Annotated in this window: 49 protein-coding genes and 3 pseudogenes (1 of these 52 only partly in view); 22 read left to right on the forward strand and 30 right to left on the reverse strand. The window is 71.3% G+C overall.

Features of this window, described 5'->3' with window-relative positions; genetic code table 11:
- The first annotated feature begins 302 nt into the window (after nt 1-302).
- Nucleotides 303-1,262, forward strand: coding sequence for a WYL domain-containing protein (locus ABZZ17_RS30135; RefSeq protein WP_356880621.1), 960 nt, complete (start codon nt 303-305; stop codon nt 1,260-1,262).
- Between the two features lie 89 nt (nt 1,263-1,351).
- Nucleotides 1,352-1,705, forward strand: a complete 354-nt coding sequence (locus ABZZ17_RS30140) for a VOC family protein (protein ID WP_356880623.1) — start codon at nt 1,352-1,354, stop codon at nt 1,703-1,705.
- A 263-nt stretch (nt 1,706-1,968) separates the two neighbouring features.
- Here ABZZ17_RS30140 and ABZZ17_RS30145 read toward each other — a convergent pair whose 3' ends face one another.
- A complete protein-coding gene (locus tag ABZZ17_RS30145) occupies nt 1,969-2,808 on the reverse strand; it encodes an NAD(P)H-binding protein (RefSeq protein ID WP_356880625.1) in 840 nt (279 codons plus the stop codon).
- Between the two features lie 92 nt (nt 2,809-2,900).
- On the opposite strand from ABZZ17_RS30145, the gene ABZZ17_RS30150 reads away from it, so the two are divergent.
- The 4 genes from ABZZ17_RS30150 to ABZZ17_RS30165 all read left to right on the forward strand — a co-directional run bounded on the left by ABZZ17_RS30150 (nt 2,901) and on the right by ABZZ17_RS30165 (nt 4,994).
- On the forward strand, nt 2,901-3,281 hold the full coding sequence (locus ABZZ17_RS30150; RefSeq protein ID WP_356880627.1) for a helix-turn-helix domain-containing protein: 381 nt from the start codon (nt 2,901-2,903) through the stop codon (nt 3,279-3,281).
- Entirely contained in the window at nt 3,278-3,550 is a 273-nt protein-coding gene (locus tag ABZZ17_RS30155) for a DUF6228 family protein (protein WP_356880629.1), read from the forward strand. Before ABZZ17_RS30150 ends, ABZZ17_RS30155 begins: the two co-directional genes overlap by 4 nt.
- A 118-nt stretch (nt 3,551-3,668) precedes the next feature.
- Nucleotides 3,669-4,310, forward strand: a complete 642-nt coding sequence (locus ABZZ17_RS30160) for a hemerythrin domain-containing protein (protein ID WP_356880631.1) — start codon at nt 3,669-3,671, stop codon at nt 4,308-4,310.
- Between the two features lie 144 nt (nt 4,311-4,454).
- On the forward strand, nt 4,455-4,994 hold the full coding sequence (locus ABZZ17_RS30165; RefSeq protein WP_356880633.1) for a hypothetical protein: 540 nt from the start codon (nt 4,455-4,457) through the stop codon (nt 4,992-4,994).
- Between the two features lie 109 nt (nt 4,995-5,103).
- On the opposite strand, the gene ABZZ17_RS30170 is transcribed toward ABZZ17_RS30165, so the two are convergent.
- A complete protein-coding gene (locus ABZZ17_RS30170) occupies nt 5,104-5,934 on the reverse strand; it encodes a 2OG-Fe dioxygenase family protein (protein ID WP_356880635.1) in 831 nt (276 codons plus the stop codon).
- A gap of 193 nt (nt 5,935-6,127) precedes the next feature.
- Entirely contained in the window at nt 6,128-6,598 is a 471-nt protein-coding gene (locus tag ABZZ17_RS30175) for a flavodoxin family protein (protein WP_356880637.1), read from the reverse strand.
- Between the two features lie 254 nt (nt 6,599-6,852).
- Here ABZZ17_RS30175 and ABZZ17_RS30180 point away from each other — a divergent pair.
- The 4 genes and pseudogenes from ABZZ17_RS30180 to ABZZ17_RS30195 form a co-directional block, all read left to right on the forward strand.
- A pseudogene (locus tag ABZZ17_RS30180) lies at nt 6,853-7,407 on the forward strand (carbohydrate binding domain-containing protein); the annotation flags it as partial.
- Between the two features lie 174 nt (nt 7,408-7,581).
- Nucleotides 7,582-8,538 (forward strand): annotated as a pseudogene (locus ABZZ17_RS30185) (chitinase); the annotation flags it as partial.
- Nucleotides 8,539-8,670: 132 nt separating this feature from the next.
- Nucleotides 8,671-9,279, forward strand: a complete 609-nt coding sequence (locus ABZZ17_RS30190; RefSeq protein WP_356880639.1) for a DUF4352 domain-containing protein — start codon at nt 8,671-8,673, stop codon at nt 9,277-9,279.
- A gap of 452 nt (nt 9,280-9,731) precedes the next feature.
- Entirely contained in the window at nt 9,732-10,052 is a 321-nt protein-coding gene (locus ABZZ17_RS30195) for a hypothetical protein (protein WP_356880641.1), read from the forward strand.
- Nucleotides 10,053-10,281: 229 nt separating this feature from the next.
- On the opposite strand, the gene ABZZ17_RS30200 is transcribed toward ABZZ17_RS30195, so the two are convergent.
- Nucleotides 10,282-11,151, reverse strand: a complete 870-nt coding sequence (locus tag ABZZ17_RS30200; protein ID WP_356880643.1) for a ferredoxin — start codon at nt 11,149-11,151, stop codon at nt 10,282-10,284.
- A 330-nt stretch (nt 11,152-11,481) separates the two neighbouring features.
- Here ABZZ17_RS30200 and ABZZ17_RS30205 point away from each other — a divergent pair, with 330 nt between their 5' ends.
- A complete protein-coding gene (locus ABZZ17_RS30205) occupies nt 11,482-12,456 on the forward strand; it encodes a DUF4185 domain-containing protein (protein WP_356880645.1) in 975 nt (324 codons plus the stop codon).
- 36 nt (nt 12,457-12,492) lie between these two features.
- Here the strand turns inward: ABZZ17_RS30205 and ABZZ17_RS30210 are convergent, their stop codons facing one another.
- Complete coding sequence (locus ABZZ17_RS30210; protein WP_356880646.1) at nt 12,493-13,347, reverse strand: helix-turn-helix domain-containing protein; 855 nt, start codon at nt 13,345-13,347, stop codon at nt 12,493-12,495.
- Between the two features lie 272 nt (nt 13,348-13,619).
- Here ABZZ17_RS30210 and ABZZ17_RS30215 point away from each other — a divergent pair, with 272 nt between their 5' ends.
- On the forward strand, nt 13,620-14,129 hold the full coding sequence (locus ABZZ17_RS30215; protein WP_356880647.1) for an RICIN domain-containing protein: 510 nt from the start codon (nt 13,620-13,622) through the stop codon (nt 14,127-14,129).
- A gap of 56 nt (nt 14,130-14,185) precedes the next feature.
- Here the strand turns inward: ABZZ17_RS30215 and ABZZ17_RS30220 are convergent, their stop codons facing one another.
- From ABZZ17_RS30220 to ABZZ17_RS30230, 3 genes are all read right to left on the reverse strand, one after another.
- Complete coding sequence (locus ABZZ17_RS30220) at nt 14,186-14,395, reverse strand: cold shock domain-containing protein (RefSeq protein WP_356880649.1); 210 nt, start codon at nt 14,393-14,395, stop codon at nt 14,186-14,188.
- A gap of 164 nt (nt 14,396-14,559) precedes the next feature.
- A complete protein-coding gene (locus tag ABZZ17_RS30225) occupies nt 14,560-15,930 on the reverse strand; it encodes a mycothione reductase (protein ID WP_356880650.1) in 1,371 nt (456 codons plus the stop codon).
- Nucleotides 15,931-15,998: 68 nt separating this feature from the next.
- Nucleotides 15,999-16,532 (reverse strand): DUF5133 domain-containing protein, encoded by a 534-nt coding sequence (locus ABZZ17_RS30230; protein WP_356880652.1) that lies wholly within the window; start codon nt 16,530-16,532, stop codon nt 15,999-16,001.
- Between the two features lie 302 nt (nt 16,533-16,834).
- Here ABZZ17_RS30230 and ABZZ17_RS30235 point away from each other — a divergent pair, with 302 nt between their 5' ends.
- Nucleotides 16,835-18,262 (forward strand): DUF2252 domain-containing protein, encoded by a 1,428-nt coding sequence (locus ABZZ17_RS30235; RefSeq protein WP_356880653.1) that lies wholly within the window; start codon nt 16,835-16,837, stop codon nt 18,260-18,262.
- Between the two features lie 186 nt (nt 18,263-18,448).
- Nucleotides 18,449-19,666 (forward strand): SpoIIE family protein phosphatase, encoded by a 1,218-nt coding sequence (locus ABZZ17_RS30240; RefSeq protein WP_356880654.1) that lies wholly within the window; start codon nt 18,449-18,451, stop codon nt 19,664-19,666.
- Nucleotides 19,667-19,726: 60 nt separating this feature from the next.
- On the opposite strand, the gene ABZZ17_RS30245 is transcribed toward ABZZ17_RS30240, so the two are convergent.
- Complete coding sequence (locus ABZZ17_RS30245) at nt 19,727-21,010, reverse strand: DUF2254 domain-containing protein (RefSeq protein ID WP_356880655.1); 1,284 nt, start codon at nt 21,008-21,010, stop codon at nt 19,727-19,729.
- A 164-nt stretch (nt 21,011-21,174) separates the two neighbouring features.
- Between ABZZ17_RS30245 and ABZZ17_RS30250 the strand changes: the two genes are divergently transcribed.
- On the forward strand, nt 21,175-23,016 hold the full coding sequence (locus ABZZ17_RS30250) for a glycoside hydrolase family 15 protein (RefSeq protein ID WP_356880656.1): 1,842 nt from the start codon (nt 21,175-21,177) through the stop codon (nt 23,014-23,016).
- Nucleotides 23,017-23,024: 8 nt separating this feature from the next.
- Here ABZZ17_RS30250 and ABZZ17_RS30255 read toward each other — a convergent pair whose 3' ends face one another.
- From ABZZ17_RS30255 to ABZZ17_RS30285, 7 genes are all read right to left on the reverse strand, one after another.
- Nucleotides 23,025-24,827, reverse strand: a complete 1,803-nt coding sequence (locus ABZZ17_RS30255) for a cation:proton antiporter (RefSeq protein WP_356880658.1) — start codon at nt 24,825-24,827, stop codon at nt 23,025-23,027.
- A gap of 67 nt (nt 24,828-24,894) precedes the next feature.
- The gene (locus tag ABZZ17_RS30260) at nt 24,895-25,947 is read right to left on the reverse strand and encodes a cytochrome d ubiquinol oxidase subunit II (protein ID WP_356880659.1); all 1,053 of its coding nucleotides are present in this window, start codon (nt 25,945-25,947) and stop codon (nt 24,895-24,897) included.
- Nucleotides 25,947-27,431 (reverse strand): cytochrome ubiquinol oxidase subunit I, encoded by a 1,485-nt coding sequence (locus ABZZ17_RS30265; RefSeq protein ID WP_356880660.1) that lies wholly within the window; start codon nt 27,429-27,431, stop codon nt 25,947-25,949. The genes ABZZ17_RS30260 and ABZZ17_RS30265 overlap by 1 nt, the downstream gene beginning before the upstream one ends.
- A 37-nt stretch (nt 27,432-27,468) precedes the next feature.
- Nucleotides 27,469-28,308, reverse strand: coding sequence for an SDR family oxidoreductase (locus ABZZ17_RS30270; protein ID WP_356880662.1), 840 nt, complete (start codon nt 28,306-28,308; stop codon nt 27,469-27,471).
- 159 nt (nt 28,309-28,467) lie between these two features.
- Nucleotides 28,468-30,048 carry a GMC family oxidoreductase gene (locus ABZZ17_RS30275; protein ID WP_356880663.1) on the reverse strand — a complete coding sequence of 527 codons (1,581 nt, stop codon included), beginning with the start codon at nt 30,046-30,048 and terminating at the stop codon, nt 28,468-28,470.
- A gap of 173 nt (nt 30,049-30,221) precedes the next feature.
- Nucleotides 30,222-31,136: a cyclase family protein gene (locus ABZZ17_RS30280; RefSeq protein ID WP_356880702.1), complete on the reverse strand. Its 915-nt coding sequence runs from the start codon at nt 31,134-31,136 to the stop codon at nt 30,222-30,224.
- A 32-nt stretch (nt 31,137-31,168) separates the two neighbouring features.
- Nucleotides 31,169-32,824 carry a gluconokinase, GntK/IdnK-type gene (locus ABZZ17_RS30285; RefSeq protein WP_356880664.1) on the reverse strand — a complete coding sequence of 552 codons (1,656 nt, stop codon included), beginning with the start codon at nt 32,822-32,824 and terminating at the stop codon, nt 31,169-31,171.
- Nucleotides 32,825-32,981: 157 nt separating this feature from the next.
- On the opposite strand from ABZZ17_RS30285, the gene ABZZ17_RS30290 reads away from it, so the two are divergent.
- Entirely contained in the window at nt 32,982-33,734 is a 753-nt protein-coding gene (locus ABZZ17_RS30290; RefSeq protein ID WP_356880704.1) for a metalloregulator ArsR/SmtB family transcription factor, read from the forward strand.
- A gap of 29 nt (nt 33,735-33,763) precedes the next feature.
- Here ABZZ17_RS30290 and ABZZ17_RS30295 read toward each other — a convergent pair whose 3' ends face one another.
- Both ABZZ17_RS30295 and ABZZ17_RS30300 read right to left on the reverse strand, forming a co-directional pair.
- Nucleotides 33,764-34,900 (reverse strand): serine hydrolase domain-containing protein, encoded by a 1,137-nt coding sequence (locus ABZZ17_RS30295; protein ID WP_356880665.1) that lies wholly within the window; start codon nt 34,898-34,900, stop codon nt 33,764-33,766.
- Nucleotides 34,901-34,947: 47 nt separating this feature from the next.
- The gene (locus tag ABZZ17_RS30300; protein ID WP_356880666.1) at nt 34,948-35,955 is read right to left on the reverse strand and encodes a hypothetical protein; all 1,008 of its coding nucleotides are present in this window, start codon (nt 35,953-35,955) and stop codon (nt 34,948-34,950) included.
- A 262-nt stretch (nt 35,956-36,217) separates the two neighbouring features.
- Between ABZZ17_RS30300 and ABZZ17_RS30305 the strand changes: the two genes are divergently transcribed.
- Both ABZZ17_RS30305 and ABZZ17_RS30310 read left to right on the forward strand, forming a co-directional pair.
- A complete protein-coding gene (locus tag ABZZ17_RS30305) occupies nt 36,218-36,955 on the forward strand; it encodes a DUF480 domain-containing protein (protein WP_356880668.1) in 738 nt (245 codons plus the stop codon).
- A gap of 186 nt (nt 36,956-37,141) precedes the next feature.
- Nucleotides 37,142-37,831, forward strand: a complete 690-nt coding sequence (locus tag ABZZ17_RS30310) for a hypothetical protein (RefSeq protein ID WP_356880669.1) — start codon at nt 37,142-37,144, stop codon at nt 37,829-37,831.
- A gap of 365 nt (nt 37,832-38,196) precedes the next feature.
- Here ABZZ17_RS30310 and ABZZ17_RS30315 read toward each other — a convergent pair.
- Nucleotides 38,197-39,129: pseudogene (locus ABZZ17_RS30315) on the reverse strand (TerC family protein); the annotation flags it as partial.
- 509 nt (nt 39,130-39,638) lie between these two features.
- Here ABZZ17_RS30315 and ABZZ17_RS30320 point away from each other — a divergent pair.
- The 4 genes from ABZZ17_RS30320 to ABZZ17_RS30335 are packed head-to-tail and all read left to right on the forward strand — an operon-like array spanning nt 39,639 to nt 42,254.
- Nucleotides 39,639-40,031: an STAS domain-containing protein gene (locus ABZZ17_RS30320; protein ID WP_356880670.1), complete on the forward strand. Its 393-nt coding sequence runs from the start codon at nt 39,639-39,641 to the stop codon at nt 40,029-40,031.
- Nucleotides 40,032-40,063: 32 nt separating this feature from the next.
- Nucleotides 40,064-40,723, forward strand: a complete 660-nt coding sequence (locus ABZZ17_RS30325; protein ID WP_356880672.1) for a response regulator transcription factor — start codon at nt 40,064-40,066, stop codon at nt 40,721-40,723.
- Nucleotides 40,720-41,856: a PAS domain S-box protein gene (locus ABZZ17_RS30330; protein ID WP_356880674.1), complete on the forward strand. Its 1,137-nt coding sequence runs from the start codon at nt 40,720-40,722 to the stop codon at nt 41,854-41,856. The genes ABZZ17_RS30325 and ABZZ17_RS30330 overlap by 4 nt, the downstream gene beginning before the upstream one ends.
- The gene (locus tag ABZZ17_RS30335; protein WP_356880676.1) at nt 41,853-42,254 is read left to right on the forward strand and encodes a response regulator transcription factor; all 402 of its coding nucleotides are present in this window, start codon (nt 41,853-41,855) and stop codon (nt 42,252-42,254) included. The genes ABZZ17_RS30330 and ABZZ17_RS30335 overlap by 4 nt, the downstream gene beginning before the upstream one ends.
- Before the next feature lie 47 nt (nt 42,255-42,301).
- On the opposite strand, the gene ABZZ17_RS30340 is transcribed toward ABZZ17_RS30335, so the two are convergent.
- From ABZZ17_RS30340 to ABZZ17_RS30390, 11 genes are all read right to left on the reverse strand, one after another.
- Nucleotides 42,302-43,243, reverse strand: a complete 942-nt coding sequence (locus tag ABZZ17_RS30340) for a sensor histidine kinase (protein WP_356880678.1) — start codon at nt 43,241-43,243, stop codon at nt 42,302-42,304.
- Nucleotides 43,244-43,367: 124 nt separating this feature from the next.
- Nucleotides 43,368-44,366 (reverse strand): TauD/TfdA family dioxygenase, encoded by a 999-nt coding sequence (locus ABZZ17_RS30345; protein WP_356880680.1) that lies wholly within the window; start codon nt 44,364-44,366, stop codon nt 43,368-43,370.
- A gap of 74 nt (nt 44,367-44,440) precedes the next feature.
- Nucleotides 44,441-45,391 (reverse strand): AEC family transporter, encoded by a 951-nt coding sequence (locus tag ABZZ17_RS30350; protein WP_356880682.1) that lies wholly within the window; start codon nt 45,389-45,391, stop codon nt 44,441-44,443.
- Nucleotides 45,379-46,293 carry an aminotransferase class IV gene (locus ABZZ17_RS30355; protein ID WP_356880684.1) on the reverse strand — a complete coding sequence of 305 codons (915 nt, stop codon included), beginning with the start codon at nt 46,291-46,293 and terminating at the stop codon, nt 45,379-45,381. Before ABZZ17_RS30355 ends, ABZZ17_RS30350 begins: the two co-directional genes overlap by 13 nt.
- 10 nt (nt 46,294-46,303) lie before the next feature.
- Complete coding sequence (locus ABZZ17_RS30360) at nt 46,304-47,125, reverse strand: hypothetical protein (protein ID WP_356880686.1); 822 nt, start codon at nt 47,123-47,125, stop codon at nt 46,304-46,306.
- Between the two features lie 9 nt (nt 47,126-47,134).
- Nucleotides 47,135-48,934: an asparagine synthase (glutamine-hydrolyzing) gene (asnB, locus tag ABZZ17_RS30365; protein ID WP_356880688.1), complete on the reverse strand. Its 1,800-nt coding sequence runs from the start codon at nt 48,932-48,934 to the stop codon at nt 47,135-47,137.
- A gap of 49 nt (nt 48,935-48,983) precedes the next feature.
- Nucleotides 48,984-49,949, reverse strand: a complete 966-nt coding sequence (locus ABZZ17_RS30370; RefSeq protein ID WP_356880690.1) for a peptidase — start codon at nt 49,947-49,949, stop codon at nt 48,984-48,986.
- Between the two features lie 2 nt (nt 49,950-49,951).
- Complete coding sequence (locus tag ABZZ17_RS30375) at nt 49,952-51,232, reverse strand: ATP-grasp domain-containing protein (RefSeq protein ID WP_356880692.1); 1,281 nt, start codon at nt 51,230-51,232, stop codon at nt 49,952-49,954.
- Nucleotides 51,229-55,146 carry an amino acid adenylation domain-containing protein gene (locus tag ABZZ17_RS30380; RefSeq protein ID WP_356880706.1) on the reverse strand — a complete coding sequence of 1,306 codons (3,918 nt, stop codon included), beginning with the start codon at nt 55,144-55,146 and terminating at the stop codon, nt 51,229-51,231. Before ABZZ17_RS30380 ends, ABZZ17_RS30375 begins: the two co-directional genes overlap by 4 nt.
- A gap of 261 nt (nt 55,147-55,407) precedes the next feature.
- A complete protein-coding gene (locus ABZZ17_RS30385; protein WP_356880694.1) occupies nt 55,408-56,622 on the reverse strand; it encodes an MFS transporter in 1,215 nt (404 codons plus the stop codon).
- Between the two features lie 393 nt (nt 56,623-57,015).
- A protein-coding gene (locus ABZZ17_RS30390; protein ID WP_356880696.1) for a hypothetical protein crosses the window boundary here: on the reverse strand, nt 57,016-57,108 show its end. The gene runs 369 nt beyond the window's last position; the window shows 93 of its 462 coding nt (coding positions 370-462); its start codon lies off the right edge, out of view — the gene reads right to left on this strand; its stop codon occupies nt 57,016-57,018.

Here is a 57,108-nt window from a genome sequence, read left to right on the forward strand (position 1 = left end):
ACTACATGAACTCCCGCTACGGCAGCCCCGTCGGCGCCTGGAACTTCTGGCAGACCCACCACTGGTACTGAGCCACCAGCGGACCCGAGAACACACCGCGAGACGCCCGGCCGGGACACCCCCGCCGGGCGTCTTCGCGTACCCCGGGACGGCGGAGGCCGGTCCGCGGATCGCGAAGGCTTCGAAACCGCGTTCCCCGTCACCAGTGCCGCGAACTGCGACCGACCTGCTGCGGTCGGATGGCACCACATTCTGACCCTTCAAGGACACAGACTGTCCTCTGACCCGGTCATAGTGGGGCCATGACCAGCGACATGACGGCTCGGACGCTGCGACTGCTGTCCCTGCTACAGACCCGCCGCGAGTGGTCCGGCGACGACCTCGCCGACCGCCTTCAGGTGACCGTCCGCACCGTGCGCCGCGACATCGACCGCCTGCGCGACCTGGGCTACCCCGTCGACAGCACCCGCGGCCACGCCGGCGGCTACCGGCTCGCCGCCGGCACCGACCTGCCGCCACTCCTCCTCGACGACGACGAAGCCGTGGCCATCGCCGTCGCCCTGCGCACCGCGGCCGGCGGCCTGAGGGGCATCGAGGAGACCGCCCTGCGCGCCCTCGCCAAACTCGAACAGGTCTTGCCCCGCCGCCTGCGCACGCGGGTCACCGCGCTCCAGCAGTCGATGAGCGGAATCGTCTGGGAGACCCGCGGCCCGCGCGCCGACCCCGCCCTCCTGTCCACCCTCGCCGTCACCTGCCGTGATCACGAGATCGTCACCTTCGACTACACCACCCGCGCCGGCACGACCGCTCCACGCCGGGTCGAACCGCAGCACCTCGTCGCCTCCGGCGACCTGTGGTACCTCCTGGCCCACGACACCGGCAGGGACGACTGGCGCGTCTTCCGACTGGACCGCATCACCGGCGTCACGGTCACCGGCCATCGCGTCCCCGCCCGCGCCCTGCCCGGTGACGACCCTGCCGCCTTCGTCGCCGAGAAGCTCTCCGGAGCCCCCACGCGTCACCGCGCCGTCGCCACCGTCCGGGCGTCCGCGGACCACGTCCGCACCCACACCCGTTACCTGACCGCCCGCATCCGCCCCGTCGACGAAGCCACCTGTGTCGTCGACGCCTCGGACGACTCCCTCACCCGCATCGCCCGGACACTGGCCTGCCTCACCGCCGACTACGCCCTCGACGCCGACCCCGACGTCCTCGACCACCTCCGCGCCACCGCCCGCCGCACCCTGCACGCCACCGGCTGACGACCCCCGGCAGGCTCGACGACGACACCGAGCGCGCACCACGTCGCGCGTCTCCCCCCGCCCGGCCGCGGTGCTGGCACGATGACGGCATGGAACGTGTGCTGGGAATCGGTGGGTACTTCATGCGGGCGGCGGACCCGGCGGCCCTGGGCGCGTGGTATCGCGAATGTCTGGGCCTGGACGCCGACGAGAACGGCCTGTGGCGTCAGGAAGCCGGGATGACGGTGTTCGCGACGTTCGAGTCCGACACCGACTACTTCGGGTCCCGCGCCCAGCGGACCATGCTCAACTTCCGTGTCCGTGACCTGGATGCGATGCTCGCGCAATTGCGCGCCAAGGGAGCGGACGTGGCAGGCGAGACCGAAGACATGGAGGGCGTCGGCCGGTTCGGCTGGGTCACCGACCCCGAGGGCAATCGCGTCGAACTGTGGCAGCCCGCCTGACGGCGGTTCTGAGGCGAACGGTATTCCTCGACTCCGAGCGATTGGGGTCCGCCCGACGCTGAGGCTCCGTTCGCTACGGCATGAGGTCGAGCGGATCCCTTTCCTCGTCGCCAGGGTGACCGAGGGCCTCCTCGTAGGCGTCGCGGTCGAAGACGTACGGGCCGAGCGGCAGCACGTCCCCCTCTGGCATTCTGGTGCTCCGGTCGCAGGGAGCCGGACCGCTGCGCCCACGTGTCGCTCCTCGTCGGGGGCGCTGACCGGTCTCAGCGGAACGCGGCGACGTTCCGGGCGGCCCAGTCGCCGAAGGGGCGCGGGGCTCGGCCGAGGACCCGCTGGACGTCCGGGCTGACGCGCTGCTCGGCCGGGGTCGGGGAACCGAGTATGTCCAGGGTGTCGTCGGCGAGCTCGGCCGGCATGCTCTGGGTCATGGCGGTCTTGGCCTCGTCCCGGGTGAGCTCGTGGAACCTCACCGGGGAGCCCAGCGCGGCGGCGATGGCCTCCGCCTGCCGGCGCGGAGTGATCACCTCCGGGCCGGTCAGCTCGTAAACGCCGCCGGTGTGCCGGTCATCCACCAGGCAGGCTGCCGCGACCGCGGCGATGTCCGCCGGGTCGATGACCGGCACCCCGACGTCGCCGAAGGGCGCGGCGACGACCCGTCGCGTACGGACGGAATCCGCCCACCACAGGGCGTTGGAGGCGAAGCCGCCCGGCCGCAGGACGGTCCACTCCAGGCCGGAGTCCCGCAGCACGTCCTCCAGCGCGCGCATCGCGATCCGTGTTCGGCCTGAGGGCCTGGTCACCACGCCCAGCGTGGAGAGCAGGACGACCCGGCGGACCCCGCTGGCCGCAGCTTCGCCGATGATGTCGGCAGGGTTGGCTCCAGTGGCGTGCAAGTCGCCGGACAGCAGAAGGAACAGCGCGTTCGCCCCGGCCAGTGCCGGCTTGAAGCCGGACGGCTCTGCCAGGTCGGCCACCACGTGGCGGGCGCCGTTCGGCACCGCCGCCGCGTGCCGTGACACGGCCGTCACCTCCTGGCCCGCCTCGGTCAGTGCCTGCGTCAACGGCCGGCCGATGTTCCCGGTGGCCCCGGTCACCACGATCATGAGCAGCTCCTTCTCGGATGTCCTGTGTGGCCTTCACGCTAGGAGCAGGGGCTTACTTTTAGTAAGGACATACCTTGAGGTAAGTTCATGACATGGAAGAAGGCGCGCAGACCAGACGGGCCGCGACGGAGAAGCGGTATGACGTGTTTCACACCGACTGCCCCGCGCGCGATGTGGTCGACCACGTGACCAGCAGGTGGGGCATCTGGGTGCTGATCTCCCTGCGGAGCAGCGACCTCCGGTTCTATGAGCTGCGCGAGAGCATCCACGGAATCAGCGAGAAGATGCTCGCCCAGACCTTGCGCGCACTGGTTCAGGACGGCCTGGTGTGGCGGGAGGTCGAACCGACGACGCCGCCGCAGGTCACTTACGGGCTGACCGAGTTCGGCCGGGACGTCGGCGAGCCGCTGACGGAACTGTTCGACCGGATCACACGGCGGCTTTCGCCGGAAGGCGGCGCGCCGCCCCCGTGAGGTTCTTCGGCCTCTTCGCCGAGGACGAATACTGCGTGCACGACGCCGTCGAGGCCGGCGCGGCCGGTCTCAGCGCCCGCCTGGACGGCGTGACGGCCTGGAACCGGGGCGCGGACCTGGCCCCGTTCCTGGAGGAGCTCTCCGAGGACTTCCGGGGCGATGACCTGCCTGGGGATGCCTTCCCCTGCACCGTGCCGCGGTCGTCGCCACCGGCCCGGCCCTTCATCGATAACCCGGTGGTTATCGTTCCGCGCACGATTCGGCCTTGATCATGCGCGCGACCCGCAAGATCGTTTGAGTTATGCAGTCACGCGCGCAAGACCCCCCGTCCGTACGCCCGGACGGGATGACGTATCCCCGCATCGTCGGCACCTCCTTGAACTCCCCATGAGCGTCGCCCTCGACCTGACGGTGATGTACGCGATGCATGATGCGCTGCGCCGGGAACTGGCCCATCTTGACCGCGTCACCACCGCCGCGGACCTCGACCCGGGGCAGGTGCTGGCCACCGCTGCCGGGTGGACGCTGTTCAAGAAGGCGCTCCGTGCCCACCACAGGGCCGAAGACGACGCCTTGTGGCCGTCGCTGCGCGAGAGTCTGACCGGCCGGCCGCAGGACCTGGCGCTGCTGGAGGTGATGGAGGCCGAGCACGCCGCCATCAACCCGGTGATCCGGGCCATCGACGACGCGGTGTCCGACCGCGACCCGGACCCGTTGCGGTTGGGCCAGCTTTCCGACGCGCTGACCCGCGGTCTGGCCGGACACCTCAAGCACGAGGAGGAGGCGGCGCTCCCGCTGATCCAGCGGGAGCTGACCGCCCGGCAGTGGGAGCATTTCAGCCGGGTCCACGCCCAGCGCGTCGACGAGGACGCGCCGCTGCTGCTGCCGTGGCTGCTGGACGGCGCCGACGAACTGACGGCGGACAGGCTCCTCGCCCGGCTGTCCGCTCCCGAGTACGCCGCCTGCACCACCCGGTGGATCCCGGCGTACGCGGCGCTCGACCGCTGGAATGCGCGCGTGACCACCTGACGCGCGCTCACCAACCGCCGTCTTGCGGTCCGCCGGCCGACGAAGGCACGCCTGCGCGTCGTCTCGAAGTACGGCCCGGGCGCGCGCACCCGCGAGTTCCAGGGGGCGGCGGTGCGACTTTCGGACAGGGGTCATAATCTCGCCATGAACATGCTTGCCGTGCGGGTGCTGTTGGCTGTCCTCCTCGTGGGGAGCGGCGTGAGCGGATGTTCGCTCCTTCCCCCGTTCCCCACCTGCGAGCGAACCGAGCAGTCCGTGGCCGAACTCGACGAGCTGCCCGCACTGGCGCTGCGTCCGCAGGGGGCCGTGTCCGTCGACGGTCCATGGGCCGGGGCCTCCTGCGTCGAAGACACGGCGGACGCCTGGCTCTCCGCGGGGCGGCTCTACGCGTACGGCGGGACCCGGCAGGAAGTACTGGCGTACTACGGCCGGGAAGCGCCCGCGTCGGGATGGCGGCCCGTGGATGGTCTGGACACGGGGCCTGACGGCCGGACCGCCGTCTTCTGCTTCGAATCCGCCGGCCGGCCGAGCATCGTCCTCGCCTTCGAAACCCCTGACGTGCTCAGCGAGATCTACGGAGAGGGGCCAGCTCCGGCGGCTCTGCTGGGCGTGGACGCCCGCACCTGGTTCAGCTGGTCCGCGGAATCGGCGCTCGACGGCTCACCGATCAGCTGCCGGATCTGACCTGCCGCGAGCCTGACGCGGGCCTGCCGTTGTGGGGCTTCACGAACGACGGCTGGTTCGCCGACGCGACGGTGCCGGGGTTCACGTGAGGGGTGCAGGTGTGTCCACGTCACAGTTGGGGGACGTACGGGGCGATGCCCACGATGAGGATGGACCGTTCGCCCGGCCCCCGCCCGGAGCCCGCGCGGACCGGGGCGACGTAGTGGCTGACCCTGTGGTCGTGGACGGCGTAGCCGTCCAGCGGGTCGGTCAGGGTGAACTCGGCGTGGATGTCCGCCCACGGGTCCTCGGGCTGGAGGCCCGCGCTGCCCGGTGTCGCGATGACGTTCTGCCCGCCGGTGACGTTGGTTCGGCTGATCAGGTGGGCGAAGGTGAACGTGCCGGCCGAACCCCCGTCCTGGTGCAAGCAGTTCGGGGAGGAGACGGCCTCCTGGCCCGGACCGTCGACGCCGAGCCTGATCAGGTGGACACCGGCCCACAGCGGCCGTCGCCCCAGGTCCTTCAGGGACAGGACCTGCTCGATGTCCCAGCGCAGGAGGCGCAGCAGCAGGGGGTTGCCGCGCAGTGCCTCGGGGATGTCGGGGAGCACGCGCCGCGTCCGCGGGCGATCGGGGCCGTCCTGGCCCTGGGAGAAGTCGGTGACCGTACCGTGCACGGGGTCGGGGGTTCCGGGAATCCAGGACAGTTCGTCCTTCCACGGCAGGTACACGGCATGGGAGTACCGACGGAACCGGTTGGTTCCCGGGGCGTACGGGTCGGGCGGCATGGCCGCGCAGACCTCCCGGATCCTGGCCAGGTCCCCTGCGGCGGAGCCGGCCGGGAGGATGCCCAGCCGCTCGGCTCCGTAGCGGGCGAACCCGCGCTCGCGCAGACCGTCCGCGCCGTCGCCCGGACCCTCCGCATCAGGGTGCGAACGCCTCCGGGGCTCAGCCTTTTCCACGTGTTCCTCCCACAGGTCACCACCGGGCCCGTGGCGCCGGCGGCCGTTGCCGACCTTACGGGCAGTCCTGCTGCCGCGCGTCCCGCGGGTCCGGGTCCACACCCGCGGCGGCGGGCTCGCCCGTGCTCACCCGTCACCTGATGTGAGGGGCCGGCCGGCCGCGCTGTCGCCGACCGGCCCCTGACACCAGGGATCAGGACACCGGCCCGGCCCCGTCCCGCAGCCGCTCGGCGAACGCCCGCGCGGCAGCCAGGTCCCCGGCGTCGGGCCGGTGCTTGTTGATGCCGCCCACGAGCTTGAAGGGCGTCCACGTGTCGAACGCCCGGCACGAGAACGTGCCCTCCACCACGAAGCCCTTCCCTTCGAGGAGCCCGACCAGCCGACGGGTGAAAGGCGTCGGCCGCAGCTCGGGCAGCCCGCTCGTGGCGAACACGAACGCCCGGCCCCGCCGGTCGGGAAGCGCCTTGGCGAAATCGGTCAGATGCGGGTGCAACCGGCCGTAGAAGACGCCCGACCCGAACCCCAGCAGGTCCGCGTCGGCCAGCTCCAGCGGGTCGGCCTCCTCCGGGGAGACGACACGCGCGCCCAGTACTTCGGCCACGACCTCGGCGATACGACGGGTATTGCCGTGCGACACGGAGGCGCACACGATGACGGTCTTCATCCTGACGGTCCTTTCTCCGGCTCCTGCATGTACGACAGGCGAGCGGCCCAGAACGTGACACCGCCCGGCCGGGTGGTGGCGGCGAGCCGCACTTCTCGCTATTGGTCCATACCTATTGACCGACCTCTCCGCCCCTCATACGATCCGGACCGGCACAGCCCCACCTGTCCCCACCTCACCCGGAGCCGGGCGTCGCACCCCACGCGTCAGTCAGTCAGCCATGCCTACGACGCCCAGCGGGAAGGGAGCACAGCATGTTCCGTCGACGGTCGCGCACCCCACGCCCCACGGGCGACGCCCGCCCTCCACAGGATTCCGGCCGCGGCAACGAGGGCCGGGTGTACGCGACCAGCCGCGCCCGGCGCGGAGCGTCCGCCCTCGCGCGTTCCCTGGCCGGGGTGAGCGCCGCCGCCCTCATCGGCGCCGGCATCGCCGTGTCCGGTACCGGATCGGCAGGCGCGGTCACCTCGGAGCCCGTGACCAACTCCGGTTTTGAGAACGGGCTCTCCGGCTGGACGTGCTCAGGCGCCAGCGGCTCCGCCGTCGGCAGCCCGGTCCACTCGGGCGCCGCCGCCCTCAAGGCCACGCCGACCGGCTCCGACCACGCCCAGTGCAGCCAGACCGTCAGCGTGCAGCCCAACTCCTCGTACACGCTGAGCGCCTACGTCCAGGGCAGCTACGTCTACCTGGGCGCCACCGGTGCCGGCATCTCCGGCGCCCAGTCCACCTGGACTCCGAACAGCCCGTCGTACGGTCGGCTCAGTGTCGGTTTCACCACCGGCCCGAACACCACCTCCGTGACCGTCTACCTGCACGGCTGGTACGGACAGCCCTCATACCACGCGGACGACGTGTCGCTCGTCGGCCCCGGCGGCAGCACCCCCACACCGACCGCCACACCGACCGCCACACCCCCGGCCACCACACCGCCCCCGACGACCCCGCCGCCCACCACCGCACCGCCCACGACCCCGCCGCCCGGCGAGACGTGCCCCACGAAGCCCAAGCCGTCCGGCAAGGTCCTGCAGGGGTACTGGGAGAACTGGGACGGCGCCGCGAACGGCGTCCACCCCGGCCTGGGCTGGATCCCCATCACGGACAGCCGGATCGCCGCACACGGCTACAACGTGATCAACGCCGCCTTCCCCGTGATCCTCTCCGACGGCACCGTCCTGTGGCAGGACGGCATGGACGCCGGCGTCAAGGTCGCGACCCCCGCCGAGATGTGCCAGGCCAAGGCGGCCGGAGCGACGGTCCTGATGTCGATCGGTGGCGCGGCCGCGGGCATCGACCTGAGTTCCAGCGCCGTCGCCGACCGGTTCGTGGCGACCGTCGTCCCGATCCTCAAGAAGTACAACTTCGACGGGATCGACATCGACATAGAGACCGGCCTCACCGGCAGCGGCAACATCAACACCCTGTCCGCCTCCCAGGCCAACCTGATGCGCATCATCGACGGCGTGCTGGCCCAGATGCCCGCGGGGTTCGGACTGACCATGGCCCCCGAAACCGCGTACGTCACCGGCGGAAGCGTCACCTACGGGTCGATCTGGGGCTCCTACCTGCCGATCATCAAGAAGTACGCCGACAACGGGCGACTGTGGTGGCTGAACATGCAGTACTACAACGGCAGCATGTACGGCTGCTCCGGCGACTCCTACCAGGCCGGTACGGTGCAGGGCTTCACCGCGCAGACCACCTGCCTGAACAACGGCCTGACCATCCAGGGCACCACCGTCAAGGTCCCCTACGACAAGCAGGTGCCCGGCCTGCCCGCCCAGCCGGGTGCGGGTGGCGGCCACATGACTCCGAGCCTGGTCAGCCAGTCGTGGAACGCCTTCAGCGGCTCGCTCAAGGGCCTCATGACCTGGTCGGTCAACTGGGACGGCTCAAAGGGCTGGACCTTCGGCGACAACGTCAAGCACCTACAGGGTCGTTGACGACCCAGCATGCTGAAACGATTCACAGAAGAGGGGAAAGCATGTCCGAATGTCACAGTTCGGGCATAGCCCCTCCCAGGCGGCGATGTCCCCATAGCGTGACTCGTTCACACCTGTCCCTATGGGGGTCCCATGTCCAACCAGTTCCCGCCAGCCCAACAGCCACCGCAGCCCGGGTACGGGTACCCGCCGCCGCCGAAGAAGTCTCCAACAGGGAAGATCATCGGGTTCTCCTGCCTCGGTGTCGTCGGCGTGATCGTGCTCATCGGAATCGCCGGAGCGCTGGCGGGCGGGACGGACGGCGGGAAGAACGGGAAGGAGGCGGCCGCGCCGCCGGCAGCCGTGTCATCGCCTGCCGCGAAGGCGCTGGAGAGCGAGTCCGACACCCCTGCGGGGAAGAACCAGCAGCCCATCGTCGTCACGGCGAAGAAGACAGACTTCAAGCCGAACGTCCTCTCGAAGGGCAGCGACGAGAAGTACACCAGCGTGTCGGTGACCGTCACCAACAACTCGGCCAAGACGATCAGCATCAACCCGCTGTACTTCTCGATCACCGACAACACTGGCGGGAAGCACACTGCTGAACTCGCTGTCGATGAGGGCCAGATCGACACCGTCGATCTCGCACCCGGCGAGAACATCACCGGGGTGATCACCGGCAAGGGCGCGTTCACCGCGAAGACGGTCACGTACAAGGACGGGCTGCTCGGCCGCGAGAACCATCGAGGCAGCGTCTCCTGAACCGAGGTACGGAAACCCGTCCCGGCCACCGGAGAGGCTCGGTCCCGGCCTCGCCCGAAGCACCACCTGGCCGGGGCGGCGGGGTTCGAGGGGTGCGGGGGCAGTTCGGTGGTAGGGGGTCAGAGCGGCGGTGCCGCTAGAAGGCTGTTGCGGGTCGGCGACGGGCAGTGTTGGCTCTTCTTGATCATGTTTGGCGACACTGCCGGACATACTGACCAGGGGGGACCCACATGCGTACTCGCCGAGTCCGACGACTCACACTTGCTGTTGCCGCATCCGGCTTGGTGACCGGCCTCGCCCTCGCGACGGGGATGGCCCAGGCCTCCTCCACCGTTCCGGCTCCGACGCCGAGCCCGACGTGCGCGCCGACTCCGACCCGCGCGCCCGTCCCGTCAACGAACCCCACGTCCACGCCGGCCCCCACCCCCAGCCGCACCCCGATCACGATCCCGATGGCGAACTCCTCCGAGGCCGAGCCGCCCTCCACGCCGACCCCCACGCCGGTCCCGACGACCGGCGCCACCACCACGCCGGTCCCGACGGCGAACCCCACGGAGGTCCAGCCGACCCCCACGGTGGTCCCGACGGCGAACCCCACGGAGGTCCAGCCGACCCCCACGGTGGTCCCGACGGTGGACCCCACCTGCACGCCCGTCCCGACCCCGAGCTACACAGCGGGTCCGACGAAGAACCCGTCGACCCCGCCGGCCCCGACCTACACGCCGGTCCCGACGAAGAACCCCTCGGGGATCCCGTCGACTCCCACGGACTGACGGTGAAACGGTGAAGTAGAGCAAGCGGTGGGGGCCCGGGCCGTGTGGGCCCGGGCCCCCACCGCAGCCTCACGGGAGCACCGCTGGGTGCGGGCCTCCGGGGAGGGTCTGCGCCGCTCTCGCCCGCGGCAGCTGACCCCGGAGTTCGAGCGGGGGCCGAGAGTGCTCCGCACGTCGTCGCGCCGTCGCGACGATCACGCGGATCCGCGGGCTCGGGCCGGCCGCCGTTTCACCAGCGGACGGCGGTGAAGTCGACCGGCCGGGGCCGCAACAGGCGGGTGCGCCCTGCCAGTGCGCTCAGCCTCCTCGACATGTCGTCGGCGGGCAGCCGGCGGCGGTCGCCGTGGCCCGGCAGGACCCATTCGAACTTCAGCCGTTCGGCCGCCCGGGCCAGGGAGGTGCCCAACTCCTCGATGGAGTACCAGGTCACGCTGTCCGCGACTTCCAGGTCACCGGTGGTACGGGACCAGTAGAAGCTGTCCCCGCTGAAGCAGTACCGGTCATCCGCGAGGTAGAGCACGCTGCCCTGCGTGTGGCCGGGCAGGGGGTGGGCGGTGACTCCCTCGCCGATCTCCAGGGGTTCGAGACCCCGGATCACCCGGTCTGCGTCCGGCGCGGCGTCGAGGTCACCCTCGTGGATCCACAGCCGGGCGCCGAAGTGGTCCGCGTAGTGGCGGCCGTGTGCCGCGTGGTCGCGGTGGGTGAGCAGGACATCGGTGACGGGACCCGATTCCGCGTAGCGGTCGGCGAGTCCACGGCTCCAGCGCGGCGTGTCGATCATCATGACCGTGCCGGAGGGCCGAAGGAGCAAGTAGGAATTGGCCCCGGCGGTGTGCTGTGAGTTGTGCCCGCACAGCAGTACGCCACTGTCCAGCTTCATCGGAAAGGGATCGAGCCCCTGGTCCGGCCGCCCGGAGACGGGGCGGATCGAGCGGGTGGGGCAGGCGAAGACGGCAGCGTGTAAGCGCCGCGTCTCCGCCTCGTCGCGCGGCGGGCGCAGGACCTCGGACCTTCCGTCGACCTCGCCGATCAGATCGGGCGCCAACTGTCGAGCGACGTCGCAGTTGAAGCAACGGTCGTCCACGTACCAGTCGTCCACGGCGGTTCTCCTTCCAGCGGGAACGCCCCCGATCGGGGCCGCTCTTCAGGGATACCGCACCCGCTTCCGGAATCGGTAGGCCCTGCCGATCTTGTGCTTCCGGACCCGAGGCGTTCTCCCCGGCCGGGCGGCGTTCGGGCGTGACGCGGGGCCCGCTTCCGCTGTTGTCCTCGCATGACGCTCGCACGGGGGCCGGGGCTTCGCCGGTCGACGTTCCTGAAGGCGGCCGCCGCTGCGGCACTGGGTGCGCTCCCGGCCGGTCCGGGCCGCGGCGGCAGCCCTCCAGGGGGCGCTCAGGGCGGCGCTCATGGGGCCGACGGTGCGCCGCGGGTGACGAAGGTGCGCGACCTGACGGGCCCCGGGCTCACCACCCGGTTCCGGATGGAGGCCACGGACCTGGGCATCCCGGTCGCCCTGCCCGACGGCAGAACCCTCTTCGTCTTCGGGGACACCTTCGAGGAGGCCCGGGTGGGCGGCGGCTGGTGGCGCTCCCCCGTCGGCCTGTATGCGACGACGGCCCGCCTCGACGAGGGTGTCGTCTGGACGGGAGCCGTCGGCGGGGAACACGCCCGCCAGCTGTGGGCGTACGAGCACGACAACCCGCTGTTCAGCACCGTGCTGCCGTCCGACGTGGTCCTCATCGGCGGAGCCCTCTTCCTCCACGTCACCGTGCACCGGGGGTGGGGCAGCGTGGTGTGGAGCGAGATCTGGCGCTCCGACGACTCGGGAGCGACCTGGCGGCACACCGGTGCCCGGTTCCCGGGGAACGCGCACGGCGGCCTGTTCCAGTCGCTGACGTGGGCTCTCGGGCCAGACGGCTACGTCTACGTCTGTTCGACGGGTTTCAGCCGGACCGGGCCCGTCCTGCTGCACCGGGTGCGGGCGGACGTGCTGGCCGAGCCGGACGCCTACGAAGGGTGGGGGTACCGCGCGGGCGCCTGGGGCTGGGGCAACGCGCCCACGCCGGTGCTGGAGGGCGGCTTCGGCGAGCTGTGCCTGCGGCTGCTGGACGGGTACTGGGTGCTGGTCTGCTTCAATGCCGCCGACGCCCGCATCGAAGCCCTCGTCATGCGCGAGCCGACCGCCGGACCGGCCGGCTCGTACCGGCACACCCTGATCCGCGGCGCGGCCTGGGGCCAGGAGGACGACACGCACGTGGGCCAGCCGTACGGCGGTTACGTCATCCCGGGATCCCGCCTGGACGACCTGCACCTGACGGTGAGCCAGTGGCGTACGGACAGGGGCTGGCCGTACCGGGTCATGCAGTTCCGGGTACGGGGGCTGAGCGGGCCGCCGGCTTCCTGACCGGTGGCCGGCCCGCCGGACGGCCCGCCGGACGGGTCAGGTCCAGCGCTGCGGGTCCGAGCCGTCGCACGGACCGGCGGCGGGTGCCCCCGGGCCACCGGTCAGGCAGGTTCCCGTGGCGAGGTGGCGGAGCTGTACCGAGCCGTCGGCGCGGCCCGTGAGCGTCCATCCCTGGGCGGCGGACCGGTCGCAGGAGCGGGCGCGCGGCGCTGTCCCGTCGTGGTCCAGGCAGGCGCCGGTCGCCCGGTTGCGGAGGTCGCCGGGGCCGTCGCCGTACGGGCGGAACTCCCATTCCTGGTAGCGCAATCCGTTGCAGGGCCATACCCGCAGGCCCTCCACGCTGTCGTCGAGGCAGGCGTCGGTGGCCTTGTTGCGGAAGACCCGGGCGGCTTCGGGAGCCTCCGACGAGGTCAGCGCGAGGACGGCCGCGACCCCCAGCGCGACACCGGTCAGCAGGCCTGCCACCGCCCACGGCCAGCGCCGGGCGACGACCGGTACCGGGCCGGGCCCGGCAGACCCGGGCTCCGGGGCCACCGAAGGCGCGGAAGGCCCGCCCGGCTCCGGGGAGGGGGCGGGAACGGACCCTGACGGGGCACGGTCCGGGCCGGTGCCCTGGCCGGACGGCGGACGGTTCTGGTCGGCGTCGGCGGCTTCCCACAGCACGCGGTACGCCGTGGGATCGGTGTCCAGGGCCCGGCAGATGTCCCGGACGACGGGCCAGGGCGGCACCGTGGCCCCACGGAAGTAACGCGACAGCGAGGAATCGCTGATCAGCACCTGCTGCTCCAGGGCCCGCAGTGTCGTCCCGGACCGCTGCTGCAGCGCGCGCAGTGCGTCGCCCAGCCGACGGGCGGCCGTGACCTGCCGGTCCGTGCCGTCGAGGTGGCTCATCCGTACCCTCTCCCCCGCGGCTCGCCGAAGCGTCCCGGTCGCCCGTCCTGTCCCGGGACACGTCTGTCCCCGCAGGTCAGCAGGGTAGGGATCCCGACATAGGCGAAGCAACAGGGACAAGGTTGCCAGCCTGCCCAGACCGCCACAAACTCGGAGCATCCAGTCGGCGGTTCACCCCACGTGGTGAAGCACGCGGCTCCCCCTCCCCCGCTTCGTGCGGCACGGGTGTGCCCGGCGCCGGCCCGACTCCTGACCGAAAGGCCCGTACCGCGATGCGTTTCAACTCCCTTACGGCGAAGAAGCTCTCGACCGGCTTCGCGCTCGTGCTCCTGCCCTTCACCACGACCGAGAGCGCCGTGGGCGCCGGCACCGGTTCCCCGGCGGCGGCCGCCGCCGGCGTGGTCTACCGGGTCCAGCTCAGCAACCGGTGCCTGGACGCGGACACGAACACCATCAACAACAACCCGGCGCGGGCCCAGGTGTGGGACTGCAACCACGCCGCCAACCAGCGCTGGACCCTGCACCCGTCAGGTGAACTGAAGATCGACTTCAACGGGAAGTGCCTGGACGCCGACACCAACACCATCAACAACAACGGGGGCAACGTGCAGCTGTGGTCCTGCAACGGCCAGCCTCAGCAGGCCTGGTACCGGGGCCCCAACGATTCGATCGTGCTGAAGTACAACGGCAAGTGCCTGGACCACGACACCAACCAGAACCGCAACGGCGGACGGGTCCAGCTCTGGAACTGCAACGGCTCTCCGCAGCAGTCGTGGCGCTGACGGCGGGCTCCGGCGCTCCGCCCCACGGTCCGCGCGGCGGGTCTCCGTGCGGCGGGTCAGGGCAGGACGTGCCGGGCGTGCAGGCGTCCCTCGTGGAATTCGATCGTGAAGGTGACCTGCTGCTCCTCCGAGAGTGACGGGGTCGGGCCCTCCAAGGCGTCCCGCGTCACGAAGACGGGCTCCTGCCGCCCCAGCGGAAGGATGAACCCGTAGCCTCTGGCTCGGTTGTAGGACTGGACGAAGCCTGTGAACCGTTCATCGGGCATGCGGCACGCTCCCCGACCGGGTCTACGCCGCCCCACCCCCGTCCCCGGGGGCGGGGCGGCCTTCACCCCCATGCTGTGACGGCACGCACCGACCACGCCCGCCGGACACCGCCGATCGGGTGTAACCCCTTGCCCTTGCCCCTCGCCCGTGCCCGGGTCCAGGTTCAGTCCAGGGCCAGGTCGAGCAGTGCGTTCGAGACCGCCTCGGTGGGCGCGGGGTGGATCCACAGGGGTGTCCGCGCGAGCTCACCGGCGCCGATGCCGAGGCTCATGGCCACCACGAGCGGCTGGATCAGGCTCGCGGCCTGCGGACCCAGGACGTGGGCGCCCAACAGCAGTCCGGTGCCGCGGTCGGCGAGTACCTTGCAGAAGCCGGTGCCGTCTTCCAGGGCCCAGCCGTAGGCGGTGTCCGAGAAGCGGCGCACGGAAACGGCGTAGTCGAGGCCCTCCTGCCGGCACTGCTGCTCGGTCCTGCCGACCTGCGCGATGTGGGGGCGGGTGAACACCCCGGCGGGGACGGCCTCGTGGGAGGTGCGGACCGGGTCGCCGGGGTGCAGCAGGTTGTGCGCCACGGTCCGCGCCTCCCGGTTCGCCACGTGCTTGAGCGGGAAGTCCGTGCACACGTCGCCGAGGGCGAACACCCCCTGGGCACTGGTGCGCTGGAAGGCGTCCACGACGATCCGGCCGTCGTCGTGGAGGTCGATCCCGGCCCGTGCGGCGTCGATCCGGTCGCTGTTCGGGGTGCGGCCCACGGCGACGAGCAGGGTGTCGGCTTCCACGGCGCCGCCGTCGTCCAGGACCAGGCGCAGTTGTCCCGGCCGCCCCTCGACGCGGGTCAGCGCGGTGCCCGTGCGTACGTCGTAGCGGTCGGCGGCGATCGCCGTGTACGCGGCGGCGACCGCCTCGTCCTGGGCGGAGAGCAGGGTGTCCTCTTGCTCGATGACCGTGATGCGGCTGCCCGCGGCGTGGAAGACGTGGGCGAGTTCGGCGGCGACGTAGCCACCGCCCAGCACCGCCAGGTGGCGCGGCGGACGCTGCACGCGCATCACCGTGTCGGAGGTCTCGTACGGCAGCCCGGACTCCCGTACCGGTGGGGGTACGGTCGGGCGGCTGCCGGTGGCGACGACGACCTGTCGGCCGCGGATCGTGACGGCGTCCGCGCCGCTTCCGACGGTCAGCGTACGGTCCCCGGTGAAGCGGGCGTGCCCCTTGAGGACCTCGATGTTCGGGGAGTCGCGACGGCCCTGCTCCCCCTCCGCGGCCTGCCGGTCCAGCCGCTCGAACACCCGCTCGCGGACGGCGGACCAGTCGACGCCGCTCAGCCGTGCCCCGACGCCGAACCGTCCGGCGTCGCGGATCCCGTCCACGAGGTCCGCGACGTGCACGAGCATCTTGCTGGGGATGCACCCCCGGTTCAGGCAGGTCCCGCCGAACGGCCCTTCGTCGACGATGGCCACGTCGAGGTGGGAGAACCGGTCGTCCACGACGGCGTTGCCCGAGCCCGCTCCGATGATCACGAGGTCATGAGTACGCATGCGGCGGAACGTACCCCCGCATGCCGGGCGTACGCGCGAACGGCACGCGGCGCCGTGCCGGGCCGCGGCTATGCGGCGGCGGGCGGGGCGAGGTGCTCCAGTGCCGCGAGGACGGCGTCGTGGGCGGTGGGCCGGCCCATCAGGACGCACAAGGTGTAGGCGGCGTCGTCCATCTCCCTCAGTGCCGCGGGATCCCCGGGCGTTGCCGCGAGACGGGCCTGGCAGGCGCGCAGCCGCGTGAGGGCCTCCTCGGTACGGGTCCGGGCCGGCGTGAGGGCACGAGGCCGTTGCCCGGGCGGGGCGGGGGCGCGGGCCGCCTGCACCGCCCGGCGCACCGCCCGCTCCACGCGCCGGGGGACGGGAGTTCCCCGGGCTCCGGCGGCCAGGGCCGACGCCAGGGCCTCGGGGGTGGTGCGGGCGAGGTCCGCCGCGGCGGCCAGGATCAGGTGCGCGTCCCGGGCCGAACACGGCGTCATGGCCATCAGCATCCCCACCGCCGACGCGGTCTGCGCCTCCACGAGGTCGCCGCCGGTCCCGTCACGCCCGTCGGGCCGTGCGGCGACGGCAGTCGGGCGGGGACGCCGGATTCCGGAAGGAGACATCAGTGATCCCTTCATTCCAAGGCAGGGGGGCGCGACAATCCGCGTATGAAAGGTATTCCGCGCCAAGTGCGTTGATACACATGGCAACTGGGGGCTAGCCGCACAAGAAAACAAGACCGCCGCGCCCCAGAGCGGGATCCGGCCCTGTCTTGCGGATCCCGGCCCTGTCATGCGAGGTACCAGGGACGGATCTACGGTTGGAGGAAGATCCCGGCGCTCGCGGACGCCCGGCACCCCCGCCGTCAGCCCGACGCGGTGCCGTGGGCGGCTCGACGGTCAGAGAGCCAGGCAGGAGGCCCCGGATGCCCCAGCACGCGACCACGGCGATGCGCGCGGCACTTCGCTCCACCCCCGCGGAGCGCGCCGCACTCGGCAAGGAAGCCCGCCGCCGCTCACCGCGGTCGGGACACGCCGCGTACGAGCCCTCTTCGAGCCGAAGGGACCCCCTCGGCATCCTCGAGGCGCAGTCGGCGACCCGGGTGCCGGAGCTGGTGCCGATCCGCTACGGGCGGATGTCCGAGTCCCCGTTCCGGTTCTACCGGGGCGCCGCTGCGATCATGGCCTCCGACCTGGCGGGCAGTCCCGACTCGGGGATCACCACCCAGCTGTGCGGAGACGCGCACCTGCTGAACTTCCGGCTGCTGGCGTCGCCCGAGCGGGAGCTGATGTTCGACATCAACGACTTCGACGAGACCTTGCCGGGCCCCTGGGAGTGGGACGTCAAGCGCCTGTCGGCGAGTTTCGTCATCGCCGGCCGGGCGAACGGCTTCGACGACGCGGAACGCGCCCGCATCGTGAGCGGCACCGTGCGTTCGTACCGCGAAGCGATGATCAGCTTCGCCGGCATGGGCAACCTCGACGTCTGGTACACGAAGATCAACGACACCGGTCTCAAGGACCTGACCACGGGCCGCCTCCACAAGAAGGGCCGCAAGAAGCTGGACCGCGCGCTGGCGAAGGCCCGCGCCCGGGACACCCTGCAGGTGTTCGGCAAGCTCACGCAGCTCGTCGACGGCAGGCCGATGATCGCGGCGGACCCGCCGTTGCTGGTACCGATGGCCGATCTGCTGCCGGACGCCGAGCGGACCACGCTGGAGCGCCAGTTCAGGGCGCTCATCGACCGGTACGGGCTCACGTTGCCGTCCGACCGGCGCCACTTGCTGGCGGACTACCAGCTGGTCGACGTCGCCCGCAAGGTCGTCGGGGTCGGCAGCGTGGGTACCCGGTGCTGGATCTTCCTGCTCCTCGGACGGGACGGCGAGGACCCGCTCTTCCTCCAGGCCAAGGAGGCCGACACCTCCGTCCTCGCCGACCACGTCGGGGCGAGCCAGTACCGCAACCAGGGTGAGCGCGTGGTCGCGGGACAGCGGCTGATGCAGGCGACGAGCGACATGTTCCTCGGCTGGGAACGGGTCGAGGGGATCGACGGCAAGCGCCGCGACTTCTACATCCGCCAGCTGCGCGACTGGAAGGGCATCGCGATGCCGGAGACGATGTCGCCGAGGCAGCTGGAGACGTTCGGCGAAGTCTGCGGCATCACGCTGGCCCGCGCGCACGCGCGGTCCGGCGACCGGATCGCGATCGCGTCCTACCTGGGCCGCGGGGACTCCTTCGACCGGGCCCTCGTCACGTTCGCGGAGGCGTACGCCGACCAGAACGAGAGCGACCACCGGGCGCTGCTGGACGCGGTGCGCACGGGACGCCTGCCGGCGGAGGAGCTCACCGGCTGACCGGCGGGGTGGCGGCGCCCGGGGTATCGGCGCCCGGGGTGACTGACCGGTCCCACGAGACGGTGTACCGGGCATCCGCGCCGGGCGGCCCGGGGCCGGAGGGTGACGGCGCGCCCCTCGCCCGCCGCAGCCCTATCGTGGGAGCGACGTCATGACCGGAAGCGGCGGCCCGCGGGCAGGTGGAGCGTGAACGGATCGGAGATCGACTACCCGGCGGTCTTCCACGCCCTGCCCAGCGCGGTGGCGCTGCTGACGACCGGCCTGGTGTACGTGGACGCCAACGAGGCCTACCTGTCCCTGTCGGGCCGCACCCGTGAGCAGCTCGTCGGCCGCTACCTCTTCGACGTCTTCCCCGACAATCCGGGTGATCCGGCCGCGACCGGCGTGCGCAACCTGCGCACGTCCCTGGAGCGGGTCGCGGCCACGCGCGAGCGCGACGCGATGGCCCTGCAACGCTACGACGTGGAGTCCCCCGACCGGCCGGGGGTGTGGCAGGAACGGTACTGGAGCCCCGTGAACGTCCCCGTCCTCGCCGCCGACGGCAGCGTGGCGCTCCTGCTGCACCGGGTGGAGGAGGTCACCGAACTGATCCGGGCAGGCAGCGGCGGGGACCGTGGCCAGGCCCTGGAGTCCGACCTCTACAGCCGTGCCCGGGACCTCCAGGACGTCAACGAGCGGCTGCGCCGGGCCCACGCGCGGGAACGCGAGGTGGCCCTCCACCTCCAGGAGGCGATGCTGCCGGCGCTGCGCCCGCTCGGCCACCACGAGGCCGCGGTGCGCTACCGGCCCGCGGCCGGAGCCCTGAACGTGTGCGGTGACTGGTACGACGTCGCCGACCTGCCGGGGCGGACCGCCGTCGCCGTGGGTGACGTCGTCGGGCACGGGCTGCGCGCGGCCGGCGTCATGGGACAGCTCCGCAGTGCGCTGTCGGCCGCGGCCCGTGTCGCGGAAGGCCCGGCGCAGGCCCTCGAAGTACTCGGTCTGTACGCCCGCTCCGTCACCGGAGCCGAGTCGACCACCGCCGTGCTCGTCTTCATCGACTGGAGCAGCCGCACCCTCACCTACAGCAGCGCCGGCCACCCGCCGCCCGCGCTCTGCCACAGCGACGGCACCGTCGTCTTCCTCGACGCGGCCACCGACCCGCCCCTCGGCGCCCGGCCCGAGCACACTCCCCGCCCGCAGGCCCAGACGGCCTTCCGGGACGGTTCCGTGCTGGTCCTGTACACGGACGGACTCGTCGAGCGCCGTCGCGAGGACATCGACACCGGTCTCGAACGGCTCGCCGCCACCCTCGTGCGGCACCGCTCCGCCGACGCGGAATCGCTGGCGGACGCCCTGCTGACCCGTTTGGCCCAGCCCGTCGGCATGACCGACGACACGGCCCTGGTCGTCCTTCGTCTGTGACGGCGTCCGGCGGTGATTCGTCTGTGACGGCGTCCGGCTGTGACGGGTGGCGGGCGTGGGTCAGGCCCGGGGAGGCCGCACACCACCGATGCCCTGCCGGTCGGGCGTCTGCGCGGTGGCGCGGCGCGCGGGGTCGGTGAAGGTCCGGCGGACCGCTTCGTCGAGGAGGCCCAGTTCCGCGCGTACGGCCGTCAGACGCTCGGCCGGCTGTGTTTCGAGCAGGTCCTCCAGCAGGGCGCGGAGCCGTCTGCACACCTGGAGGGAGGTGACGCCGTACTCGCGGATCTCCGTCACCCCGAGCCGCAGGTAGTCGTCCCAGCCACGGCCCGGCACCACCAGCCGCGGCCGGCCCCGGTCGTCGGCGAGCACGTACCGGCCGCCGAGCCGGGCCCGGCCCACCACGTGCAGGAACGTGTCGACGTGGTTGAGGACCTGCACGGCGGTCGTGGGGTCGTTGACGGCGGGCGAGAGGGCGCGGATGGCGATGTCGACGAGGATGCGCAGGGCGAAGGCGGGGTCCTGCTCGATGGTGCGCTCGGCGCCGAACGCGACGAGCCCCGCGACCCGGTGCGGGTCGGGGGGCGGCGAGGTGCCGTGCGCCTCGACGAAGGTGGTGCCGGGCGGTACGAAGTCCCCGACGGGATGGGTCAGGACGAGGACGCAGTCCTCGCGGGCCGCGACGGCGATCAGCCCCGCCGCGTCGAACGCCTGGAGGACTCCGCCCCGTTCGGAGCGGATGCGGGTGACCGGACCGGCCGCGGGCAGGGACCACCCCTCGGGTGCCGCCGAGGAACGGATGCGCTCCGACCCGCGGGCCACCACCTTCGCTCCGAGGCGCCCCACCAGATCGGCGATGGCGACGGGCCGCAGGTTGTGGGTGAACCGGTTGAGGTAGATGAGCAACAGCATGAGGCTGACGGCGACGGCCACACCGGACAGGGTCACCCCGAGGTTGGGGACGGAGTCGGATTCGATCTTGCGCAGCAGGGAGAAGGCGAAGGCGAAGGTTCCCGTGAACGTGGCCAGCACGGCCTTCTGCAGCCGGTCGCGGTACCACAGGCGCATGTAGCGCGGGGAGAGCGTGCCGGTCGCCTGCTGGATGACCAGTACACCGATGGTCACGACGAACCCCAGCAGCGCGACCATGGCTCCGACGACGGAACTGAGCACGCTGCTCGCGGTCGTCGCGGAGTAACGCCAGCCGCCCGGCAGCCAGTCCGCCCCGTCGACGCGGGCGGCCCACTCGGCGGACAGCGCCCCGAGCAGGAGTCCGAGCAGGGGGATGATCCACAGGCTTGCCTTGGCGTACTGCCGCAACCGGAAGCGCGCCGCCCAGGACATCATCGTCCGTTCCCCGGTTTCGGCGGTGCGCAGCGGCCTGACCGTCCAGTTCGCACGTTCCCATGGTAGGGCCGCTTCCCGGCGCCCGCAGGCGGCGACGGCCCGGCGGGCTCGCCGGGAGTTCCGCGCCTAAGCTGGCTGGGGGGCGTCGGAAGGGGTCGTCTCTCATGGCTGACTATCCGCTGATCGAAGACCACGGCCTGATCGGTGATCTCCAGACCGCGGCATTGGTGACCACGGACGGCACGATCGACTGGTTCTGTTGTCCTCGTTTCGATTCTCCGAGCGTGTTCGGGTCACTCCTCGACTGGGAGAAGGGCGGCCACTTCACGGTCAGGCCGGCCGAACCCACGTACACCACGAAGCAGTTGTACCTGCCGGACACCGCGGTTCTGGTCACTCGGTTCATGACCGAGTCGGGTACCGGCGAGGTCGTCGACTTCATGCCGGTGACCGGAGGCACGGCCACCGACCGCCACCGCCTGGTCCGCATGCTCCGGTGCGTGCGCGGCAGCATGACCTTCCAGGTCGAGATCGCCCCGAGGTTCGACTACGGCCGCGCACCCCACACGCTGCGGATCTCCGAGAACGGGGCGGTGTTCGCCTCGGCCGACCTGGAACTCACGCTCAGCGTGGTGCGGGAACCGGAGGACGAGCGGCTGGTGCACACCCTCACCGGAGAGCACGACCTGCGTGTCGAGCTGGCGCTCGACGCCGGACAGCAGCGGGGGCTGGTGCTGGCGTCCGCCGCGGAGGGGCCGCCGCGCGAGATCCGCGTCGCCGAGTTCCAGGAGCTCTTCGACGAGACCAGGCTCTTCTGGCGGACGTGGCTCCGCCAGTCCCGGTACACGGGCCGGTGGCGCGAGATGGTGGAGCGCTCCGCCATCACCCTGAAGCTGATGACGTACGCACCCACCGGCGCCCTGGTGGCGGCGCCCACGGCCGGTCTGCCCGAGCAGCTGGGAGGCGAGCGGAACTGGGACTACCGGTTCACCTGGATCCGTGACGCCTCCTTCTCCGTGTACGCCCTGCTGGGGCTGGGGTTCACGGAGGAGGCGCGGGCCTTCATCGGCTGGCTCGGCGACCGCGTGAAGGAGAAGGCGGGCCGCGACACGGACACGGGGCCCTTGAACATCATGTACCGGGTGGACGGTTCGTCCGACCTGTACGAAGAGGTCCTGGACCACTGGGAGGGCTACCAGGGGTCCGCCCCGGTGCGGATCGGCAACGGCGCGGCGGAACAGTTGCAGATGGACATCTACGGAGAGGCGCTGGACAGCATCTCCTTCGCCCACCAGCACGGCATCCACCTCGACATCCAGGGCTGGTCCTCGCTGCGCACCCTGCTCGACTGGCTCGTGGACCACTGGGACCAGGCCGGTGAGGGGTTGTGGGAGACCCGCGGCGGGCGCCAGGACTTCACCTACGGCCGTGTGATGTCCTGGGTGGCGTTCGACCGCGCGCTGCGGCTGGCGGCGGCGCACGGCAGGCCGGCGGAGAGCGGCCGCTGGGCGGCCGAGCGCGACAACATCTACCGGCAGATCCTGGACAGGGGCTGGGACCCCGAGCGCCGGGCCTTCGTCCAGCACTACGGCAGCGCTGTGCTCGACTCTTCCCTGCTGCGGATGCCGACGGTCGGGTTCATCACGCCCGACGACCCGATGTGGACGTCCACCCTGGACGCGATGGACCGGGAGCTGGTCACCGACAGTCTCGTCTACCGCTACAACCCCGAGGCCTCCCCCGACGGGCTGCGCGGCTCCGAGGGCACCTTCTCCCTGTGCACCTTCATGTACGTCGACGCCCTGGCCCGGGCCGGGCGGGCGGATCAGGCCCGGCTGGTCCTGGAGAAGATGATGGCGTACGCCAACCACCTCGGTCTGTACTCCGAGGAGATCGCGCTGACGGGAAGGCAACTCGGCAACTTCCCGCAGGCGTTCACCCATCTGGCACTGATCGATGCCGCCATCACGCTGGACGACACCTTGAACCGCATGCGGAAGGGATAGCGGAAGGATCAGCCGACGGCCGTGCCGCCGGTGGCCGGGCGGGTCCGCACGGGTGGCCCGGGGGCCAGCACCACGACCAGGTCGCCCTCCTGGGGGACGACGGCCCGTGTCTCGTCGACCGGCTCCAGACTGCCGTCGTCGCGGACCACGAACAGCGTTTCGTGTCCCGGCGGGAGCGGATCGGAGGCCGGGCGCACCAGGAAGCGGGCGCCCTGTTCGTAGCGTGCCGCCAGGACGTGCCGCAGCAGCGAACCGCCGAACAGGACGGCGCCGCCCGTGTAGGGGGCGACGACGCCGTGGCTCTCGTGGGGTGGTCCCACCCGGTAGACGGGCCCCTCCACGTTGTCCTCGACGAGTACGGAGGCGAGCGCGTTGAAGTCGTCGTCGTCGGTGAGCAGGAAGACGGCGTTGACCCCCTCCAGCCGCGCCCTGGGGTTGGTGGCCGTCGCCAGCAGGTCCCCCCTGGCCAGTTTGATCCCGGCCTCCTTGATGCGCTCGCGTTCCTCGCTCTGTCCCGCCCACATCTGCACGTCGAGTCCCGCCGACCGCAGGGCCTTGCCCAGCGCGATCACCCACGGAGCGCCGCCCACCAGGAGGGGCCGGGTGCGGTTCGGGCGGGCGACGCCGAGCATGCGGGCCACGGGGCCGGCGGTCAGGGCGTAGAGCACGACCGTCGAGACGATCACGAGGAAGGTGATGGGAAGGATCTTGGATGCGCCGGCGAGCCCCAGTTGGACGAGGGGCGCGGCGAAGGCCGCGGCGGTGGAGGCGGCGACGATGCCGCGCGGGGCCATCCAGCCCGTGAACGCCCGCTCCCCCGTGCTCATGTTCTTGCCCATGGTCGCGAGGTAGGCCACCAGCGGCCGCACCACGAGCACGAGGAGCGCGACGAGGACGAGGGTGGGCAGGAGCACGGGTGTCAGTGAGGCCGGGGCGACGCTGGAGGAGATGGAGATGAACAGCAGCCCGATGATCAGCTGGACGAGCGTCTCGAAGAAGGGCCGGCGGGCCGGCATGTCGAATTTGCGGATGTTGGCCGCGGCCATGCCGGTGACGATGGCGGCGATGAGTCCGGTGTCGTCGCGGACGATGTCGCACCCCGCCGAAACCGCGATCACCGTGGCCAGTTGCGCCAGCGTCCCGAGCGCCTCGCCGAGCCGGAGCACCCGCAGGGTCAGCCACAGCAGCGCGACGCCCACGGCTCCGCCGACGAGGCCGACCGCCATGCTGATGACGAACTGACCGATCTGGTAGCCGCGGCCGATGTCGATCTGGTGCGTCGTGGCGATGGCGTGGAAGACGAGTGCTCCGAGGATGGCGCCGATCGGGTCGGTCAGTGTTCCTTCCCAGATCAGCAGGCGCCGGACCTTGTCCGTCGGCCGTACGTACTGGAGGAGGGGGCCCACCACCGTGGGCCCGGACACGACGAGGATCATGCCCACCATCGCGGCCACCCGGAGCGACATGCCGAACAGGGCCGGGCCGACGGCACAGACGGCCAGGAAGGTGAAGGCCACTCCGAAGAGCAGCAGTCTGCCCACCATCGCGCGGGTCTGGCCCGTCAGGTTCCGCAGGTCGAGGCCGAGTCCGGCGTCGTAGAGGATGACCGCCACGGACAGCGAGACCAGGGCGGAGAACTCCTCCCCGATCAGCTGGTCCGGATGGATGATGTCGGTGACGGCGCCCGCCGCGAAGCCCACCGGCAGGAGCAGGATCAGCGCGGGTACGCGGAGTTTGCCCGCGAGGATCTGGCAGGCGGTGGCCAGGGCCACGATCAGGGCGATGCCGAGGAGGATGTCGTCCTCGCTCACGACGGTTTCCTTCCTCGCCTCACGGGCGCGGTGGGGGCTCTACGACGTTTCCTGCCGGTGGAGCGGGTCAGTCACCGTCGGCCGGGGCGCCCCGCGGGGGACCGGTCCGGCGCAGGTCGGAATCGGTGAGGGATTCGAGCTCCCCGTGGGTGTCCATCCAGTAGAGGAGGAAGACGGCCGGAGCGACGAGCAGGAGGGCGACGAAGCTGACCACGGTCAGCCAGGCCAGGGTCTGGGAGTCGCCGGCCGCGTCCGCCACGGACAGCGACGTCGGGATGAGGTAGGGGCGCTGGGCCATGCCCCAGGCGATGACCGCCGCCCCGACGATGCCGACACAGGTGAAGCGGGCCCAGCGGGCTTCGGCCTTCAGCACGAGCAGTCCCGTGGCGACGAAGGCGAGCGCGGACACGATCGCGAGGGCGAGCCCCCAGCCGTGGGTGAGGCCGTGCCAGACGTGCGGCGCGTCGCCCCGGGCGACGAGGAGTACGGCCACGGCGGCCGCCGCGACCGCCCCGAGGCTGACGAGCGCCCGGCGGCGGAAGTATCCGACGAGGTCGGGGGCGTCGAAGCGCGCGGCGTCGGCGGTCAGGAACACGGCCCCGAGGAGGGCGGTCGCGGCGACGGTGAGGAGCCCGAAGACGAGGGACGCGGAGCTGGCCCACGCGTGGTCGGAGGCCTCGGTACCCGGTGCGACCCGGCCGGACGCGATGGCTCCGGCCGCCGCACCGAGACAGAACGGGGTGAGCAGGGAGGCGATGGCGAAGACGGCGCCGTAGAGGCGCCGCCGGGCCAGCCGGCGGGTGGGTTTGCGCAGGGCGAATCCCGCGCCGCGCAGGACCATGCCGAGGGCGGCCAGGGCCAGCGGCAGCCACATCGCCGTGAACACCGTCTGGAAGAACACGGGGAATCCGGTCCACATGAGGATGAGGACGAAGATCAGCCAGACGTTGTTGACCTCCCACACGGGGGCCATGGCGTGGTCGATCAGCCATCGGGGACGCTTGCCGCGCTCTGCTCCGCCGGCCGTCAGGTCCCAGAATCCCGCCCCGTAGTCGGTCCCGCCCGCGCACGCGTACGCGGCCACGGCGAGGAGCAGCACGAAGGCGACGAGTTCGGCCATCACCGTTCACCGCCCGCCGACGGGGCGGAGCCGCCGTCCTGCGCGGACCGGAGGTCACCGGCCGGGACCGCGGGCCGGGGCCCGTAGGGGGTGACGGCCTCCGGGGCCTCCCCTTCCGGCCCGTCCGGCTGTTCGTCCGCCAGGCGCCAGCGGTCGCGCATCTTGAGCAGGACCATGAGGAACGCCCCGAAGATGAGCAGGTACACGATGACCACCAGGCCGAACATGATCCAAAGGGTGGTGGAGCGGGTCGAGGTCACCGCCTCGGCGACCCGCATGTTCTGGTAGACGATCCATGGCTGGCGGGCCACTTCGGCCGTGATCCAGCCGCATTCGACCGCTACGACGGAGCCGACTCCGGCGCATGCGGCACTGCGGTAGAACCACTTGGAGCGGGGCGGCCGCCGGTGGCGCAGCCAGACCAGGCCGTACCAGAGGACGAGGAGGACGAGCGCGGACCCGATCCCGACCATGATGTCGAAGGCCCAGTGGGCGATCGTGGCCTGTGTGGCGTTGGGCCGGTCGCTCGCCGGTACGGAGGACAGCCCCGTCACCACGGTGTCGGGGCTGAACCCGGCCAGGATGGAGTCGAGCTGGGGGATCGGGATGCCGCCGGAGACCGTTCCGTCGGGGTGGAGGCGTCCGAACAGGTATTCCGGGACGTGGCTCTTGGTGTCCCAGACGATCTCGATGGCCGCGAACTTCACGGGCTGCTTCTGGAACACGGCCCGGGCGATCGAGTCGCCCAGCACGAGCTGTACGGGGGTCGCGGCCGCGGCGATGGTGAAGGGGACGGCGAAGCCGAGCCGGTGGTAGCGGTCCCGGCGGCCCCGGAGCCATCCGACGGCGTAGACGCCCGCCACGACGAAGCCCGCGGTCATCAGCATCGCCATGACGAAGTGCCAGTACTGGGGCCCGAACATGGGCGTGAAGATGGCTTTCCACACGTTCACGTCGACCGGGTTGCCCTGCGCGTCGAGGGAGAAGCCCTGGGGCGTGTTCATCCACGAGTTGGCGGCCAGGATGCCGAAGGTCCCGAGCAGCGCGACGGCCGGCAGCGGCAGCCCGAGCAGGAAGTGGGTGCGCGGTTTCAGCCTGCGCCAGCCGTAGAGGTAGATGGCGATGAGCACCGCTTCGAGGAAGAACGCCCATGCCTCGACGCCGAATCCGATGCCGAAGACGTCGCCCCATCTGCCCATCAGGCCCGGCCAGAGCAGCCCGAACTCGAACGACAGCACGGTGCCGGTGACGACGCCGATCGCGAACTGCACGGCCATCACCGCCGACCAGCGCCGGGCCAGCAGGAGGGCCGTCGCGTCGCCGTGGCGCAGGCCGCGGTAGTGCATGACGAGGGTGATCAGCGGCAGCGCCACCCCCATCGGCACGAGGATGATGTGGGAGGCGAGGGTGAACGCCATGAGCTCCCTAGCCGGGAGCAGTTGGGCGGGGGCGTCGGCCGCCAGGAGGTGGAGCGTGATGCCCATGCGTTCCTTTGCCGCTCGAGGTGACGTCGGAGGAGGCTCAGCCGCCGGTGGCGAAGCCGGGGAAGAGGGTCATCCCGCCGTCCACGTAGAGCGTCGTGCCGACGACGTAGTCCATGAGGTCCGAGGCGAGCGCCACGGCCGCGTGGGCGATGTCCTCGGGTTCGCCGATGCGCTCGTACGGGATCAGCCGCTGGAGGTCCTTGCGCGCCTCCGGGGTCTCCCACGCGGAACGGTTGATCGGTGTCTTGATGGCGCCGGGAGCGATCGCGTTCACCCGGATCTTCTTGGGCGCGAGTTCCTGGGCCAGGGTCGCCATCAGCATCTGGACGCCGCCCTTGGAGGAGGCGTAGTTGGCGTGGCCGGCCCAGGGAATGAGCTGGTGGACGGAGCTCATGCAGATGATCTTTCCGGCCGCCCGGGAAACCTCCGGGACGACGCCGCGCCGCAGGAACTCCTTCGTCGCTTCCCGCGCGCAGAGGAACTGGCCCGTGAGGTTGACGTCCAGCACCTTCTGCCACTGGGCGAGCGTCATGTCCTCGAAGGGGGCGTCGCGTTGCAGCCCGGCGTTCGCGACCAGGATGTCGATCGTGCCGAATTCGCGGACCATCCGGTCCATCATGGCTACGACCTGGTCCTCCTGGGACACGTCGGCCTCGTACGCGGCGGCGCGCACGCCGAACGAGGTGATCTCCTCGACCACCTTCTGCGCCTCGTCGGCGCCGGCCACGTAGTTCACGACCACGTCGGCGCCGGCCCGGCCGAGGCCGATGGCCGTGGCCTTGCCGATGCCGCTGTTGGCACCGGTCACCAGTGCCTTCTGGCCCTTGAGCAGGCGAGCGGGGATCACTCCCTGCGGTGCGCCCTCGGTGGAACTCACGGTCGGCTGCCTCCTCGACTGCCCGGTCCGGTCCGCAGGGCGGCGGCCCGGCGGATCCGAACGCCACGGAAGCATCTCCAGGGGAGATCAGGGGCCGGGGCGGGGCGGCTTTGGGCCACACGGCCGAGCATCAATGCCCGGTCGGGGCAATCCGCGGGGTCAGCGGAGCCGCTCCAGGAGGTGGTCGCCCACCCGGAGGGCGTTGGCGATCGCGGTGAGCGACGGGTTGACCGCGCCGATGCTCGGGAAGAAGCTCGTGTCGACCACGTAGAGGTTGTCGAGGTCGTGTGCCTTGCAGTTCACGTCCAGGGCGGAGGTGGCCGGGTCGTCGCCGAACCTCACCGTGCCGGCCTGGTGCGCCGTGGCGCCGATCGGCATGCCCTTGTGGAGGTAGATGCTGCGCGACAGGAGCTGGTGTTCGTGCATGCCCAGATGGCCCAGCATCCTCTGGAGCTCGTGCCGCAGCCGTTTCAGGCCGGCGGTGTTGTTGTTCTCGTCGAGCGCGAGGGTGATCTGTCCGTCGCCGTCGACCGTGACCCGGTTCTCGGGGAGCGGCAGGTCCTCGCCGCACAGCCAGAAGTCGACGGCGTGGTGGGCCAGTACCGCGAAGGGCATGTCGGGGGTCACGGCGCCGGCCCAGCGGGGAGCCTCGCCGTGGATCTGCTCGGCATCGGACTTGCCGAGCATTTGAATGCCGCCCAGCGGGTAGTCCCAGTCGTCTGAGCCGAGGTACCAGTCGTGCAGGGCCAGGGTCTTCTGGAAGCGGGTGGGGTTGGGCTCCTTCGAAACGGCCATCAGCGCGAGGTTGTTGTGGCGCATGTAGTGCCGTCCGACGACGTCGGAGCTGTTCGCCAGCCCGCGGGGATGGCGGTCGTCGGCCGAGGCCAGGAGGAGGGCCGCCGAGTTGACCGCCCCGCAGGCGACCACCACGACGTCGGCGGAGTAGGAGGCTTCGGACCCGTCCCCGCTCCGCGTCAGGACCCGGCTGACGGTGTGCCCGGCCGGGTCGGTCTCCAGCCGGACCACCCGGGCGTCGGTGATCATTTCGACGTTGGGGTGACGCAGCGCGGGTTCCACGCAGATCACCTGGGCGTCCGACTTGCCGCGCACCAGGCAGGGGAACCCGTCCACGCGGTCACAGCGGATGCAGACGCTGGACGGAGTCGCGCGCCCGTTCTCGTCCTGGAGCAGGTCGACGCCGATCGGCAGGTGGAAGGGGTGCAGGCCGCGCTTCTCCAGGTCGTCGCTCAGCTGCTGGATCCGCGGCTCGTGCGCCACCGGCGGGTAGGCGTACTGGGCGCTGTACGGCCCTTCCGACGGGTCCTCCCCGTGGTGGCCGTGGACCTTGTAGAGGTGCTCGGCCTGGGTGTAGTACGGCTCCAGCTCCTCGTAGCGGATCGGCCAGGCCGGCGACAGCCCGTCGTGGTGGCGCAGCTCCCCGAAGTCCTCGGGCCGCAGCCGGAAGAGGGCGGCCCCGTAGAACTTGGTGTTCCCGCCGACGTAGTAGTTGACCTCGGGCGGGAATTCCTTGCCGTGCTTGTCCAGCCAGAACTCCGGGGCACGGTACTTGCCCCTCACGAACACCGCGGTGGAGTCCCAGTTGTCCCGCTCGCGGGGGAGGTAGTCCCCGCGTTCGAGGATGAGCACCCGTTTGCCGGACGGAGCGAGGCGGTGGGCGAGCGTGCCTCCGCCCGCGCCGGTACCGATGATGATGACGTCGTAGTGCGGGGAGTCGCCCACGGCGACCACCGTCCTTGCGCTCGTGGACCGCGCCCTTCCGGCGGGACCTCATCCTTGCGCGCCGCCGGTGCACGGCAGCCACCCCACCCCTTCGAACGTATCCCTCCTCCACACGGGGGGCGACCGGACGGGCCCCTCCCCCGCAGCCGATGGGCCCCTCCCCCGCTGCCGGGTCACAGGACGGCGATCGGGTTCACCGGGGAGCCGGTGGCCGCCGGGAGCCGGAGCGGCGCGACCGTGCACAGGAACGACCACCGGCCCGCGCGGGCGCACGCCCGGGTCAGTTCCTCGAACTGCAGGTAGTCCAGGAGGTGCACGCCCATGGCGTGCACGGCGAGCACGTGCACGGGGAAGTCGACGCCGGCCACCGCGCTGGGGGCGGTGTCGTTGTTGCCGTCCGATCCCAGCACGGACACCTCCCGCTCGGCCAGGAACCGTACGGCCCCGGGGTGGAGACCGGCCCGGGCCCGGGCCGCGTCCCACGCCCCCCGCTCCTGGCGCCGGGCGCGGTGCCCCACCCGCACGAACAGCATGTCCCCCGGCCCGACCCGGACCCCCTGTGCCGCCTCCGCGGCGATCAGGTCGTCGGCGCTCACGTGGTCCCCGGGCTCCAGCCACGGCACGCCCCGCGACCGTGGCACGTCCAGGAGGACACCGCGGCCCACGATGCCGTCCCGGACGGCGTCGACGGACAGGGCGCGGGCACCTTGGGGGGTCACGCTGCTCGCCGGCACTCCGCCGTAGAGCGAACCGTCGTACAGCACGTGACACAGCGCGTCGAGGTGGCTGTCGGCGTCCCCGTGCACGTTCATCGCGAAGCGGTCGCGCGCGAAGTGCAGTCCGTCGGCCACGGCCTCACCCTCGGCGGGACCGATCATGCGGTGGTGCGCGGGGTCGGGATTGTCCGCGCCGGGACGCGTTTCGACGGGGGCGGCCAGCGATACCGTGAGCCCGGAGCGGACCTCGGCGGCGGCGGCCACCACGCGCTCCGGCGTCAGGTGGCCGAGCGCACCGGGACGGCCGTCGGGGTCAGGCCTGCTCCGGAGGCGCATGTCCTCGTACAGGGCGCGGAAGGCGGCGCCGGTCATGGCTCCGCGCGCCGGCGGTCCGGCGTCCGGGCTCACCAGGAGCCCCACGGGGACAGGCCCCACCGGAACACGTGGCGGGCCCCCGGTTCCAGGACGGTGAGCGCCGTGCCGCTGCGGAAGGCGTCGGCCGGGCAGGACATGGGCTCGATGGCGACGCCGCGCCGGCGCCGCCCGGGCTCCGCCAGTGTGTCCCCCGTGTAGACCTGTACGTACCGGACGCCCTCGATGAGCCGTACGTCGACGCCGTGCCGCCCCGAGGGGTGCGCGAGCCGGACCGCGCAGTGACCGGCCGGGTCCCGGTCGAGGCCCGTGTACGCGGTGTCCAGCCGCTCCTCGCCGATGGGCCGGGCGGCGCGGAAGTCGTACGCCGTGCCGTCGACCGGTTCCTCGCCCGTCGGCAGGCCCTGTCCGTCGGTACGGAGGCGGAGGCGGGCCGGTACGGTCAGCAGCGCGGTGTCCACGGCATCGGTGCCCACGGTCAGGTAGGGGTGCTGGCCCACGCCGTAGGGCGCGGGCGCGTCCCCCGTGTTGGTGGCGATGACGGTGGTTTCGAGCCCCTCCGGGCCGAGCCGGTACTCGGCGGAGACCTCCAGCCGGTACGGGTATCCGGGCTGCGGGAAGAGGGTGGTGCCGAGCGTGACCCCTTCCTCGCTGCGGGCGAGCAGCCGCCACGGGACCCACCTCAGGAGCCCGTGGATCGCGTTGCCGTTCTCCGGTTCGGTCAGCGGGAGCCGCAGGCTCTGCCCGCCGAAGCGGTAGCGGCCGCCGCCCACCCGGTTCGGCCAGGGCGCGAGGAGCTGGCCCCGGCCGCCGGTGATCGGTTCGTGCGCGGCGAACCCGTCGAGCAGGGGCTTCCCGCCCACCTCGTAGAGGCGCAGCGCGCCGCCCAGTTCGACCACCACCGCTGTCTGGGCGCCGTGACGCAGCCGCCATTGTTCTCCGGACGCAGTGTGTTTTGCGGATGTGGCGTGTTCTCCGGATGTGGCGTGTACTGCGGATGCGGTGTGTTCTGCGGATGCTTCGCGGGACATGCGCGGCTCCTCGGTCGGTACGGCGGGCGGTGGCGCCGCCCCGGCGGCGAGGCGGGCGACGACGTCCGAGACCACGGCGTCCGGGGGCCGGTCGATGCCGACCACCCACGCCTGCTCGTCGGGCTCCGGCTCCTGGAGGTCCGCGAACTGGCTGTCCAGCAGCCGCTGGGGGAAGAAGTGGCCCTGCCTCGCCCGCAGCCGGGACCCGATGAGCTCGCGTGACCCGTGCAGATGGACCAGGCGTACGCCGGTCCGCCCCCGCACCAGCTGGTCCCGGTAGGAGCGCTTGAGGGCGGAGCAGGCGACGACCGCGGGTTCCCGTGCCGCGAGCTGCCCGTCGATCCATGCCGCGACCGCGGCGAGCCAGGGGCGTCTGTCCTCGTCGGTCAGCGGCTGCCCGCCCGCCATCCTGGCGCGGTTCGCCGGGGTGTGGAAGTCGTCGGCGTCCTGGTAGGCCCAGCCGAGCCGGTCGGCCAGGCGGAGTGCCACCGTGGACTTCCCGGATCCCGCCACGCCCGTCACGACCACCACGACGGCCGGCGCGTCCGCGCGGGGGGTTTCCGGCGCGCCCCGGCCGGGCGGGGCCGGCTGACCGGCGCCGCGCGCGGGACCGTCCGGCGGGCCCCGCATGGCTCGCCTCACGTGGTGACGGGCCATACCGCCTCCCTCGCGCGTACCGCCGGACCGCCCGGGGTTCCGCCCCGGCCCTTCCACTCTCGGCGTACGCGGTCCCCGGCGCACCTCGGGCTGCACGCACCCCTCCCCCGATTGACATGCAGGCAAATACTTGCATGATGGAGGTGTGAGCGACGAGATGGACCGGGTCTTCAAGGCCCTCTCCGATGCGACCCGCCGGCACCTGCTGGACCGGCTGCGCGAGAACAACGGCCAGACCCTCGGCGAGCTGTGCGAAGGCCTGGCGATGTCCCGCCAGGCCGCCACCCAGCACCTGGGACTCCTGGAAGCGGCGAACCTCGTCAGCACGGTCCGCAGGGGCCGGGAAAAACTCCACTACCTCAACCCCGTACCGCTCCATCAGATCCAGGAGCGGTGGATCGACAAGTTCGAGCGCCCCCATCTGCGGGCGCTCAGCACCCTCAAACGGAAAGCGGAACAGGCCATGAGCGGCAAGCCCGAGTTCGTCTACACCACTTACATCGAAGCCACCCCGGAGAAGGTCTGGGAGGCTCTCACCGACCCGGAGATGACGGCCGCCTACTGGGGCCACGGCAACGTCTCCGACTGGCAGGCGGGCTCGCGCTGGGAGCACCGGCGCACCGACGGCTCCGGCACCGCCGACGTGGAGGGCGTCATCGTCGAAGCCGTCCCTCCGAAGCGGCTCGTCCTCACCTGGGCCGGCCCCGGCGAGGACCGACCGAACGGCCCCTCCACGGTCACCTTCGACCTCAAGCCGCTCGGCGGCACCGTCCAGCTCACCGTGACCCACGAGAACCTGCGCGACGAGACCGAGTTCCGGCAGGCGGCCGGCGGCTGGTCGGCGGTGCTGTCGAACCTGAAGACGTACCTCGAAACGGGAAAGACGCTGTCCCTGCCCGCGTGGTCCTGACCGGGGGTTCCACGACTCCCGGCCGGCCGTCAGCTTCCGGCGGCCGCACCGAACTCGGCGGTGAGGATGCCGTCGAAGACCGGCAGGCCGCTCCAGTCGCCGTTGACCTGGCCGGTGAGCAGGTGCTCGCCGTCGCGGGAGCCCAGGGCACAGGTCCACGAGCCGTACGTGGCACCCGCGTTGCCCCAGACCGTGACGCCGGACGGCAGTGTCCAGGAGAACACGCCCAGGCCGTACCGGGTCTGCGGGATCCACGGGACGGGGCCCGCGGTGTCGACGGTGGTGAACATCTCCTGCTGCTGTCCGGCGGGCAGCAGGTGGCCCCGGAGCAGTTCGCCGAAGAAGCGCTGCAGGTCACCGGTGGTCGAGATGATGCCGCCGGCCGCCCACGCGAAGGACTGGTTCATCTCGGTCGCGTCGTGGACCCGGGGCGGTACGTCGGAGGCGAAGAGGGTGGAGTAGTGCCGGGGGTGCGGCCCCCGGATCGCCGGTTCCGTGCCCGGGAGGTAGGTGCCGGTCAGCGCCAGCGGCTGGACGATCCGCTGCATGAGGGCTTCCCCGAAGGTGCCGCCCGTGGCCTTCTCGATGATCAGGGCGGCCAGGAAGTAGTTGGTGTTGGAGTAGAGGAAGGCCTCACCCGGAGCGCAGGGCGGCGGGGTGGCCAGGCCCGTCCTGACCAACTGCTCGGGGGCGTAGGTGTCGTAGCGGTGCTGGAACCACGCCGCTCCGACGCCCTTCTTGAAGAACTCGGGGTCGTTGCCGTAGTTGGAGATGCCGCTGGTGTGGTTGAGCAACTGCCGGATGGTGATCGTGCGGCCGTCGTAGCCGTTGCCCGACACGAGCCCGGGCAGCCACCGCTCGATCGTGTCGTCGAGGCCCAGGCTGCCTTCGGCTGCCAGTTGCAGGACCACCGTGGCGGTGAACGCCTTCGTGGTGCTGCCGATCCGGAACCGCTCGGACGGCCGGCGCTTCCTCCCGGTTCCGGTGTCGGAGACGCCCGCCGAGCCGAACCACGCGCCACGGCCGTCGCGCACTTCGACGGCTATGCCGGGTGCGCCGCCCTGGGCGGCGGCGCGGTCCATGGCCTGCTGGAGCGCGGAGTGGCCGGGGGGCGTCGGGGCGGCCCCTGCGGTCGCGGTCGCCTCGCTGGAGGGGGGCACGGTCATGTCGGTCTTCCTTTCGGGAGTTCGGTTCATCGGGGCGGGAGGCGTCGTCAGCACGCCGGTCGGGAAAGCACGGGGGGCTCGATCGGTTCGGCGGTGGGGCGCTCGGCGGTGGCGCGCTTGGCGGTCACGGCCACCACTGCGGTGGTTGCCCCCGTGAGGAGCAGCACCGCGGCGAGGGCGAGGAGGGTGGCGGCGTCCGGATGGATCAGGGACTGTCCGCGCCACGCCTGCCAGGTCACCACCGCGACCAGCCCCGTGTAGCCGAGGGCGGCACTGCCGACCAGGCGGGCCCGTACCTTCTCGTCGCGCAGCCAGACCCGCTCGGCGGCCAGGGCGGCGAGCACCGCGGCGATCAGGAGGAGGACCTGGATGCCGTGCAGGGCGAAGAAGTGCGGTACCCGGAAGTCGCCGCCGGTCACGCTCCAGTTGGTGAGGGGCATGCCGTGGCCGTCGGGGTCTCCGATGCCGTGGCCCTGGTACATCTGCACGGAGTGGCCGTTGGCATCGGTGACGGTACGGGAGTGGATTTCGGTGACCATCCAGAAGACCGGCACGACCATGCCGAAGGTGGCGAGCGCGAGGCCGGAGCGGATGGCGCGGTTCAGCGCCGCTCCGCCGGTCCGCTGGATCAGCACGACGACCGCCAGGATCAGTTGGGCGATGACGATGACCATCACCCCGAAGGTCAGCAGGGGCACCAGGGCCAGGGTGACCGGGTCGGTCTGGTCCGCGTTGAAGTGGCTGACGGTGCCGCGTGCCGCCTGGACCGTGATGGCGCCCACCTCCACCGTGGCGGCGACCGCGAAGACGGTGCCCAGCCCCCGTCCCAGCCGTCTGCCCCGCGTCAGCTTGGTCAGCAGCCAGGCCAGCGTGAGCGCGTAGAGGCCGAAGGCGAAGCCGAACTTGAGCGGCTTCACCCACACCGACTCGCCCAGCAGCGTCCGTCCGTCGAGGACGGCTCCGACGCCGGCGGCGAGCACCAGGCCGAGCATGAGTACGGCGCAGGCCACCAGCGGCCGGTGCCAGGTGCGAAGGGGGGTGAGGAAGGACGTCATGGGGGCTCCGATTCAGGGCAACGAGCGGCCCTCGTCCGGGCCCGCTCGGATCGCATCGCCTGTTCGCGAATGACTAAAAGCTAAATTGCTTTCACTCTTCCGTCAACGAAATGCTGAGCGTGGAGCGCATCATTGCAGGCCAGATCGCAGAACTCTTGCAATGACCGTGGAACAGAATGCAAAACGACTTCACGGCATTTGCATTGAGCTGACTGTGAAAGCAATACTGCTCAGACGCGGACCCGACACGGAGGCAATGCCGATGCCCGGAGGCAGACTGACCCACCACGAGCGGCTGGAGATCGCCGAGGGGCTCAGGGAGGGACTCAGCTACACCGACATCGCCGCCCGCCTGGACAGGCCCATCTCCACCGTCAGCCGGGAAGTGGCCCGCAACGGCGGCCCCTCCGACTACCGGGCCGACGCGGCGCACCGCGCCACCAAGGGGCGCGCCCAGCGCCGCAAGCAGCCCCTGGCACCCGCCCCGGCCGCCACCTCGCCGAGCGCGGGCGAGACGCACGGACGCGACCCGGAGGCCGTCGCCGAACTGGAGGAACAGTTCACGGCGATGATGGTCGGTACGGGGCTGCCGCGGATGACCGCCCGCGTACTGACGTGCCTGTACGTCACCGACGGCGGCAGCCTGACCGCGGCCGAACTCGCCCAGCGCCTCCAGGTCAGCCCCGCCTCCGTCTCCAAGGCCGTCGGCGAACTCGAACAGCAGGAGCTCATCAGGCGTGAACGCGACACGGGCCGGCGGCGTGACCGGTACGTCATCGACGCCGATGCCTGGTTCCGCGGCTGGATGGCCAGCGCCCGGCAGAACGCCATGCTGGCCGACTTCACCCTTCGCGGCGCCCAGGTCCTCGGCGCCACGACGCCCGCCGGTACCCGGATGCGCGACATCGGCCACTTCTTCGAGCACGTCGGCCGGACCATGATCCAGGCGGCCGAGCAATGGCGGCAGGCCGACGCCGCACGGCGCGGCACGCCCGGCTGATGCGTCGGCGGGGGTGGGGCGCTCCCCGGCCCCGGCCCCGGACGACCTGACCGGCTACAGTGCGGGCGGATCATGCGGATCCGTTCGCTGTCAGGGGGATTCCAGTTGGTCAAGCACCGTGCCTCTGTCGTACTCGTCGCGGTCGGCTGCCTCGCGATCTCCTCGTGTGCCGGTGGTGCGGACTCCGTGAGTGCCGACCGCGCGCCGGCGGGAACGCGGACGCCCGGCACCTCCTCCGCCCCGCAGACGAAGCCGGCGCCTTCCCCGACCCCTTCCGTCGCCCTGCCCGAGCCTGGGGCGGCCGGCGAGATACCGGACACCGCGCGGCTGCGTCAACTGGCTCTACAGCCGGGCGAGACCGCCGGCGTCGCGGAAGGGGAGTCCGGAAGCCACCCGATGCACGCCGGCGAGCTGAGGCCCCTGTCACCGTCCGAGCTGTCGGCCCCGTGCTCCGCCATGTGGGGCCTGCTCAGCCAGCGGGGCGCCCGGGCCGCCGTCAGCCAGACCTTCGCCACCGACACACCCGGGAACCCGCAGGTGAACTTCCTCGCCTCCTATGCGGGGGCGGAGGCCGTCTACACCCGACTGCGCTCGGCCGTCGCGGCCTGCCCCTCGGACAGCGAGGACGGCCGCACGGTCACCGTGCGGTACGAGGACCTCGACGGAGCGGGATTTCCCGAGGACACGATCCGCATCCGGATGACCACCACCGATGAAGGCTCCACCGGACCCGCCGACGTCATCGACCGCGTCGTCACCCGGGTCGGAGCGTGCATCGCCGACCTCTCCGGGCTGGGGTCCGAACCGTACCCACGGCTGGCCGAAGGTCCCGTTCTCCGGCAGATCGAGCGGCTCCGGACCGCACAGGGCCTCTGAGACCTCGGAGTCCTCGGAGACCTCTGAGACCGAACGGCTCGGCCCGTGGTTCACGCGTCCGGACCGTGAACCGGCGGCTCCTGCTGTCCTAGAGGCTCTTCCTCCCGCCCTCGCGCCGAGGGGCGGGGGTGCCTGTGGCTGGGGTCCAGCCGGAAGTCGGGACAGTCACGGTTCTGGCAGGCGCCCGGACCCCAGACGGGAACGAACATGCCGAGGGTCTTCTGTCGGTGTACCGCGGCCGGCACGGACTGATTGCAGGCCTGACACACGTACGCTTCTCGCTCACGCTTCATCTTGACCATTTCTTTACGATAGGCCCGTACTGGCGGGTCGGGAAGTGGTTCGTTTCCCGCCGTGCCGTCGGCCGGAGCGGGCCTTCTGACGCTGAGCACCACGGAAGCCGTCAGGACGACGACGATGACCGCGAGGCTGATCGGTGAGGGGACCTCCGGGATGCTCGGGCTGATCATCTTGTGGCAGGCCTGGAGGATGAGCTTGACGCCGATGAAGGCGAGGATGATCGCCAGGCCCTTGCTCAGGTAGTGGAAGCGGTCCAGGAGGCCGGCGAGCAGGAAGTAGAGGGCCCGCAGGCCGAGGATGGCGAACGCGTTGCTGGTGTAGACGACGAAGGCGTCGTCGCTGACCGCGAGGACCGCCGGGACACTGTCCACGGCGAAGATCAGGTCCGCGGCCTCGATCGCGGCGACCACCGCGAGCAACGGCGTCGCCACCCGCTTGCCCGCCTCCTTGACGAAGAACTTCGCCCCGGCGTACTCGTCCCGCACCGGAATGACCTTGCGGAGCATCCGCACGGCGAAGCTCTTGCCCGGGTCGAAGCTCTCCTCCTCGTCCTTGAGGAGCTTGTAGGTGCTGTAGAAGAGGACCGCCGCGAAGGCGAACAGCACCGCGGTGAAGCGGCTGACCACGGCCACGCCGAGGGAGAGGAAGATCCCGCGGAAGACGAGCGCGCCGATGACACCGAAGAACAGCACGCGGTGCTGGTAGGCGCGGGGCACTTTGAAGTACGCGAAGATCACGGCGAAGACGAACAGGTTGTCGACCGACAGGCTCTTCTCCAGCAGCCAGGCCGTCGTGTATTCGGTGCCGGCGTCGGTGCCGAGGACGAGGAAGACGACGGCGCCGAAGGTCAGGGCGAGGCCCACCCACAGTCCGCTCCAGGCGGCGGCCTCCTTGAAACCGATGACGTGCGCGGTGCGGTGGGACAGCAGGTCCACGGTCAGCGACACGACGACGGTCGCGGCGAACGCCCCCCACAACCACAGCGGGACCTCAAGCACGCCGAACACCCTCACCTCGGCCCGCGCGGAACGAGCGGGCCCCTCTACGGGGCGGACCCCATATACAGGAGTGTCCGGCATCGGGGCCCCGGGAGCACGCGGAGCGGGCGCACCCGACCGTGTTCACCTGCCCGGGACGGCGACCGTCGGTCCATGAAAAAGATCTACGCGGTCGTGGGCGCGGCCCGCTCCGGAGTCTTCACGGATGGCCGGCCACGGGGATCCGGCAGGGGCGGTGCGGGCGGAGGCCCAGGCCCGCGCGGACGATCCGTCGGTCCGTCTGGTCCTTCCCTCGCCGTGGCCCGTCCGCGCCGGCCGCATGTCACCCTCCGTCGGCCGGTGTTGACTTCCTCACCTAGTGCAGATTCACTAGGCGGGACTGGTGTCCTCGCGCTAGGAAGCAGGAGGGGCGGCGGTCGACGGTCGGCAACAGGAGCTCCCCACAAGAGGCTCGTGGGATCGCATCGCGCGGGTACGCGCCGTGTGAGCACGGAGAGGTACGGGATGCTGTGACCGGTTCCGAGTTCATGTCGCACGCCGTGGTTCAGTCGGGTACCGCCCGGCTGACCCTCGTCGGCCAACTCGACTGGGACACCGCCCCCTTGGTCCGCAACGCCGTCGCGGCGTGTCTGGAGGAGCGGCCGACCGGCCTCCACCTCGACCTGACCGGTGTCACCTTCTGCGACTGCGCCGGCCTGAACGTCCTGCTCGGGGCGCGCACGTCCGCCCATGCGGCAGGCGTGGACGTCGTCGTGGCGGGAATCGGCGCGCAGTTGGCGCACCTGCTCGACGTGACCGGGGTCGGCCCGGTCCTCACCGCCCCTCCGGGCACGCTCGCGACTCCCCGTGGGGCAGGAACGGCGGCCACGGCGCAGTCACCGCTCCGGGACCTTCTGGCATGATCGTGCGGTCCGCCACCTGCAAGGATGCACCCATGCCTTCGTCTTCGCCGCCCGGTCGACCGGTCAGGATCCTGTTGGTCGAGGACCACGACATGGTGGCGGAGGCCATGTGCCTCGCCCTGGAGCGCTCACCCGACCTGCGGATCGTGGGGCGCGCGGCGTCGGTGGCGTCGGCGCTGGCCGACGCGCAGCGATGTGAGCCGGACGTCGTCCTGATGGACCGGCGCCTGCCGGACGGCGACGGGGTCACCGCCATCGCCGGCCTGCTGGCCCTCCTCCCGGACGTGCGCGTCCTGGTCCTGACGGGCGAAGGCGCCGGCGGATCGACCGCTGCGCGCGTCGCGGAGGCGGGGGGAGCCGGTCTGATCCTGAAGGCCCGCGGTCTGAGCGAACTGGAGGACGCAGTCCGTCGGGTGGCCGCCGGTGAAATGGTGTTCAGCCAGGACCTGCTCGGCGACGTGCTGGGACGCCTGACGGGCAGGACCCAGGGGCTCGGCGCGAACCTGACACCACGGGAGCGGGAAGCCCTCGGTCTGCTCCAGGAAGGGCTCACCACCGCCGAGATCAGTGATCAGCTGGGGGTGGCTCTCAACACGGGCCGCAACCACGTCCAGCGGGTGCTGGAGAAGCTGGGAGCGCGTTCCCAGCTGGAAGCCGTGGTGATCGCACGACGTGAGGGGCTCCTCACGTGACGAGGGAACCGCGACAGCCGACGTCGGCGCGCAAGCAGGCGGCTCCGTTGTCCGAGGCGGCCTTCACCCTGCTGGTTCAGGGCGTGCTGGACTACGGCATCTTCATGCTCGACCCCCAGGGCTACATCGTCAGTTGGAACGCGGGGGCGGAGCGGATCAAGGGGTACACCGCCGCGGACGTCCTCGGGCGGCACTTCTCGGTCTTCTACCCGCCCGAGGACCAGGCGTCCGGCAAACCGCGGTGGGAGCTGGAGACCGCCGTGGCCGACGGGCGGCTGGAGGACGAGGGCTGGCGCGTCCGCCAGGACGGTTCCCGGTTCTGGGCGAACGTGGTCATCACGGCCCTGTGGGACGACAAGGGCGTACTCCAGGGTTTCGGCAAGGTCACCCGCGACATGTCCGAACGGCGGGCGGCCCAGCACGCCCTCAGCGAGCGACGACGGTTGTTCGACCACTTGGTGCAGGCGCAGGAGACGGAGCGGCGCCGCATCGCGTGGGACGTCCACGACGACTCCATCCAGGCCATGGTCGCCGTCGGGATGCGGCTGGAGTTGCTGGCAGATCGGGTGCCGGAGCCGTACTCCGCGGAGCTGGAGCGTCTCGACGCCTCGGTGCGCGAAGCGATCGGACGCCTCCGCAGTCTGACCTTCCGGCTGCATCCGCCCGGGATCGACAGACACGGCCTGGTCGAAGGGCTGGCCACGCACCTGGCCGACGTGCTGGGCCCGTGGGAGTTGGCCTACTCCTTCGAACACCGGCTGGACCGGGAACCCACGCCCGAAACGGCCATCACCATCTTCCGCATCGTCCAGGAAGCGCTGCTGAACGTGTACAAGCACGCACGTGCCACCAGGGTCGACGTCCGCCTCACGTCGGGTGACGGGGGCGTTCTGACGCGGGTCGTGGACGACGGAACCGGAGCGCCGGTGTCCCGGGACGGCGCCCGCGACCATTTCGGGGTCATCGAGATGCGGGAGAGGGCCGAGACGGCGGGCGGATGGTGGTCCATGCACAGCCGGCCCGGAACGGGGACCACCGTCGAGTTCTGGGTGCCGAACCCGCTTCCGGTTCCGGCGTCGGCACCGGCACCGGCACCGGCACCGGCACCGGCACCGACGGAGGACGCGCCGTGACCACGGCGACACCGGACGGTCCGCCCCGCCGACCGCTCAGCGTGATCCTGTGCGATGACAACGTGCTGCTCCTGGAGACCCTGCGGGAGGTCCTGCGGGCACAACCCGACCTGGAGGTCGTGGGCACCGCGAGCGACGGCGAGGCCGCCCGTCAGCTCGCGCACCGTCATCAACCGGACCTCGTGGTGCTGGACGTCCGCTTCCCCGGGGGCGGCCGCTCCGTGGCCCTGGACATCGCACGGTGCTCCCCCGCGAGCCGCATCGTGGTGTTCTCCGCCTACGACGACAAGGGCACCGTGGAGCAGATGACGAGCGCCGGGGTGTGCGAGTACTTGGTCAAAGGGGTGAGCAACCGGGACCTCCTCGCGGCCCTCCGCCGGGCGGCGGGGCCCCGGTGAGGGCGGGCTGGGGCACGTCCGGTCCGGCCGCGGGGCGGGCCCCGGGCTCATTCCGGTCGCATGTGGAGACGCAGGGCGAGCCCTTGCCCCGTCGCCCTGATCTCGACGAGATCACACAGCTGGTGCATGATCCACACTCCGCGGCCGCCGGTCGCCGCACGCGGGTCGGGCCGGCGGCGACCCGTGAGGGGGTCAGCCAGCAGCCCCTGGTCCCTGATCTCGGCTATGAGCTCGCCGTCGGCGCACCACATGCGCAGGGTTCCGCGGCCGCCTCCGTGGCGCACCGAGTTGGTGGTCGCCTCGCTGATGGCCAGGAGCCAGTCCGTGCCGCGGGCCCGCGACAGGCCGGCGGCGGCGGCCCAGCGATGGGCCTCGTCCCGTACGAATCCCAGACGTCGCCGGTCGAACGTGACGACGACGGCGTCCTGCGGCTCGGGCTGGGGGGTGTCGCAGTCGCGGCAGACCTGGTGGGGATCGGTGTAGCCGGGGCTGGCACGGTACGCGCCCGGGCCACCGACCACCGGGTGGGTGCGGTGCGCCTGTGCCAGCACCTCCTCGGGCAACGCCGTGTCGTAGGGGCACAGGATGCTGACCGGGCGCCCGGTGAAGGCGAGGTTGATCAGCGCTTCGTGGCGGGTCGCCTCCCGCGTTTCCGCGGGCGAGCGCCCGACCCAGATCGGCTCCCCCACGATCGATGCCCGTGCCGGTGCGTCCCCCGCACGGTCGGCGAACTCCTGGAGCATCGACAGGATGCGCCCCGGGTTGCGTCCCGCCAGGTGCATGTCCACCCACTCGACGTCCTTGCCGTTGCCCTCGACGAGCTCCCGCAGCAGGGCGAGGCGGGGTCCGGGCACGGCGACCAGCACCGGTCGTTCCCGCTCCAGGGCGTCCTGGACGAACGTCCCGACGCCGTCGAGGTACTCGTCCTCGGTGCCGTAGAACAGCGCCGGGTGGTGGAAGGCGTCAGCAGGTGGAACTCCCATCGCCATGCCGCGCGCCCCTCCCCCGTCCGATGCGGCTTTCCGAACATGGAAACACACGCCGCGTCGAATCTCGCCGTCGCCCTCGCGGCCCTCCCCGTCCGGGCCGCGAGGGGGAACGGCGCGAGGCGGTCTACCAGGCCTCCAGCCGGTCTCCCGCGATCAGCTCCGACGTGAATCCGTCCGGGCCGGTGGCGGGCTCGCCGAGGACCGTGACGCGGTGCATGACGCGGTCGACGTCGAGATGACCGAAGTCCGTGGGGGCGAAGTGGCAGGTGCTCCTGTTGTCCCAGAAGGCGATGCTGCCCGGTTCCCAGCGGAAGCGCACGGTGTACTCGGCGCTGGTCATGTGCTGGAAGAGGAGGTCCAGCAGGTGGCGGCTCTCGATCTCGCTGAAGCCGACGATCCGGGTGGTGGAACCCGGGCTGACGAACAGCCCCCGCTCCCCCGTTTCGGGGTGCACGCGGACCACGGGGTGGACGGCCACCTGGGGGTCCTGGCAGTAGATGCCGAGGATCTCCCGGTCGCGGGCGTCGGAGTGACGCAGGTGGACACCGGTGAAGAAGGCGTGCTCGGCCCGAAGGGTGTCCACCAGGTCGCGCAGCTGCGGCGAGAGGGCCTCGTAGGCGGCGACGGTGTTGGTCCACTGGGTGTCACCGCCGAAGGGCGGGGTGGTCTCGGCCCGCAGGATGGACAGGTCGGGCGGGTTGACCGCCTGGGTGAGGTCGCTGTGCCAGCCGGCGATGGGCGAGACCCACTTGCGCCGGTAGTGCTCCTCGAAGTTCTTCCCGTAGCGCTCCACGTCCGCCTTGGCGTCCACCGTGAGGATCTCCGGGAAGCCCTCGGGCGAGACGCCGTGCTTCTTGCCGGGGCGGCGGGTGAGGGCGCCGAAGCGGCGGCCGAAGGCCACGTGGCGGGCGTGGTCGAGGTGCTGGCCGCGGAAGAAGACGACCCGGTGGGTGAGGACGGCCCGGCGGATCTCGGCGACGGTGGCGTCGTCGAGGTCTTCCCGCAGGTCCACGCCGGAGATTTCGGCGCCTATGTGTCCGGCGATCTGACGGACGGTGATCCGGGCGGCCTGTGCCGTCTCGGTCGCTGTCTGGGGCACGGTCTGGGTCGCTGTCTGGGTCACGGTGCGGTTCCACCTCTCGGTTGGTGGTGCAGGGGGGGCAGGTCGGTTCAGGGGCCGGACCGGGCGCTTCGGACTCAGCCGAAGTGGACGGTCCACTGCACCCACAGGGGCAGCACGAGGAGCGACGCCAGGGAGCTCTTGACGACGAGTTCCGCCGACATGGCCACGTCGACGTCGTAGCGCTGCGCGAAGATGAAGAGGTTCTGCGGGGCCGGCATGGCGGCGATCAGGACCAGGTAGGCGAGCCAGTCGCCGTCGACGCCGAAGACGTAGCGGCACACCGCCCAGGCCATGAAGGGGAAGACCAGGCATTTGAAGGCGACGAGCCACATCTCCTCCAGCGTGGTTCCCCGCAGGTTGAGGCCCGCACCGCCCAGGTGCAGGCCGAGGGCGAACAGGGCCACCGGGGAAGCGCTGTCGCCGACGAACGCGAAGCTGTCCAGCACCGCCTCCGGCAGGCGCACCGACAGCAGGTTCAGCAGGATCCCGGCGTTGCACGCGAGGACGACGGGCGTCACGAGCGAGGCTCCGACGGCCCGGGCCAGGCGCGCGCCGGGCCCGCCGGTGCGCTCGGGCCGGCCCAGCTCCATGATCGAGATGACGACGAGGGACAGCACGCAGACCTGGAACAGCAGTACGGGAAAGATCGGTGCGGCGTTCCCGAAGAGCATGATGAACACCGGGACGGCGAAGTACGCGGTGTTCACCTGTACGCCCGCCATGATGCGCAGGGCGACGCCCCGGGGGTCCAGTACGCCGGACAGCCGGGCCGCGGTGCCCACGACGGCCACCGCGCAGGCGGCGGTGGCCGCGTAGCCGCCGATCGCCCGCCAGTCGAAGAGGGCGGCCAGGTCGCTCGCGTAGATGTTGCCGAACAGGTAGCAGGGCACCGCGAAGAGGAAGGCGTAGTCGGCGAAGACCTTGGAGCTTTCCGCCGGTACGATCTTGCGTCGTGCGAGGAGGACGCCGCAGCCGAAGGCCAGGACCACCGGCAGCAGCTTCTCCAGGGCGGTTACCGCCCCCATGTGTGCGGCACTTCCACCGGGCTGCGGCCTGCGATCAGGTCGTGGTAGCCGGTGATGAGCCGTCCGATCACGTCGTTTCCGGTCAGGTCGTAGTGGTGGTCGTCGATGCGGGCGACCGGGAGGATCTCGCAGGCGGTGCCGCAGATGAAGGCTCCGTCGGCCTCGGCGGGGAAGCCGCGGCCCAGGTCGCCGATCTCGTACGGGATGCCCTCGTGGTCGGCGATCGCCAGGACGCAGGCCCGGGTGATGCCGTCGATGGTGCACCGCGTGGTCGGGGTGTGGAGGGTACCGCCCCGGGTGAAGAAGACGTGGGCGCCGGTGGCCTCGACGATGTTGTCCTGGTCGTCGAGGAGCAGCGCGTCGTCGAAACCGGCCCGCAGGGCGTGGTTCTTGCTGACCGTGCCGATCATGTAGTTGCCGGCGGCCTTGCTCTTGACCGGGGCGTAGAGCGGGGACGGCCTGCGGTACTCGGCGGTGACGAGGGAGATGCCCGTACGCAGGGCGTCGGCCGCCGCGTAGTAGCCCGCCGGGATCTCCCACGCGGCCACGGAGGTGTGCACGGAGGTCCTGAGCGCGGCGGTCTGGATGACCTCGGAGCCGCGCCAGGCGTTGACGCGTACGTAGCCCTCGGTGATGCCGGCCTTGGCGACGACGTCGAGGGTGGCCCGGTGGAGGGTCTCCTCGTCATGTTCGAGGTCGAAGTCGAGGATGCGTGCCGAGGTCCGCAGCCGCGCGAGGTGCTCGCGGAGCATGAAGGGTGCGCCGCCGTAGACGCGGACGCCTTCGAAGACGCTGCTGGCGTAGTGCAGGCCGTGGGTGAGGACGTGGAGCTTGGCGTCGGCCCAGTCCACGAGGCGGCCGTCGAGCCAGATGTGACCGGTTCGCTGGTCGAAGGGAAGCAAGGGGGGCACCTCAGAGCGCAAGGTCGAAGAGCGGGTTCTGGAGATCACCGACGAGGGCGACGAAGCGCCGCTGGTGCGGGGTGAGGCTGCGCACCGACACACCGTGCAGGGCCAGCGGGTTGATGGGGTACATCACGAGCGTGTTGCTCCGGTACGGGACGGTCGCGACCTCCTCGACGTACTGCGGATCGATGTCGAACCGGTTGTCGCCGTACTCGGAGGCGCTGGTGGTGAACTTGTGGGCGCCCTCACGGTACTTGTAGAGGACGAGGTCGCCGCCGATGGCGTCGTCCTCGGCGAGGCGCATGTAGAAGAGTCCGCCGAAGAGCTTGTACGGCTTGTCCACGTGGGGTCCGCGGTAGGCGGAGGGCCGGCCGGTCACGGCCGAATTGATGACGGCGGTGCAGTCCATGAGGATGTCGTGGGTGTCGAAGCCGTCCCGGTTGCGGCGGCCGACGCGCAGGTCGCGCAGGGGGCCGCACTGCTTCTCGGCGTCGGGCAGGTTGGCGAGCAGGTCGTCCTCGAACAGGTCGAGGAACTGGGAGTAGAACTCCGGCGACGCGTGGTAGGTGACGAAGTCCTTCCACACCTGGGCCGTCGCCTCGTCCTGGAGGATGTGCTCCGACATGTAGTTGTAGCGTTCGTTCGACGTGATCTCCTTGCCGATCCGCGTGCCGATGTACTCGACGTCGGGCATCGAGGCGGCCAGCGCGTCGTACAGGGGCCGGGGCAGCGCGTCGGTGATCACGATGTGCGGGAACGGGTCGCGGCGGATGTCGTCCTTGGTGACGCCGGCCAGCAGCGAGTGGATGGGCTGGGTGGACCGTGACATGTCTGTCTCCTACGGGGTGAGGTTCCTGGCGGAGAGCCAGGTTTCGAGCATCAACAGGGACCAGAGGACTTCCGCGGTGTGCGCGCCCGGGTTCTCGGACTGCATGCGGAACAGGTCGCGGACGACGTCCTGGCGGACGTGGTCGCGGTAGCGGGCGCCGGGTGCGAGGAGGGTGTCGCCGATCAGCTCGTGCAGCGCTTCGCCGGGCCTGATCATCGCCGCGATGGGCAGGGTGAAGGGCTGCTTGGGGCGGTCGATGACGCTCCGGGGGACCCATCGGCGGGCGGCTTCGGAGACCGGCGCCTTGACGGTGTCGCCGACGACCTTGAGCACGGCGGGCAGGGCGTGGGCGAGGCGCATCACGGAGGGCTGGAGGAACGGGATCCGGGCTTCCACCGAGTGGGCCATGCTCAGGTGGTCGACGCGGCGCAGGATGTAGTACGGGAAGCGTTCGGACTGGTCGTAGCGCAGCAGCGTCTCCAGCTTGTCCAGCTTCCCGGAGCGGACCCGGCGGTCTAGTTCGTCGCCGGTGCGGTCGCCGAAGAAACCGCCGTTCGCCGCGAGGTGGGCCCGGTGGGCGGGGGTGTAGAGCCGCTCCAGGGTGCTGGTGCCGATGGCGGCCATGGTGTCCTGGTAGCCGCGGTGCCAGGTGGCGGAGTCGTCGCGCGCGGCCTTGACGAAGCGGGCGTAGCCGCCGAAGAGTTCGTCGGCGCCGTCGCCGGTGAGGGCGACCTTGAACCCGGCCTGGTGGATGGCTTCGAACAGGGCGAAGGTGCTGAGGCTGTGCGGGGCGTTGTTCGGCTGGTCCAGGTGGCGGACGAAGCGGTCGACGAGGGAGGGGAAGTCCGCGGGGTCGAGCAGGACCTGGTGGTGGCGGGTGCCGCTGTGGCGGGCGGCCTCCGCGGCGAACTGCCGTTCGTCGGCGGGCCAGTCGCCGCGGTAGGCGACGTTGAAGGAGGCCAGGCCGGGGACGATGCGGGCGGCGATCGCCGAGGTGTAACTGGAATCGAGGCCCCCGCTGGTGATGACGCAGACGGGGACGTCGGCGTCGAGCATCCGGGTGAGTTCGTGGCGCAGCGTCCCGTCGAGGAGGTCGGCGGCCGCGTCGAGTCCGGGCCTCCCGTCCGGCCAGTGCGGTTCGGCGGGCGGGAGCGGGGTCCGGGTGACGGTGAGGCGTCCGTCGGCGAAGCGCAGTGTCGTGCCGGGGGCCATGGTGCGGACCTTGGCGTACACGGTGTCGGGGCCCCATACGGCCCTGCCGCCGAGGTAGCGGTCGATCGCGAGGGGGTCGAGGGTGTCGGGGAAGTCGGGGAAGCGGGACAGGGCCTGGAGTTCCGAGGCGAAGCAGAGCCGACGGCCGTCGGCGGAGAGGTGGTAGTAGAGCGACTTCATGCCCGCGTGGTCGTTGAAGAGCTTCAGGCAGGGCTCAGTGCGCCGGTCGACGACGGCGATCGCGAACATGCCCTCCAGGCGGGAGACGAAGGCGTCCCCGTAGCGTTCGTACAGGGGCAGCAGGACGTCGCCGTCGCAGTCGCCCTCGAAGGCGTGGCCGGCCGCGGCGAGTTCGGCGCGCAGTGCGCGGTGGTTGTAGATCTCTCCGTTGAACACGCACGTCATGTCGCCCAGGACGAAGGGCTGGCGGCCGTGGTCGATGCCCTGGACGGCGAGCCGGTTGTTGCCCAGTGCCCAGGTGGCGGCGGTGTGGACGGTCTGGTCGTCGGGACCGCCGTGGTGCATCGCCCGTGCGACGGCGTGCAGGACGTCGCGGTCGACGGGCTCCGCTCCGAAGTGGCCGTAGATGCGGCACATGGTGGTGACCTCTGTCTGTGTGCGGGGGGTCGGGGCTGAGGGGCGGGGCTCAGGGGCCGACGGGCGTCAGGTGGTGGCCGGACGGGCTCTGCCGGGCCTCGGGGTGGTGGCGGGCGAGGAACTCGGTGACGATCTCGACCTGGCGGAGGATGTCGTCGAGCTGGTTGAGGCTGGGGCTGACGCCGTGCCCCTCCAGGGCGCTGTTGCCCGTCTTGAGGTAGATGGGGGCGGCGACGCGGACGAACTCGGGGGCCTCGTAGGTGCGGACGAATCCGCCGGACATCCGGGGGTTGTCGACGTGGCAGTCGAGCGGGATGGACACCGCCTGGCGCAGCGCCGCGATCATGGACAGGGTGAGGTCGCGGACGGGGTTGAAGCTGTCGGCGCCGAGCATCTCCAGCATCTGGGCGGAGGCCGCGTTGCCGTGGCCGCAGTGGGCGGAGACCTTGAGGTGGATGTCCTCGGGGAGTTCTCCGGCGGTGCGGAGCCGGTTCAGCACCCACAGCAGGCCCTCGTCGTAGACGACGAAGCCGCGTACGCCGAGTTCGAGACCGCGTTTGACGTCCTCGACGGCCCGCACCATCTGTTCCTGGCCGCGCAGCCGGTAGCCGATCCGGACGCCCTCGGGGGTCTGGACGCTGCCGCCGGTGTCGTAGCTGGCGCGGGGGCCGACCGACATCAGGATCTCGGCGCCGTACTCCCTGCCGAGGGCGACGTACGCGCCGATCTCCCGGGCGGTGTGCCGGTACATGCCGCGGGTCTCGGTGATGCGGTTGATGGTGAAGCCCCGGCGGCGGCTCTGGGACAGGAGGGTCTCCGCCGCCTGTACGGAGTTGACGGTGGGCACCTCGATGCGGAAGTGGCAGCCGTCGTCGAAGGTCTTCCCCGAGCCCTCGGTGACGGAGGGGTCGGCGTCCGGCAGTCCGAGGCGGGCGAGCTGGGCGCGGGTCTCGGCGAAGAAGTGCCCGGATGCGGCATGGGGGGCCGTGGCAGGGGCCGTCGTGGGCGTCGTCATGGTCATCCCGTCACCTCGATGCCGAGCAGTTCCGCCGTCCGTCCGACGATCTGCTCCGCGATCCCGATCGATGTCGTGTGGTCGGCGTGGACGACCTGCACCTCGCCGAAGTTGCCGAGGTTGCCCCGGCATGCGGGCAGCACGTCGCCGTCCGGGAAGCGGACCGTCAGCGCGTGCAGGGCGTCGCCGTACTCCGTGGCGGCCCAGTCGAGGGCGGGCACGCGGTCGGGTCGGGGGGCGGGGTCCGCGGCGCCGAACCAGCGGACGGTCGCGTACCGGTCGAAGGTGGGGGTGCGGGGCTCGACCTGTTCGTCCAGGTGGACGCGGACCAGCAGGTCGAAGATGTCTCCGCCGCCGGCGAGCCGGTAGAGGTTGGGCAGGCAGGAGCCCATGATGCGCGGGTTGAGTTCGATGAGCCGGGGGCGGCCGTCGGCGCCCAGCATGATCTCCACGTGGAAGATTCCGAGGCGCAGGTCGAGGGCGCCGACGACGTCCTCGGCGAAGTCCATGACGGCCGCGTGCTCCTCGGCGCCGATGGCGGCGGGGATGGTGGTGCCGGTCTCCAGGGCTTCGTGGCGGTCCCAGGTCGAGCGTTCGCTGACGGCCAGCCGCAGGAAGCGGCCGTGGGAGAGTCCGATCTCGGCGGAGACGAAGCGGCCGGTGAGGTACTCCTCCACGAGGATGCCCGCCTCGTAGGTGGTGTCGTCCGCCGTGGCCCGGGCCACGGCTTCGCGCAGGGCCGCCTCGTCGGGTACGACGTGGGCGCCCTCGCTGGCGGAGCCGCGGGCGGGTTTGACGACGACGGGGTATCCGGTGTCTTCGGCGAAGGCCGCGGCCTCCTCGAAGCCGGTGACGACGGTGTGCCGGGTGGTGTCGATTCCGGCGGCGGCGAGGACCTCCCGGCAGCGGTGCTTCAGTTTGGCCGCACGGGCGCCGCGGGCGGAGGTGAAGGGGACGCCGATCTCCTCGGCTATCTCCGCGACCGGTACGACGAGGGCGTCGACGGTGGCGACGAACCCGTCGACGGGCCTGCGGCGGTGGACGTCGAGGACGCAGGCGCGCAGGGCCCCGTACTCGGTGGCGTCGTCGAGGACGTGCACGGAGTCGACGAACTCTCCGTAGGGCGAGGCGTCGAAGTCGATGTTCTGGGTCTTCTCCATGCGCAGCGAGCGGATGAGGGTGACCTCGTGTCCGAGCCGTTTGGCCGCTTCGAACGCGGGTGCGTTGCCGGTCTTCCAGGTGACGAAGAGGACGTGTCTGCGGGTTTCGCGGGGCGTTGTCATCGGACCTTCCTGGCGAACCGCTGGCCGATCCGCACGAAGGCGGGACGGCTGGTTCCGGGTGCGGGGATGAAGGAGATGGAGCCGGCCAGGACGTTGTTCTTCGACATGGAGCTGAAGCCGCCGGCGCCGGAGAGGACGAGGTCGCCCTCGTCGAGGCGTTGCCACTGTCCGTCGCGGTCGCGTTCGGAGTACTCGTAGCCGAGGTGTTCGCGGCCCCGCAGGACGTTGAGGCGGTAGCCGTCGGAGTCGTACAGGCCGGCGCAGGCGTCGAGGTCCATCTCGAAGGGACGGCCGGTGCGGATGAGGCCTTCGCCGGTCAGGGCGCGCAGGAGGTCCTCGTACAGGCCGAAGGCGGGGTAGGCGTTGGCCAGCAGGAGCAGGAAGGTGCGCTGCTCGGGGAAGATCTGGATGAAGTTGTGGTGGCCGCTGCCGTTGGAGTTGAACCCGAAGGCGGTCGGCCCGAACATCAGCCAGCCCAGGCCCCAGGCGTGCATGAAGTGGTGTCCGGGGACGTCGATCTGCGGGGTGCGCATCTCTTCGGCGAGGGCGGCGGACAGCAGCCGTTCCCCGCTGGGGGCGACGCCGTCGTCGAGGGCGAGGAGGGCGATCCTGGCGAGTTCGTCGAGGGTGAGGCAGACGGAGAAGGAACCGGCCGCGTCGTCGGCGATGGTCTGGGGCGGCGGGTCGTGGCGTACGTAGCGCTGTGCGGTCTCGCTCCACAGGTAGCCTGCCGAGACGGTGTCCTCGTAGTGACCGCCTTCGGTGAGGGTCTCGGGGATCTCCTTGATGCCGAGGGGGGCCAGCATCAGTTCGTTGACGGCGCGGCGCCAGGGCACGCCGAGGAGTTTCTCGATGAGCGCGGCGACGATGGAGGTGCCGCAGGCGGAGTACGCGAAGACCTCGCCCGGCTCGAAGAGCTGTCCGTACCCGGAGAAGGTGTCGAGGTAGCGGTCGAGATCGGGAAGGTCGGTGTCGTGCCAGACCTCGAAGGAGTCGTCGATGCCGCTGGTGTGCGACAGGAGCTGACGCAGCGTCACCTCGACGGTGCGGCCGCCGCTGCGCCGGAACGCCTGCGGCAGCAGGGTGGTGAGGGGCTCGTCGAGACCGATCAGGCCCCGGTCGACGAGCCGGAGCGCGGTGAAGGCCAGCATCGGCTTGGTGATGCAGGTGACGCGCTGGCGGGAGGCCTCGCCGCGGGGGGCGCCGGTCTCGATGTCGTCGACGCCGTGGTAGGTGGAGCGGAGCGTACCGTCGACGTACACGGCGGCGGCGGCTCCGGGGACGCCGTGGCCGCGCCCGGATGCGTGGAGGGTCTCGGCCACCGCGGCGAGCCGGGCGTCGGAGCCCGCCTCCGCCGTGGCGGCGGGGGCCTGCGCGCGTTTGCGGCGCAGCAGCCGGGCTTGTGCCGTCAGGGTGCGGTGCTCGTAGATCTCGGCGACGCCCACGGTGCGGCCGGCGGCGTCGCCCAGCCGCGCGGCGAGCAGGTTGGCCAGCAGCGAGTGTCCGCCGACGGAGAAGAAGTCGCGGTCGGCTCCGAGGTGGGCGACGCCGAGCAGGTCGGTCCAGACGGCGGCGACGGCCGCCTCGTCGGGGTCGTCGGTGGTGAAGGCGCGCTCGCCGCCGACGGAGGCGCTCCAGTCGACGTCACGGGCGGCGAGGGCCTTGCGGTCCACCTTGCCGTTGGGCAGCTGCGGGAGCCGTTCCTCGGTCAGGATCCTGGCGGGCTGCATGTAGTGCGGGAGTTTGCGGCGCAGGTGGTCGGCCATCGCGGCGACGGGGACGTCCGCGCCTTCGAGGCCGACGTAGCAGACCAGCCGGGTGTCGTCGTCGGTGCGGACGGCGAGGGCGGCGACGTCGCTCAGGCCCACGACCTCGCGGAGCACGGACTCGATCTCGCCGAGTTCGATGCGGAACCCGCGGACCTTGACCTGGTTGTCCTTGCGGCCCATGAACCGCAGTTCGCCGTCCTCGGTCCAGCGGGCCAGGTCACCGGTGCGGTAGAGGGTGCCGGCCGGCAGGTGCGGCGGGGCGGGGACGAACACGGCGGCGGTGCGCTCCGGGTCGTTGATGTAGCCGCCCGCGAGGCCGTCCCCGCCGAGGTGGAGTTCGCCGACGACACCGCGGGGCACCAGCTGTCCGCGCGCGTCGAGCAGGTGGGCCGTGGTGTTGTGGACGGGTGTACCGATCGTCGGGCTCTCGGTGACGGGGCCGGTGAAACACTTCCAGGTCGAGTACGTGGTGTCCTCTGACGGCCCGTAGAGGTTGTAGAGCCGTTCGACGCCCGTGCTCGCGAAGGCGGCGTTGACGAGTTCCTTCGCGAGGGGTTCGCCGGCCACGTTGAGGACCGTGGTGCCGGCGGGTACGGCCGACCGCTGGAGCAGTACGTTCAGAGCACTGGGCACGGTGTTGACCAGGCTCGGGCGCAGGGTGTCGGACTCGGTGAGGGCGAGGACGTTGTCGACGACGACGACACAGCCGCCGGTGGTGAGCGGGGCCCACAGTTCGAACACCGAGAGGTCGAAGTTGAGGGAGGTCGCGAAGAGCACCCGGGCCAGGTCCGCGGGCCGGTAGGTGTCGCGTACCCAGGCGAGCAGCGCGGTCACGTTGCGGTGGCTGATGACGACGCCCTTGGGCAGGCCGGTCGAACCCGAGGTGTAGATCAGGTGGGTGGTGTCGGCCGGGTCGACGTCGACGTCCGGTGGGTCGGGGCGCTCGGCGCCGGCCTTCTCCCACAGTTCGGACCAGGGCAGGGCGGTCGCGGGCACGGCGTCGAGCCAGGCCGCGGACGCTGGTCCGTTCGCGGGTGCGGGTCCGTGCGCGGGTGCGGGTCCGTGCGCGGGTGCGGGTCCGTTCGCGGGTGCGGGTCCGTTCGCGGGTGCGTCGTCGAAGACGACGGCGGCCATGTCGGCGGTCGCGGCGATGCCGCTGAGCCGGTCGGCGGGGTAGGCCGGGTCCAGGGGGACGTAGGCGCAGCCCGCCTTGTGGACGGCGAGGAGGAGGCACACCGTGCGGTGGGTGCGGGCGACGGAGACGCCGACGCGCGAGCCGGGGGTGACGCCGTGGGCCAGCAGGGCGCGGGCGATCCGGTTGGCCTGCTCGTCGAGCTCACGGTAGGTCAGGGTGGTGCCCCGCCACTCCACGGCCGGGGCCTGCGGGGTGCGGGTGGCCTGGGCCTCGACGTGTTCGTGGAGCGTGGTGTCGCGGGAGTACGCGCGGCCGGTGTCGTTGAGGTCCGTCAGCAGGTGGCGCGCCTCCGCCTCCGAGACCACGGCCAGCTCGCCGACCGGGGCCGTGGGGCGGCGGCAGGCGTCGAGGAGGAGGGTCCGGTAGTTGGCGGCCATGCGGGAGACGAACGCCTCGGTGAACAGGCCGCCGTCGTAGGTCAGGGCGAAGCGGATGGTGCCGGGGGCGTGCTCGACCTCCAGGAGGAGGTCGAAGCCGTCGGGGCGCGGGCCCGCCTGCCCGGCCGGGGCCGGGGTGTCGCGGCTGACCAAGCCCACGCGCAGTCCGGTGCCGAGGTCGGCGGGCACGTCGGCGTGCTCCGGGTTCCCGGCGGCGGCGCGGTAGCGGGCGGAGAGCGCGGCGGTCAGGGTCACGAAGGCGACGTCGTCCCCGATCCGGGAGCGGACGGCGACGGGATGGACCCGGTCGGCGTCCGGTCCGTCGGCTCGGGCCAGGACGAGGTCGTCCTGGCCGCTGTAGCGGTGCAGCAGCACGGTGAACGCCGCGCCGAACAGGTCTGCGGCCTCGAATCCCCTGGCCCCGAGGAACTCGCTCAGCGGCAGGAACGCGTTGTCGGTCCAGGAGTGCGTGACCGGGGCCTGCGATGCGCCTCCGGAGTCCCTGACGGGGAGCTGGAGGGCCGGAGCTGCGGTCGATGGCTCTTCGGGCGCGGCGGATGTGACGGCGGGCATTTCACCCACGGGCTTGATTCCCCTCGTTCGGTGGCGCTGTTCGGTCTGCGGGCACGGCGGACCGTCCTTTCCGTGACGCGCGGTGCACGGAAAGGCGTCCTGATGGGTGCGCGATACCTCCGGAATGCGCGCATACCGACGGAACCCGGGGGCCCGGAGGGGTATGAGCGGTACGGAATGATGGAATGCGAATGCAGCAGCGAAGGACGGAGCGCCGAATTGTGAATTAAGGATGGAGGACTGCGGAAGAATTAGGCGGGTTCACAGAGTGGAGGGTTCGCGCGTGCGCGTGGAGTATCCGCTCCGGGCGGCCCAGCGCGCGACGGGCGGCATCAGGGCCCCGACCGCGACGAACCCGACGGCCATGACCAGCCAGCCGACGGCGCCGTGTTCGATGGCCAGCCAGGTGAGCACGGCGGGCGCGATCATCTTGCCGAGGTCGGCGCCCATCGCGGCCGTGCCCTGGTACTGGCCCTGGGCGTGCTCGGGCGCGAGGCCGAACGACATGCCCCAGCTGCCGGCCGACTGCCGGATCTCCCCGAGTACGTGTGCCAGCGCACCGGCGACGAGGAGGGCGCAGGCGACGGCCGCGGAGGCGCCCTCGGTGAGGGCGAAGACCACACAGGCGATGCCGAGGCACAGGGATCCCGCCCGGGACGCGCGTGCTGCGGCGTTCGGTTCGTCGGTTCCGCGCGCGGCCCTGACCTGGAGCAGGACGACCAGGGCGGTGTTCGTGATGAGGATGACGGCGATCATCCAGCGGGGCGCGCCGGTGTGGTGGAGCACCCAGAGCGGGAGGACCACGTCCAGCAGCAGGTTGTGCATGGAGAGCAGGCCGTCCAGCACGACGAAGGTGAGGAAGGGCCGGTCACGCAGGACGACCAGCGCCGGTCCCGGTCTGGCCGGCTGTGGCGGCACGGGCGGGAGCAGCAGCGTGAGCAGGCCGCTGACCAGGTACGTTGCCGCGTTGAGTGCCACGGCGGCCCGGTAGGCGGCGGGCGTGTCGATCACGAGCGCCAAGCCGGCGAGGGCGGCCCCTACGGAGACGCTGACGTTGCTGGTGGCCCGCAGGTAGGCGCGGACGGATACCCGGTCCTCGGGAGGGACCAGTCCGGCGACCATGGCCATGCGGGCACTGCGGCTGGCGCTGTAGGCGACGGCCTGCAGGGACAGCACCAGCAGGTACTGGTGGAACCCGTCGACGAGCAGCAGGGCAGCGGTGAGCGGCCCGAGGGCGAGGAAGGACCAGATCTGTACGGCCCGGGGGCCGATCCGGTCGGCCAGGTGGCCGCTGGGGGTGCTCAAGGCCAGCGCGACGCCCGCGGCGACACCGACTCCGATGCCGAACTGTCCGGGCGAAAGCTTCAGGACGGACGTGGCGTAGATGGCGTTCAGCGCCATCCACAGGCCTTGTCCCAGGGTGTGCACCAGCGTGATGCCGGTGAGGGTGCGGGCAGGGCCGCGCTTCGGGAGCAACCGGCTCAGCATTGCCGCACCGCGTCACTCGGATTGAATTGTCTGGACCATTTCTCGACCGTCAGGATCACTGACACCGCTCCGACCTCTCGTTCAGCACCATTGCCAACGACAAGATTCGGGAATTTCCCCCGTAGGCATCCGGCCAAGGTCGTCGGCCGGACACGAAGATCTATTAGAGACAGCGTCGGGGGGCACGTCCAGGAAATTCACTGTGGCGCTCATCACACAGCAATTGCGGCCGGCCGGGGCAGTAAATTCTTGGTGAAATCATCCGGAGCAATGTCGCGAACGTCCGGACTACTCGTGAGTAGTCGGCCTGAACGGAACGTGGAAGAGGCGCGCGGACGCGCGCCTCTTCCACGTTCGAGTTGGTCCGGGGGCCCCGGAGCGTCAGGGGGCGGACACCAGCATGCCGTTGATGCCGCCGCGGTCGGCGGAGGTGGCGTTGAACTCCACGATGACCATGCGGTCGGTGTCGTTCCG

The organism is Streptomyces sp. NPDC006512 (assembly GCF_040611935.1).
Classification (GTDB): Bacteria; Actinomycetota; Actinomycetes; order Streptomycetales; family Streptomycetaceae; genus Streptomyces.

Bases quoted from the DNA above. Each gene is read 5' to 3' on its own strand.
- ABZZ17_RS30135 (WP_356880621.1), top strand. From the start codon at position 303: ATGACCAGCGACATGACGGCTCGGACGCTGCGACTGCTGTCCCTGCTA.
- ABZZ17_RS30140 (WP_356880623.1), top strand. From the start codon at position 1,352: ATGGAACGTGTGCTGGGAATCGGTGGGTACTTCATGCGGGCGGCGGAC.
- ABZZ17_RS30145 (WP_356880625.1), bottom strand. From the start codon at position 2,808: ATGATCGTGGTGACCGGGGCCACCGGGAACATCGGCCGGCCGTTGACG.
- ABZZ17_RS30150 (WP_356880627.1), top strand. From the start codon at position 2,901: ATGGAAGAAGGCGCGCAGACCAGACGGGCCGCGACGGAGAAGCGGTAT.
- ABZZ17_RS30160 (WP_356880631.1), top strand. From the start codon at position 3,669: ATGAGCGTCGCCCTCGACCTGACGGTGATGTACGCGATGCATGATGCG.
- ABZZ17_RS30165 (WP_356880633.1), top strand. From the start codon at position 4,455: ATGAACATGCTTGCCGTGCGGGTGCTGTTGGCTGTCCTCCTCGTGGGG.
- ABZZ17_RS30175 (WP_356880637.1), bottom strand. From the start codon at position 6,598: ATGAAGACCGTCATCGTGTGCGCCTCCGTGTCGCACGGCAATACCCGT.
- ABZZ17_RS30190 (WP_356880639.1), top strand. From the start codon at position 8,671: ATGTCCAACCAGTTCCCGCCAGCCCAACAGCCACCGCAGCCCGGGTAC.
- ABZZ17_RS30195 (WP_356880641.1), top strand. From the start codon at position 9,732: ATGGCGAACTCCTCCGAGGCCGAGCCGCCCTCCACGCCGACCCCCACG.
- ABZZ17_RS30210 (WP_356880646.1), bottom strand. From the start codon at position 13,347: ATGAGCCACCTCGACGGCACGGACCGGCAGGTCACGGCCGCCCGTCGG.
- ABZZ17_RS30215 (WP_356880647.1), top strand. From the start codon at position 13,620: ATGCGTTTCAACTCCCTTACGGCGAAGAAGCTCTCGACCGGCTTCGCG.
- ABZZ17_RS30220 (WP_356880649.1), bottom strand. From the start codon at position 14,395: ATGCCCGATGAACGGTTCACAGGCTTCGTCCAGTCCTACAACCGAGCC.
- ABZZ17_RS30225 (WP_356880650.1), bottom strand. From the start codon at position 15,930: ATGCGTACTCATGACCTCGTGATCATCGGAGCGGGCTCGGGCAACGCC.
- ABZZ17_RS30230 (WP_356880652.1), bottom strand. From the start codon at position 16,532: ATGTCTCCTTCCGGAATCCGGCGTCCCCGCCCGACTGCCGTCGCCGCA.
- ABZZ17_RS30235 (WP_356880653.1), top strand. From the start codon at position 16,835: ATGCCCCAGCACGCGACCACGGCGATGCGCGCGGCACTTCGCTCCACC.
- ABZZ17_RS30245 (WP_356880655.1), bottom strand. From the start codon at position 21,010: ATGATGTCCTGGGCGGCGCGCTTCCGGTTGCGGCAGTACGCCAAGGCA.
- ABZZ17_RS30250 (WP_356880656.1), top strand. From the start codon at position 21,175: ATGGCTGACTATCCGCTGATCGAAGACCACGGCCTGATCGGTGATCTC.
- ABZZ17_RS30260 (WP_356880659.1), bottom strand. From the start codon at position 25,947: ATGGCCGAACTCGTCGCCTTCGTGCTGCTCCTCGCCGTGGCCGCGTAC.
- ABZZ17_RS30265 (WP_356880660.1), bottom strand. From the start codon at position 27,431: ATGGGCATCACGCTCCACCTCCTGGCGGCCGACGCCCCCGCCCAACTG.
- ABZZ17_RS30280 (WP_356880702.1), bottom strand. From the start codon at position 31,136: ATGACCGGCGCCGCCTTCCGCGCCCTGTACGAGGACATGCGCCTCCGG.
- ABZZ17_RS30285 (WP_356880664.1), bottom strand. From the start codon at position 32,824: ATGGCCCGTCACCACGTGAGGCGAGCCATGCGGGGCCCGCCGGACGGT.
- ABZZ17_RS30290 (WP_356880704.1), top strand. From the start codon at position 32,982: ATGGACCGGGTCTTCAAGGCCCTCTCCGATGCGACCCGCCGGCACCTG.
- ABZZ17_RS30295 (WP_356880665.1), bottom strand. From the start codon at position 34,900: ATGACCGTGCCCCCCTCCAGCGAGGCGACCGCGACCGCAGGGGCCGCC.
- ABZZ17_RS30300 (WP_356880666.1), bottom strand. From the start codon at position 35,955: ATGACGTCCTTCCTCACCCCCCTTCGCACCTGGCACCGGCCGCTGGTG.
- ABZZ17_RS30305 (WP_356880668.1), top strand. From the start codon at position 36,218: ATGCCCGGAGGCAGACTGACCCACCACGAGCGGCTGGAGATCGCCGAG.
- ABZZ17_RS30325 (WP_356880672.1), top strand. From the start codon at position 40,064: ATGCCTTCGTCTTCGCCGCCCGGTCGACCGGTCAGGATCCTGTTGGTC.
- ABZZ17_RS30340 (WP_356880678.1), bottom strand. From the start codon at position 43,243: ATGGCGATGGGAGTTCCACCTGCTGACGCCTTCCACCACCCGGCGCTG.
- ABZZ17_RS30350 (WP_356880682.1), bottom strand. From the start codon at position 45,391: ATGGGGGCGGTAACCGCCCTGGAGAAGCTGCTGCCGGTGGTCCTGGCC.
- ABZZ17_RS30360 (WP_356880686.1), bottom strand. From the start codon at position 47,125: ATGTCACGGTCCACCCAGCCCATCCACTCGCTGCTGGCCGGCGTCACC.
- asnB (WP_356880688.1), bottom strand. From the start codon at position 48,934: ATGTGCCGCATCTACGGCCACTTCGGAGCGGAGCCCGTCGACCGCGAC.
- ABZZ17_RS30370 (WP_356880690.1), bottom strand. From the start codon at position 49,949: ATGACGACGCCCACGACGGCCCCTGCCACGGCCCCCCATGCCGCATCC.
- ABZZ17_RS30375 (WP_356880692.1), bottom strand. From the start codon at position 51,232: ATGACAACGCCCCGCGAAACCCGCAGACACGTCCTCTTCGTCACCTGG.
- ABZZ17_RS30380 (WP_356880706.1), bottom strand. From the start codon at position 55,146: ATGCCCGCCGTCACATCCGCCGCGCCCGAAGAGCCATCGACCGCAGCT.